Consider the following 55,231-nt stretch of genomic DNA (forward strand, 5'->3'; position numbering starts at 1 on the left):
CCCGGAATAGCTTTCGACATGGGTCTATGGCGCGGCAAAACTCCGTTGATCCTGGCCTCGCAGAGCAGCGCACGCAAAATGCTGCTGGCGAATGCCGGACTCGAATTCAAGGCCATGACGGCTGACATCGACGAACGCGGCATTCAGGTTGCGTCCAAGCTCTCGAATCCGCGTGAGATCGGTCTGCTGCTGGCACGCGAGAAGGCGAAAGCAGTCTCGACCAATCAACCGGGGAGCTATGTGATCGGTGCTGACCAGACGCTGGCACTCGGCGACCGCCTTTTTAACAAGCCTGCCGGGCGCACACAGGCGCTGGCACAATTGCGAGATCTCGCGGGCCGCACGCACGAGCTGAATTCAGCCGTGGCGGTGGCACATGACGGCAGGATCGTCTTTGAGGACGTCTCGATAGCTCGCATGACCATGCGGCAGATGGCCGAGGCCGAGCTTTCAGCCTATCTCGACGCGGCTGGCGAGGCGGTCACGACCAGCGTCGGCGCCTATCAGCTCGAAGGGCTGGGCATCCATCTGTTCGAACGTCTCGAGGGCGACCATTTCACCATTCTCGGCCTGCCGCTGTTGCCGTTGCTTGCGTTCCTGCGGAGCGAGCGGCTGGTTGCGGTCTAACTGACAGGGATGGCTGCGCGCTGATGCGGATCCTGGGACTAACCGGCTCGATCGGGATGGGTAAATCCACCACCGCAAAGTTGTTCGCGGAGGCGGGCGTGCCCGTCTACGACGCCGATGCCGCTGTCCATCAACTCTATGAAGGTGAGGCCGCGCCGGCGATCGAGGCCGCCTTCCCCGGCACCACCGCGGGCGGCAAGGTCGACAGGACCAAACTGTCCGCACGGGTGGTGCACGATCCCGCCGCGATCAAGCAGCTCGAGCGGATCGTCCATCCGATGCTCGGCGCTTCCAGGCAGAAATTTTTTGCCGATGCGGAGGCCGCCAAGGCGCCGGTCGTGGTCCTCGATATCCCGCTGCTGTTCGAGACAGGCGGCGAGAAGCGGGTCGACGCCGTCGTCGTGGTCTCGACCTCGCCGGAGCTCCAGCGCGAGCGCGTGCTGGCGCGGGGAACCATGGACGAGGCCAAGCTCAACGCCATCATCGCCAAGCAGATGCCCGACGCCGAAAAGCGCAAGCGGGCAGATTTCGTCGTGGATACCTCGGACGGACTTGAGCCGGTGCGCGCGCAAATCACGCACATCCTGGCCGAGGTCGTTAAGATGCCGCAGCGGCGGACCTGATTCGCCGAGTTCTACGGCTTCCTGCGCGGCATCTCAAAATCATGCGTGAAATCGTTCTCGATACCGAAACCACCGGCCTCGATCCGCTGCGCGGCGATCGCCTGGTCGAAATCGGCTGCGTCGAGATCTTCAACCGCATGCCGACGGGGCAGACCTATCACGTCTATATCAACCCCGAGCGGGACATGCCGGCGGAAGCCTTTGCGGTGCATGGACTGTCGTCCGAGTTTCTCTCGACCAAGCCGCTATTTCATGAGGTTGCCGGCGAATTCCTGGCATTCATCGGCGATGCGCCGCTGGTGATCCACAACGCTTCGTTCGACATCAGCTTCATCAATGCCGAGCTCGACCGGATCAAGCGCGCGCCGATTCCGCGCGAGCGGCTGGTCGATACGCTGCTGCTGGCGCGGCGCAAGCATCCCGGCGTGTCGAACCGGCTCGACGATCTCTGTTCGCGCTATTCGATCGACAATTCACACCGCACCAAGCACGGCGCGTTGCTCGACTCCGAGCTTCTGGCTGAGGTTTACGTCGATCTGGTCGGAGCGCGGCAGTCGCAGCTGCTGCTCGCGTCGGAGACCGAGGAAATTCGCGTCAATACCGCCGGCGATGCGCCGCGGCGGCAGCGGCCGGTAGCCCTTGCGCCGCGGGTGTCAGACGCCGAGCGCGAGGCCCACCGGGCCTTCATCGCAACAATGGGCGAAAAGGCGATCTGGAACGAATATCTCGCCGCTCCAGTCGCCTCTCCCGCTGGCTAGATCGACAGCTCAGGCCTGACCGGCCGGTTGCTGAGCGGCCATTTGCCGCTCCATGTTCTGGCGATAGAGACCGACGAAGTCGACCGGGTCCAGCATCAGCGGCGGGAACCCGCCGTCGCGCACGGCGGTGGCAATGATCTCGCGGGCGAATGGGAACAGCAGGCGCGGGCATTCGATCATCACCAGCGGGTGCAAATTCTCTTTCGGCACGTTGGCGATGCGGAACACGCCCGCATAGGCCAGCTCGAACGAGAACATCACCTTGCCAGCGGTCTCGGCCTTGCCTTCGACCGACAGCGTCACCTCGAATTCGGTTTCGCTGAGGTTGTTGGCGCTGACATTGATCTGGATATTGATCTGGGGTGGCTGGCTCTGCTGCTGGAGCGAGCTCGGCGCGTTCGGATTCTCGAAGGACAGGTCCTTGGTATATTGCGCCAGCACATTGAGCTGGGGAGCCTGGGCCGCCTCGGGAGGGGTGCCGTTACCGTTGGTCATCAAAATCTCTCCTTACCCGATTGGGGCTGAATTTCGCGGCGGTTGGCTAACATAGGGCCGCCTCATTCCACAAGGACGAACGGCACCCGGAGAGTCGATCCGGGCTCCGCCCACAACAGTGACGCTGGACCCGGCCTGGACACCAAATCGCACGTTAAACGCTTGAAGATGCGCGATTTCCGCCCCACGATCGGGTTTCCCCTTCGGCATAAAACGCGCTACACTTGCCGCTGTGCCAAAAGGCGCCATTGGCCGGGCCAGATTTCGTGCCTACATCCCGCGGACGAGACGCGCGGGCCAAAAAGGGTGATGTCATCTTGCCGTTCCGGTATGGAACGGTCTACTGGCCGGATTGATTTTCCCGGCAGCGACCCCAAAGAAGCCTTGGCCCAAAAGACTTGGGTAAAGACCAGAAAGCGATACGACGTGGACATCTACACCATCATCTTCCTTGCGCTGGCGGTCTTTATTTTTCTGCGGCTGCGTAGCGTGCTGGGGCAGCGGACGGGCAACGAGCGCCCGCCGTTCGACCGCACCGCCCGCAATGCGCTGGGTGGTGCCCCGGACAAGAACGTCGTGACCATGCCGGGCAAGGTGATCGATCAGCCGCCGCTGGCGCCGACGGCCGAGCCGGCGCCGCCGTCGGACCGCTGGAAGGGCCTGACCGAGCCGGGCACCGCACTGGCCCAGGGTCTCGACGCCATCGTCGAGCGGGATTCCACCTTCGACCCGCGCCACTTCCTGTCCGGCGCCCGCGGCGCCTATGAGATGATCGTGCTCGCCTTTGCCAATGGCGATCGCCGCTCGCTGCGCGACCTGCTCTCGTCGGAGGTCTATGAAAGCTTCGACGCTGCGATCAAGGACCGCGAGAAGAACGAGCAGAAAACCGAGACGCGTTTCGTCTCGATCGACAAGGCCGAGTTGGTCGGCGCCGAGCTGCGCGACCGTACGGCGCAGCTGACCGTGCGTTTCGTCTCGCAGATGATCTCGGTCACCCGTGACAAGGCCGGCAACATCGTCGATGGCAATCCCGACAAGGTCGCCGACATCACTGACATCTGGACTTTCGCCCGCGACACCACCTCTCGCGATCCGAACTGGAAGTTGGTTGGCACCGGAAGCGCGAATTAAGATCTTTCTGAAGAACAGCGCGACCGCGCTTTGCGCAGGTCTCGTCGTGCTGGCTTCGTTTTCGCTTGGCGCCGAGGCTGCACGGCGCCACTACCGCAGTCATCATCACCGCACCCCCCAAGTCGCCGCGATCCCGCCGCGCGCACTGCCCTATCCGCAGCTCCCGCTTCCGTTCGAAATTCCCGGCGCGCAATACCTGCCGCTGGCCTGGGCCGACGTGAAGGGCTGGAGCGATGACGATCATCTCGCCGCCTACAAGACCTTTCGCGCCAGCTGCCGCTCGATCAACGCACAGACCGGCGCTCCTGAACCGAAAGCACTTGAAGTGAAGGCTCTCGGCGGCTCGTTGAGCGAGCCCTGCCGCGCCGCCAAGTCGCGCGAGCCGAGCGACGATGCCAGCGCAAAGGCTTTCTTCGAAGAAAATTTTGCGCCGCTGCGCATCTCGCGCCTCGGCGAGCCCGATGGCTTCGTCACCGGCTATTACGAGCCGGTGCTGGAAGGATCGCGCACGCAGAGCGAAATCTACAACGTGCCGGTCTATCGCCGACCCTCCAACCTGTTCGTGCGCGGCTTCAATCAGGCCTCCGTCAACCTGCCCAACAAGGGGCCTGTGTATCGCAAGATCGGCCGCCGCAAGCTCGTGCCCTATTACGACCGCGGCGAGATCGAGGACGGCAAGATCGCCGGCCGCGGGCTGGAGATCGCCTGGCTGAAGGACCCGACGGATCTCTTGTTCGCCCAGATCCAGGGCTCGGCGCGGATCAAGTTCGAGGACGGCTCGACCATCCGGCTCAATTACGATTCCTATAACGGCTATCCCTACACGGCGGTCGGGCGCATCCTGATCGAGCGCGGCATCATTCCGAAGGAAGAGATGTCGATGCAGAAGATCAGGGAGTGGATGGCGCAAAACCCTGATGGCGCCAAGGAGCTGCGGCGGCAGAACCGCTCCTACATCTTCTTCCACGAGGTCAATCTGTCCGACAAGGACGAGGCGGTCGGGGCGCAAGGCATTCCGCTGACCGCCGGCCGCTCGATCGCGGTCGACAAGTCGCTGCATGTCTATGGCACGCCGTTCTTCATCGAAGGCGAGCTGCCGATCGAGTCCGACCGCGCCAGGACGCCGTTCCATCGTTTGATGATCGCGCAGGATACCGGCTCCGCCATTATCGGGCCTGCCCGCGCGGATCTCTATTTTGGTGCGGGGCTTGAAGCCGGCCGTGTCTCGGGACGGCTGCGCCACCCCATGCATTTCGTCATGCTGGTGCCGAAGAGCCTCGATCCTAATGTGCGCGCAGCCAGGCTGCCGGTGCCGGATCCGCGGCCGTCGGAGAAGATCGCAAAACTGTTTCCGCAAGCACCTGCGGCGAAGCCGGTTGCGTCCGTCGCAACCTCAGGCAAGGACGAGACTGTCGCTGTTGCGAGCCCGGTGCCGCTTCCGGCGCCGCGTCCTGTGATAGAACCTGTCCGCGAACCGCGCAGGCACATGAAGACCCGTCCCCACCAGCAATGAAGCGATCGTCCCGTCCGCCCGTGCCGGATCCGCGTCCCTCGCCGCGCCGTCGTGGCTTAAGCGAGGAAGATCGCGAGCTGTGGGATCTCGTCGCAAAGCAGGTCAAGCCGCTGCGGAAGCCTCGTGCGACCAAGCTGCACACCGCGCCGCGCGCTGAACCCTCGCCGGCGTCGCCGGTCGCCAAGCCGGTCGCCAAGCAAGCATTGTCGCCGCGACTCCTGGCTGCGGCCTCGGCCCCGCGGCCGTCAAAACCGTCGTTGCCGCCGCTCGCCCCGCTCGGCAAGCGCGAACGCACAAAACTGTCGCGTGGCCGCAGCGAGATCGAGGCGCGGCTTGATCTGCACGGCATGACCCAGACGCGTGCCCACCGCGCGCTGACCGGCTTCCTGCATCGTGCCCATCATGATGGCCTGACCTTCGTGCTTGTGATCACCGGCAAGGGCCGCAGCGGCGGCGAAAGCGGCGTGCTGCGTCGGCAAGTGCCGGAATGGCTGAGCCTGCCTGAATTCCGCGCTTTCGTGGTCGGGTTCGAGGAAGCCGGCATCGGCCATGGCGGCGAGGGTGCGCTGTATGTGCGAATCCGGCGGGCGCGGTACTAAAACGGCCTCACAATCCCGACGCGCGGGATCAGGGTGATGGTCAGGCCGAAGATGTTTGTCTTTCGGTCCTCGGCCGGAATCAGCGGCGTCTCGTGCCTGGCTGGCAGCATCTTCACGGCGTGCAGGATCAGGACCATGCACACCGCCCAATTCGACATCCAGCGTGAATAGTCGAACACCATCGCGAACATCACGAGATAGGCCAGGCTGACGCCGATCAGGGCCGCGACGACGAGGCGGCGGTGGAGATCGCTCGCGAGGGCGCGGATCAGGCCGGCGAAATAGCGCCACAGCGGCGTGTGCAGCCAGAACAGCAGCGCGAACACGGGAATGCCGAGACTGTTGTGCGGCAGCCAGGCCCAGGTGTCGGAGACTTCCTTCGAGAGCGGCTGGTACCAGATGTAGGCGAACTGCAGCAGATCCTCGCGTGACGAATCGGCCATCCTGGTCTTCAGATAGGCGAGGAAATCAGCCTGCGGGATCGGCATGGTGCCGAGGAACTGCGCTGCGAAGAACAGCGCGCTGATGCAGAGCAATGCCGTGATGCCGAATGCGACATTGGCTCTGGTGATGCCGTACGAGAGATAATGCCTGATGACGACGATGGTGATGATGGTCGGCACATACATCAAGAGATGAATGTGGTGGATCAGCACGAGGATGATCGAAAACAATGCCGCCGTCGCCACGAACAGCAATGAGCCCGCCGGCATCAGCAGCAGGACCAGCGCGAAGAGGCAGCCATAGATGTCGAAATGGCCGAGCGTGTGCATGAAATTCTTCAGGAAGTACGGCGAGCCGGCGATGAAGACGAACAGCGGCAGCGTCTTCGCGGTGAAGCCGAACGTCTTCTGAAACAGCCGCACGAACAGCGCCAGCGTCGCCAGCCACGCCGTTCCCGAGATCGCGAACACGAGCCACACCGGCACCTTCGCGGTGAACAGCGCAACGATCGCCCCGATCAGGGCGCGCTTGATGAAGCCGAAATGATAGTCGACGACAAGATGGATGTAGGGGACGTAAGGCGGCAGCTTCACCTTGTGAATGAAGACACCGATGATCACGGCCGCGTTGATCGCGAGCAGCAGCCGCCAGGGGTTTTTCTTGACGTCAGCGAGCATGTGGCACCAGCGGCGCGCCACGCTCCGCCGTCGTCCCGGGCAAGCGAAGCGCGACCCGGGACCCATAACCACAGGATGTTGCTTGAGCCAAGAGCGGAGCCGCTATCTTTTCCAATAAGAAATGCCGGTGGTTATGGGTCCCTGCTTTCGCAGGGACGACAACCGATTGATAGCGCGGGCCTGCCGAATTACAAAATGAACCGGCTCAGGTCGGCGTTCCTGGCGAGGTCACCGACGTGCTTCTGCACGAAATCGGCATCGACCCTGATGGTCTCGCCGTTGCGGTCGGGGGCGGTGAAGGAGATCTCGTCCAGCACCCGCTCCATGACGGTCTGCAGCCTACGCGCGCCGATATTCTCGACGGTGGAATTGACGGCGACCGCGACGTCGGCGAGCGCGTCGATGGCGCTGTCGGTGATGTCGAGCGTCACGCCCTCGGTCTGCATCAAGGCGACATATTGCTTGATCAGCGAGGCCTCGGGCTCGGTCAGGATGCGGCGCATGTCGTCGCGGGTCAGCGCCTGCAATTCGACGCGGATCGGCAGGCGGCCCTGCAGCTCCGGCAAGAGGTCCGACGGCTTGGCGACGTGGAAGGCGCCGGAGGCGATGAACAGGATGTGGTCGGTCTTGACCGCGCCATGCTTGGTCGAGACCGTGGTGCCCTCGATCAGCGGCAACAGGTCGCGCTGCACGCCCTCGCGCGAGACGTCGCCGGCGGCGCGGCCTTCGCGGGCGCAGATCTTGTCGATCTCGTCGAGGAAGACGATGCCGTTGTTCTCGACCGCGCTGATCGCCTCCAGCGTGAGCTGATCAGTATCGAGCAGCTTGTCGGATTCCTCGTTGACGAGAATCTCGTGCGAGCCCTCGACGGTCAGTCGCCGCGTCTTGCTGCGGCCGCCCAGCTTGCCGAAGATGTCGCCGATCGAGATGGCGCCCATCTGCGCGCCCGGCATGCCCGGGATCTCGAACATCGGCATGCCGCCGCCTGAGGACTGCGTCTCGATCTCGATTTCCTTGTCGTTCAATTCGCCGGCGCGCAGCTTCTTGCGGAAGGATTCCCGCGTCGCCGAGCTTGCATTGGCGCCGACCAGCGCATCGAGCACGCGCTCCTCGGCGGCGAGCTGGGCGCGGGCCTGCACGTCCTTGCGCTTCTTCTCCCGGACCTGGGCGATCGCGACCTCGACGAGGTCGCGCACGATCTGCTCGACGTCGCGGCCGACATAGCCGACCTCGGTGAATTTTGTGGCTTCCACCTTCAGGAACGGCGCGTTCGCAAGCCTGGCAAGACGGCGCGCGATCTCGGTTTTGCCGACGCCGGTGGGCCCGATCATCAGGATGTTCTTGGGCAGCACCTCTTCGCGCAGCGAGCCGGTGAGCTGCTGCCGGCGCCAGCGGTTGCGCAGCGCGATCGAGACGGCGCGCTTGGCGTCGCCCTGGCCGACGATGAAACGGTCGAGTTCGGATACGATTTCGCGGGGGGAAAAATCTGTCATGGCACCTTAGCTAGGATCGGAAACCGGCGGGGACAAGCCGCTTTTTGGGTCATCAGATGATCGGCGGACCGGATTGCCATTGCTTCACGGCCTCGATCGGATGGATCAGCATCAGGATGTTGAGCGTCAGATTGTCCCTGATGTGCAGCGCCAGCATGAGCTCGAAGGCGAGCCCGAGCGCGACGGTTGCGGTAACAGGAAGCACGCGTGCGGTGAGGAACCCCAGCGCCATGAACAGCGTGTCCGAGACCGAATTGACGATGCTGTCGCCGTAATAATCCAGCGAGATCGTGCCGGCGCGGTAGCGCTCGATGATGAATGGCGAATTCTCGACGATCTCCCAGGCGCCCTCGATCAGCATCGCGATGATCAGCCGTGCCGGCCAGCTGAGATGCCGCGAAAACAGCAGCCACGTCAGCCCGTAGAACAGGAAGCCGTGCAGCACGTGCGAGAAACTGTACCAGTCGGCGATGTGCTGGGAATTCTCCGAGCTGTTCACCACGCCGTGCCACAGCTTGACATAGCCGCAGGTGCAGATCGGCACGCGCCCCATCGCAAACAGGATCGAGGCCTGCAGCGCCAGCAGCAGCAGCGCGATGCCGAGGAAGGCGAGCGGCGGCAGTGCGGCCCTGCTCTCGCGTGTGCTCGTCAGGGTCACGGTTCACGCACCATCAACAGCGCGGTGCCATCCGGCGTCTCGACCATGCGGTCGCGGACGAAGCCTGATTTCTCGTAGGCGCGCAAGGCGCGCAGGTTGAGCGGATCGGGATCGGTGACCATGCGCGGCAGGCCGTTGCCGAACTGCTCATCGACAAATTGGCGGATGAACGCCGAACCATGGCCGCGTCCGATCATGTCGCTGACGCCGATGAACTGGTCGATTCCACGCGTGCCCTCCGGCTGTGGCCCGAAGCCCGTATTCCAGGCGGTCAGGCGATAGCATTGAAGATAGCCGAACGGCCGGTTGCCGGCCAAGACGATGAACTGCTCCATCGCCGGTTCATCGAGATCGCCGCTGACGAGTGCAAACTGCTCGCCCGGATCGCCCCACCATTCCCGCACATGCGCTTCGCCAAGCCATCGCCGGATCAGCGGCAAATCGGCCGCGCTCAGCGGGTGGAAGGCGTAGCTGAGCTCCACGACCTAACCGGTGGACAGCGCTTCGATGGTGACGTTGCGGTTGGTGTAGACGCAGATGTCGGCGGCGATGTCGAGGGAGCGGCGGACGATGGTCTCGGCGTCCTTGTCGGTGTCAACAAGGGCCCTCGCCGCGGCCAGCGCGTAATTGCCGCCGGAGCCGATCGCCATCACCCCGGCCTCGGGCTCGAGCACGTCGCCGGTGCCTGTGAGCACCAAAGAGACGTCCTTGTCGGCCACGATCATCATGGCCTCCAGCCGGCGAAGGTAGCGATCGGTGCGCCAGTCCTTGGCGAGCTCGACCGCGGCCCGGGTCAATTGCCCCGGATATTGCTCCAGCTTGCTCTCAAGCCGCTCGAACAGGGTGAAGGCATCGGCTGTGGCGCCGGCAAAGCCGCCGATCACGTCGCCCTTGCCGAGTTTCCGCACCTTTTTGGCGTTTGACTTGATCACGGTCTGGCCGATCGAGACCTGGCCGTCGCCGCCGACCACCACCTTGCCGCCCTTGCGGACCGTCAAAATCGTGGTGCCGTGCCAGACCGGCGAGCTGTTGTGGGAATCCTGCATGAATGACCCTCGTTGTCCGGGTGATTTAAGCGGTCGGGAGCGGGCGCACAACGGGCCGTTCCGGGCCGAATTTGCTCACCATAGGCAGAAGTAGAGGCCCGGCCAGCCGTTCCCGCAGTAGCGAAGGCGTCATTTGGCTGTTAAGAGACTGGCGTTTTCGGCTCAAAGCTAGAATGGAAACCGATTTTCCATGCGCACCGCGACGATCAAGCGCAAGACCAAGGAAACCGACATCGAGGTCTCCGTGAACCTCGATGGATCAGGCGTGGCCAATATCGCGACTGGCATCGGCTTTTTCGACCATATGCTCGATCTCCTCGCCCGCCATTCCCGCATCGACCTCACGGTCAAGGCGGTTGGCGACCTGCACATCGACTATCACCATACCACCGAAGACACCGGCATCGCGCTCGGCCAGGCGGTCAGGCAGGCGCTCGGCAACATGGCGGGCATCACCCGCTATGCCGGCGTGCACATGCCGATGGACGAGACGCTGACGCGCGTGGTCATCGACATCTCGGGCCGCCCGTTCCTGGTGTTCAAGGCGGAATTTCCCCGCCACAAGATCGGTGAGTTCGACACCGAGCTGGTGCGCGAGTGGTTCCAGGCGTTCGCCATCAACGCCGGCGTGACTCTGCACGTCGAGACCCTATATGGCGATAACAGCCACCATATCGCCGAGTCCTGCTTCAAGGGCCTGGCGCGGGCGCTGCGCACCGCGGTTGCGATCGATCCCAAGGCGGCGGGCGAAATCCCCTCCACCAAGGGCTCGCTTGGCGGCTGACCTCTCCATTTTGGCGGCCAAGCGCCGTCGGCGGCATCGACTTCATCTCGAGAGCGGGGCATCGAAAATGCCTGTCTACACAGTTCATGCTCCCTTTCCCGTCGGCGCCGATCTGCGCGCGACCGACAAGTTCGTGTTCGTGCGCGACGGCTTCCATGTCTGGGCGATGATCCTTGGTCCGTTCTGGCTGGCCTGGAACAGGCTGTGGCTGGCGCTGATCGGCTGGATCGTCTTCCTCGCCGCGTTCGATGCGGGGCTATCCAGCCTCGGGGTCGGTCGCCGCTCGATCTTCCTCGCCAACATCATCGTCGCGCTGCTGATGGGCTTCGAAGCCTCGAGCCTGCGCCGCTGGACCCTGTCACGCGGCAAGTGGCGGCAGCTCGACGTCGTCGTCGCCGCTGACCAAGACACCGCCGAGCGGCGGTTCTTCGAGCGCTGGAGCAAGTCACAGCAGGGCATCGTCAACGACCAATGGGCGGTCGATCGCGGCGGCCCGCCGCCGACCCGCAATGTGCCGGGCCAGCCATTTTCGAACCCGCCGCCGCTTCCGGCCGGCGGCATCATTGGATTGTTTCCAGAACCGGGAGGGTCATCACGATGAGCGTCGCCATCATCGATTACGGTTCCGGAAATCTGCATTCCGCCGCCAAGGCCTTTGAGCGCGCCGCGCGCAGCCTGGACAATCCGCAGAAAGTCTTCGTTACCAGCGATCCCGATCAGGCCTATGAAGCCGATCGCCTGGTGCTGCCTGGTGTCGGCGCCTTCGCCGATTGCCGGCGCGGCCTCGATGCCGTCAACGGCATGGTCGAGGCGATCACCGAAGCCGTGCGCGTCAAGGCGCGGCCGTTCTTCGGCATTTGCGTCGGCATGCAGCTGATGGCGAGCCGCGGCAAGGAGCATGTCGTCACCGAAGGCCTGAACTGGATCGGCGGCGACGTCGAGAAGATCAAGCCGCGTGACGAGAGCCTGAAGATCCCGCACATGGGCTGGAACACGCTCGAGCTGCTGCAAGAGCACCCGGTGCTCGACAAGCTGCCGCTCGGCCCGAACGGGCAGCACGCTTATTTCGTGCATTCCTACCACCTCAACGCGGCCAATGAAGCGGATGTGCTCGCGCGCGCCGATTACGGCGGGCCAGTCACCGCGATCGTCGCCAAGGACACCGCCATCGGCACGCAGTTTCACCCCGAGAAGAGCCAACGCTTTGGGCTGGCCCTGATCTCGAATTTTTTGCGATGGAAGCCGTGATTCTCTTTCCAGCCATCGACCTCAAGAACGGTCAGTGCGTGCGCCTCGAGCAAGGCGACATGGCGCGCGCGACCGTTTTCAACCTCGATCCCGCAGCTCAAGCCCAGAGCTTCGTTGCGCAGGGTTTTGAGTATCTCCACGTCGTCGATCTCGACGGTGCCTTCGCCGGCAAGCCTGTCAATGCGCAGGCCGTCGAGGCGATGCTGAAGACGATTCCGATCCCGGTGCAGCTCGGCGGCGGCATTCGCGATCTCGCGACCGTCGAAGCCTGGCTCGAGAAAGGCATCACCCGCGTCATCATCGGCACCGCCGCGGTGCGCGATCCAGAGCTGGTGAAGGCAGCGGCCAAGAAATTCCCCGGCCGCGTCGCCGTTGGCCTCGACGCCCGCGACGGCAAGGTCGCCGTCGAAGGTTGGGCCGAGACCTCACAGGTGACAGTGCTGGAGATCGCGCAGCGGTTCGAGGATGCCGGCGTCGCCGCCATCATCTTCACCGATATCGCGCGCGACGGCCTGCTCAAGGGCCTGAACCTCGATGCGACCATCGCGCTCGCCGATGCGATCTCGATTCCCGTGATCGCCTCGGGCGGCCTCGCTTCGATCGAGGACGTCAAGGCGATGCTGACGCCGCGTGCGACAAAGCTCGCCGGTGCGATCGCCGGCCGCGCGCTCTACGACGGCCGGCTCGATCCCGCCGCCGCCCTCGCCCTGATCCGCAACGCGCGCAGGAGCTGACACATGTTCAAGGTGCGCGTGATCCCCTGCCTCGACGTCAAGGACGGCCGTGTCGTCAAGGGCGTCAACTTCGTCGATTTGCGCGATGCCGGCGACCCCGTCGAAGCCGCGATCGCTTATGACGCCGCCGGCGCCGACGAGCTGACCTTTCTCGACATCACCGCGACCCATGAGAACCGCGGCATCATGCTGGATGTGGTCCGGCGCACGGCGGAAGCCTGCTTCATGCCCGTCACCGTCGGTGGCGGCGTGCGCGAGGTCAACGACATCAAGACGCTGCTGCGCGCCGGCGCGGACAAGGTCTCGATCAACAGCGCCGCGGTGTCGCGGCGCGAGTTCGTCAAGGAAGCCGCCGAAAAATTCGGCGAGCAGTGCGTCGTGGTCGCGATCGACGCCAAGCGGGTCAAGCGCCCGGGCGGCGACCGCTGGGAAATCTTTACCCATGGCGGCCGCAACTCGACCGGCATCGACGCCATCGAATATGCCCAGGAAGTGGTCTCGCTCGGCGCTGGTGAAATTTTGCTCACCTCGATGGACCGCGACGGTACCAGGCAGGGGTTTGACATCCCGCTGACCCGGGCGATAGCCGACAGCGTTCCCGTTCCCGTAATCGCCTCGGGCGGCGTCGGCAATCTCGATCACCTCGTCGACGGTATTCGCGACGGCCACGCCACGGCCGTGCTGGCCGCCTCCATCTTCCATTTCGGGGAATTCACCATTCGTGAAGCCAAAGAGCACATGGCGCGGCGGGGCTTGCCCATGCGCATGGATGCCTGACGACTCTCCTTGGTAAAAATGCTACACAGGCCGATGGGAAAGGCCTGTCTGGCCGGATCTGTTTCTGAGTATTCCGATGCCGCGTTTCACCATCCATGACCTCGCCCAAACCATCGACGCCCGCGCGGCCTCCGGTGGCGAGGCCTCCTATACCCGCAAGCTGCTCGACAAGGGCGCCGAACATTGCGCCAAGAAGTTCGGTGAGGAAGCAGTCGAAACCGTAATCGCAGCAGTCGAAAACGATCGCGCGCATCTGATCGCCGAAAGTGCCGACCTGCTCTATCACTTCCTTGTGCTGCTCAAGGCGCGCGGCGTAAAGTTGGAAGAGGTGGAAGCAGCCCTCGACAAGCGCACGAATATGTCGGGGTTGGAAGAGAAAGCGTCGCGTAAGGGCTGACAGCATGATCCGGATCCGAAGCACCGCGTTGGCGCAACGTGTGAAGCGGTTTTCCGAAGAGATCATGCGTAGCTGAAGGGCCCCAACGGAAAGGTCGCGTCATGGATATCCGCGCACCGGAGCAGCAATATAATCCATACCGCGTCTACACGCGCGAAGAGTGGGCGCGTCTGCGCGACGATACCCCGATGACGCTGGAGCCGGGCGAGTTCGACCGGTTGCGCTCGCTGCACGACCGCCTCGACCTGAAGGAGGTCGAGGACATCTATCTGCCGCTGTCGCGCCTGCTCTCGATCTATGTCGATGCGACACAGCGCCTGTATTACGCGGAGCGGCAGTTCCTCAACATCCGCGACCGCAAGGTGCCGTACATCATCGGCGTCGCTGGTTCTGTCGCAGTCGGGAAGTCGACGACGGCCCGCGTGCTCCAGGCGCTTTTGGCGCGCTGGTCGCCTCGTCCCAAAGTCGATCTGATCACCACCGACGGATTCCTCTACCCGAAGGCCCTGCTCGAGCAGCAAGGCATTTTGCAGAAGAAGGGTTTTCCGGAGAGCTACGACCTGCCGCTGCTGCTGGGCTTCCTGTCCGACATCAAGTCGGGCCGCAGGCACGTGCGCTCGCCTGTCTATTCGCATCTGACCTACGACATCGTGCCGAATGAATGGGCCGAGATCGACCAGCCCGACATTTTGATCGTCGAGGGCGTCAATGTCCTGCAAACCGGCAAGCTGCCGCGCGACGGCAAGGCGGTGCCTGTCGTCTCCGACTTCTTCGACTTCTCGGTCTATATCGACGCCGACGAAGCGGCGCTACGGCGCTGGTACATCAAGCGCTTCCTGGCGCTGCGCGACACCGCGTTCACCGATCCAAAGTCGTACTTCCACCGCTATGCGCTGTTGTCGGACGAGGAGGCCATCGCCACCGCCACCGCGATCTGGGAGCGCACCAACCTCGCCAATCTCGAGGACAATATCTTGCCGACCCGTCCGCGTGCGACGCTGATCCTGAAGAAGGGCGCGGATCACGCGGTGGAGAGCGTGGCGCTCAGAAGACTGTAGGCAATGGTGCCGTAGGGTGGGCAAAGGCGCGAAGCGCCGTGCCCACGTTTTCCCTGTTGTCACGTGAGAATGCGTGGGCACGCTGCGCTTTGCCCACCCTACGCCAGCTTCGCTTGTCGCTCCACCGCCAGCTGCCGTGCCGCCGCCAGCCCCGCCAGCGCCTCGTCCAGCTTCTCGCGATCGAGCGGCTTGATCAGAAATCCGTTCATGCCCGCCTCGAAGCAGGCGTAGCGATCTTCCACCAGCGTGTTCGCGGTGAGTGCGAGGATCGGTGTGTGCTGGCTGCCCGTGGCGGCCTCATGGGCGCGGATGCGTTTGGTTGCTTCGATGCCGTCGAGCTGCGGCATCTGGATGTCCATCAACACCAGGTCGTAGGGCGTGCCGGCAGAGCTGGCCGCAAGCCAGGATTCCAGTGCGGCTTCGCCATGGACCGCGATGACGACGCGGTGGCCGAGTTTTGTGAGCAGCGAGCGCATCAGCAGCGCGTTGATCTCGTTATCCTCGGCGACAAGGATCGAGAGGCCGCCCGCAGGTGCCCTGACTGGCGCCGGCTCGACGGGATCGGGTGCGAGATCGGGTGATGCGACCTCCGGCGTCAGCGCGAGGCGCGCGGCGAGCGAGGCTGCACGCAGTGGCTTGACCAGGAAGCCGGTGAAATCAGCCGAGAATTTTTCATGACGCGAGCTCGCTGTCAGCAGCACGAGGCGCTGCGTCGCATGGGCGCGGGCTGCTTCGCCGACACGATCGGCAACAGCAGCGCCTAGCGCGCGGTCGACCAGCACCGCGTGCCAGGAGCGCTCCGGCAGCAGTGCTTCGGCCACCGCTGCATCTGCGACCAGGCAGGTCTGGCCGCCCCAGCGCTCCAGCCGCCGCGCGATCAGCGACGCTTCGATGCCGTGGGCCACCAGCAGGACGGATTTGCCTGATAGGTCAGGGCTCGGGAACGCTGTTGGTCCGACATCGCCTTGCGACGGCGCGAGCGGAATGGCGACCTCGAAGGTCGAGCCCTTGCCGGGCGCGCTCTCCAGCGTGATGCGGCCGCCCATCCGCTTGACGATGCGTTCGCTGATGGCAAGCCCAAGCCCGGTGCCGCCATAGGTGCGGGCGACGCGGTCGTCGGCCTGCTCGAATTCGCGGAAGATGCGCGATTGCGCCTCGGGCGCGATGCCGATGCCGGTGTCGCGGACCAGGAAGCTGATCTCGTTCGGCCAGATGCCGGGCTCGACGATCAGCGCCACGCCGCCGTTGCTCGTGAACTTGATGGCGTTGCCGGCGAGGTTGAGCAGCACCTGGCGCAGCCGGGCGGCATCGCCGGTGACCTCGAGCGGCAGCCGCTCGTCGACGTAAGCCGCGATCTCGAGCTTCTTGGCCTGCGCGCGCGGCGCCAGCAATTCGGTGACCTCTTCGATCAGGGTCGAGAGGGCGAAGGGGCGCTGCTCCAGATCAAGCTTGCCGGCTTCGATCTTGGAATAGTCGAGCAGCTCCTCGATCAGCGTCATCAGCGCTTCGCCTGAGGTTTTCACGGCGCGTGCGTAGGTCGTCTGCTCCGGCGTCAGCGAAGTGTCGAGCAGCAGGCCGCCCATGCCGATAATGCCGTTCAGGGGGGTGCGGATCTCGTGCGAGGCCATCGCGAGGAAGCGCGATTTGGCGCGGTTGGCGGCATCGGCCTGGTCGCGCGCATCGGACAGTGCGCGTTCGGTCTCGGTGCGATCGGTGACGTCGCGTCCGACGCTTTGCAGCTCGGCGGGCCGGCCGGCATCGTGCCGCACCAGGCCCTCGCGCCAGGCGATCCAGCGTGCGCCGAGCGGCGTCGATATCTTCTGGTCATGGATGCGCGTGCCGCTCGCTTCGCGCGCGCTGTCGCCCTGTTCCAGCACGTCGAAATCGAAGCGCGTGCCGACCAGGGCGCTGCGCGCCTGACCGGCCAGCGCGCAATAGGCGTCGTTGGCGAAGGTGATACGGCCCTGATGGTCGCGCAGCACGATCAGGTCGCCCTGCGATTCGAACAGGCTGCGGGCGCGCTCTTCGGCTTCCTTCAGCTCCCAATTGCGGTCGATCAGCGCCTCGTTGTGGGCGGCGAGCTTGCGCATCCGCTTGGCGACGAAACGCAGCCGCATGCTCAGCGTGGCAAGGCCAAGGCAGGCCAGCGCGAACAGGAAGCTCGCACCGATCGCAAAGGCGTTGGGATCGTAGCCCGAATTTTCCGATCGGCTGCCGGTGACGAAGCCATAGGCGCCGCCGAACGTCGCCGAAAAGATCATGAAGGAACGGATGGCGAAGGCGATCTTCGGGTGGCGGCGCCTGAAGCGGCGCATGCGCACCTTGATCCGGAACGTCCGATCCATCGTCACCGACCCCGACTCTTACCTGCCGCCGCCGCGTGCGACGATGTCCTGCCGACCTTGCGAACAGCTTGAGGCCTTGGGGCGGCCTCGAAACATGGTTGACGAGGTCTTAATGCCTCAAAGCGAGGCGGCCTGGAGGGGCCGCGTGTGGTCGCCATGAGCACCGACGATCAGGGCTGCGGCCTCGCGCGGCGAGAACGTCTTCGAGCGGACAAAGATGCGGTAATCGGCCGAGCCGTCGCTGGAAAGATAGATCACCGGACCGCCATCGACAGGTTCCGCTGCGATGGTGATGAGGCGGTTCGCTGGATTGGCCTGGCAGGAATCGGTCTCGGAACCGAGACCATCATCCACGACCGCGAAGTCCGCGGCGTCGGCGTCGTCGGTGAGCTGGACCCGGACCGTGGCGCGCGACGGGTCGTCGGTGAAGGCGACATGGACGCGAGCGGTCCAGAACAGGGATGTGAGCTCGACCGAGGTATCGCCGACGGCGATGCAGGGCTGCGAGACCGGTCCGATCTCGCCGCGGGCGACCACCGCAGCCGCCAACAGAGGAACCACCGAGGCCAGGATCTTGAAACGCAACATGACGCTCTACTCGCCGGGCCCGTACCGGAACTAGTGGGCCTTATGGTTTGCAGAGCGTAAAGGAAACTCGTTACCACCGGGTTGACGCGCACCGATGATCAGGCGAGCTGGCGCACATCCTCCGCGAGTGCCCGGTAGGACAGCGCTTCGGCCAGATGCAGCCGGCCGATCTTGTCGGTGCCATCGAGATCGGCGAGCGTGCGCGCCACCCGCAGCACCCGGTGATAGCCGCGTGCCGACAGCCGCATGGTTTCGGCGGCATCGCGCAGCAGCTTTTGTCCCTGCGCGTCGGGCCGCGCAATGTCTTCGAGCACCGACGCAGGCGCCTCGGCATTGGTGCGGACCCGCGGCAGGCCCGCCTGTGCGTAACGCGCGAGCTGGATGTCGCGCGCCGCCGCCACGCGCGCGGCGACTTCAGCGGAGCCTTCGGTCGGTGGCGGCAGGATCAGATCGGCTGCGGTGACCGCAGGGACTTCGATGCGCAGATCGATGCGGTCCATCAGCGGGCCGGAGATGCGCGCCTGGTAATCGCCGGTGCAGCGGTCGATGCGGCCGCGCTTGCAGGCATAGCCGGGCTCGAACGCATTGCCGCAGCGGCAGGGATTCATCGCGGCGACCAGCATGAAGCGGGCAGGGTAGGTGACGCGGTGATTGGCGCGCGACACCGAGACCTCGCCATTCTCCAGCGGCTGGCGCAGCGAATCCAGCACACGCGGATCGAACTCGGGCAGCTCGTCGAGAAACAGCACGCCCTGATGCGCCAGCGAGATCTCGCCGGGCTTTGCCCGCGCGCCGCCGCCTGTCAGCGCGGCCATGCTGGCGGAATGATGCGGCGAGCGGAACGGCCGCCGCGAGGTCAGCGCGCCGCCCTCGATTTCGCCCGCGACCGAGGCGATCATCGAGACCTCGAGCAGTTCGCTCGGCGACAGCGGCGGCAGGATCGAGGGCAGGCGCGCGGCCAGCATGGATTTGCCGGCGCCGGGCGCGCCGATCATCAGCAGGTGATGGCCGCCGGCGGCTGCGATCTCCAGCGCGCGCTTGGCGCTCTCCTGGCCCTTGATGTCGCGCAGATCGAGCAGCGAGCTTGCGGCCTCATGCACTTTCGGCACGGGCCGCGACAGCACCTGCGTGCCCTTGAAATGGTTGGCGATCTGAATCAGCGAATGTGCGGCGACGATCTGGATATCAGGGCTCGCCCACGCCGCCTCCGAGCCGCAGGCGGCGGGGCAGATCAAGCCTTCCTCGCGCGTGTTGGCGCCGATCGCCGCGGGCAACACGCCAGCCACAGGCGCGATCGAGCCGTCGAGGCCGAGCTCGCCGAGCACGGTGAAGCCGGCCAGCGCATCCGGCGGGATCGCGCCGATCGCCGCCATCAGCCCGAGCGCGATCGGTAGGTCGTAATGGCTGCCTTCCTTCGGGACGTCGGCGGGCGCGAGATTGACGGTGATCCGGCGCGCCGGCAGCGCCAGTCCCGAAGCGATCAGCGCCGATCGCACCCGTTCGCGCGCCTCCGACACCGCCTTGTCAGGCAGGCCGACGATGGCGAAGGCCGGCAGGCCCGGCGCGACCTGCACCTGCACGTCGACCGCGCGGGCCTCTATGCCCTCAAAGGCGACTGTCGAAACCCGCTGGACCATGCTGCCCCCTTGCACAATCAAGGGTAGCAGACAGCAACCGCCCTGACAAGAACAATACAGGAACATGGGCGAGGGCCGCCGGCCCCCTAACTTCAGGTAAACGGGATCAGGACATTAAGCTTCGACTACGCCTCGAATGCGAGTGGCTGCGCTCAGCACATCCCAACACATGTCCGCTACTCCTGAGGATGCGGGATGGGCCGTGATCTAACGGGTGAAGAATTCAAATGCTTGCAAATCGCCGCAGAAGCGAACGTCGGGTGTGCAGCCGGCTGGCCAAGATTCATTTTGGCGCGGGCTCGCTGCCTCGGGACTGCACGATCACCGATATTTCGGACGGGGGCGTGAAAGTGGTGGCGGAATTTCTCGAAGTGCCGCCGCAGTTCACGATCATCTTCGCGCCGGATTACTCCCGCCAATGCCGCCTGCGCTGGCGCATCGGCTGCGAGTTCGGTGCGGAATTTACCGATTAGGCCCAAGGGGCAGGCGTCCTTAACGGGACTTTAGCGTTAATCGGTGAAGCATCTCTGATCAGTCCGCCGGCGGTGATCAGAGTATGTTCAAGCGTTCGTCCCTTGCCTTGTCCCCGGCGAGATTCCTGCTTCCCGCGCTCGCGGTGCTTGCCCTCGGCGGCTGCCAGACCACCGGCCTGGATGACGTGACCGGTGCGCTCGGCGGCCGGCCCGAACCTGTCGCCGCAGCCGACGGCAAGCCGGAGATGGCCGCCTTGCGCGAGCGCTATCGCGCCAAGCCTGATAATCCCAATATCGTTCTCGAATATGGCAAGGCGCTGCGCGACAGCGGCCAGCATGCCCAGGCCGTTGCCGTGTTCGAGCAGGCGGTGCTCGCCCATCCCAGCAACAAGGCGCTGCTCGCCGGCTATGGCCGTGCGCTCGCCGACAATGGAAATTTCCAGCAGGCTTTTGACGTGCTGGGCCGCGCGCATTCGCCCGAGGATCCTGACTGGCGCATCCTGTCGGCGCAGGGTGCGGCGCTCGACCAGCTCGGCCGCAACGAGGAAGCGCAGCAATATTACGCCGCAGCGCTGAAGATTGTGCCCGAGGAGCCGACCGTGCTGTCCAATCTCGGCCTGTCCTACATGCTGCAAAACAATCTGCCGAAGGCCGAACAGGTGCTCGGCCGCGCCTATCAGCGCAATCAGAACAATGCGCGGATCCGTACCAATCTCGCGCTGGTGCTGGGATTGCAGGGTCGCGAGACCGAGGCCGAAATCCTCGTGAAGGCCGATCTGCCGCCGGACCAGGCCGCGGCCAAGATCACGGCGCTGCGGCAGCTGCTGGCGAAGAAGCAGCAGCAGCGGGCGGAGAAATAATCCGCCGCCGCTGTTTGATGCCTACGACGCCTTGCGATGCGGCGCGGATCCGCGCCCGGTTTTGCCCTTCAGCTTCTTCAGCAGCGGTCCGAGCAGCGAGCGCTTCGGTTTCTTCACCTCGCCGCGCCCGGCGAGCCGGTTGGCCATGATCTGGAACAGCTCGGTGGTGCGGTGGCTCTTGGAGACCTCCGCGATCATCTGGCCGTTATTGGCCGCGGTCGAGAACAGTTTCGAATCGAACGGAATCACCGCGAGCGGCTGGCTTTCCATGGTCTTGGCGAACGCCTTGACCTCGATCTCGGCGCGCTTGTGCATGCCGACCTGGTTGATGCAGTAGAGCGGCGGCCGGTCGTTCGGCCGCGCCGCTTTCAGCACCGTCAGCATGTTCTTGGTGTTGCGCAAATTGGCGAGATCCGGCTCGGCCACGATGACGATGTCGTCGGCGTTGACGAGGGCGCGCTTGGTCCAGGCCGACCATTGATGCGGAATGTCGAGCACGATGCAGGGCGTGGTCATGCGCAGCGTGTCGAAGATCGCATCGAACGCTTCCGCGCCGAAATCATAGACGCGATCGAGTGCGGCGGGCGCCGCAAGCAGGCTGAGATGCTCGGTGCATTTGGCGAGCAGGCGCTCCATCAGCGCTGTGTCGGGCCTGTCAGGCGACAGCACCGCATTGGCGATGCCCTGCGCCGGATCCTGGTTGTAGTCGAGCCCGGCGGTGCCGAAGGCGAGGTCGAGGTCGATCACGACCGAATCGAGCGCGAGGTCGCGCGCGATGGTCCAGGCCACGTTGTGTGCGACCGTGGAGGCGCCGACGCCGCCCTTGGCGCCAACCACCGCGATGATGCGGCCGGTGATGATGGCTTCCGAGGCCGAGAACAGGCTGCAGATCGAGCGCACCACGTCGATGGTCTCGACCGGCCCGACCACGTAGTCGTTGACGCCGCGCCGCACCAGCTCGCGATAGGGCGCGGTGTCGCCGGGATTGCCGATCACGACCACGCGCGTGCCGGGATCGCAGACGCCGGCGAGGTCGTCGAGACCTTCGAGGATGTCGCGCGTGCCGTCGGATTCGATCACGATGACGTTCGGCGTCGGCATCGTGTCATAGACTTCGATGGCCGCGGCAAGTCCGCCGCTCTTGGCGGTGAGATGCGCTTTGGCGAGACGGCGATCCTGGCCGGCCGCGGTCACCGCGGCGAGCGTCTGCTCGGTCTCGCAAAAGGCCTGCACCGAGATGCGGGGAACCGGCGCGATGTGGTCCTCGGGGTGGCGCGGATCGTCCGTCTCTTCGTCGTCGTGGATCTCAGTCATTTGCCTGTGTCGCTGAGTTTGGCCTTGTCAGACTCGGGATAGGTGGTCGCGGTCGGGTTGCCCTTGCGGTAGCGGTCGAAAGCGATGTCACGCCGCGCCGTATAGACCGGCGTCTCCGCGCGCGGCTGCTCGAGATCGGCGGGGTTGTCGATCATGGCCGCAAGGTTGCGCTGGCTGGCGCAGCCGAAATTGAAATAGGGCCGGTTCTCGTTGTAGCCGGGATCGAGAATCGACGGACCCACGTCCTCGGGCCACAGCCCGCAAGGACCGGCGACCGCAGTGATCTTGGAATAGCTCAGGCGGATGGTCGGCAGCAGGCCGGGATCTTCAGGGCGATAGGAATGCTGGACGATGGCGCGCGACGGTACGCCGCCGCTGCCCAGAACAGTGCGGATCTCGTGATAGGTCGCAGCAGCTGCGCGCGAATTTGCGGTGTCGATCGGCACGTCGACGACGACCGAGCCGCTGCCCTCGCGGACCCAGTCCTGGGCGATGCCCATCACGTCGGCGTGCTGCGCGGCCGACAGACCGCCGCGCGCCTTGCCGACGAAGATCACGATCGAGCGCTTGCCTTCCTGCACCGCGATCGGATGACGCATGCGGTAGTCGGTCGGCACCGTCTGCGTGGTGACGACCTCGCCCGTGGTGTTGCAGGCCCCGAGCAAGACGGACAGCCCCGTCAGCGCGAGCGCGATGCGCAAATTGCGACGTCGATCTGATGTCTTCGTCATCGCCTGGTCCCCTCTTGCCCCGTGTCTCGCCCCGGTCCCCGAACCGTCCGTGTCAGTCGATGATGAAGCCGAAATCGCCCCTGTCGCCGTCGATCGGATCGACGCGGCGCGCGATGCCGTAAAGCCGGTTCATGCGCCCGAGCAGCGCCGATTGCGCATCCGAGGAGGGCGCGAAGCCGTCATCGGGCCGCGACAATTCCTTCTGGGCGACCGCGCGCACCACATAGGGCGTCACGATCACCATCAGCTCGGTCTCGTTGTTGACGTAGTCCTGGCTGCGGAACAGCGCGCCGAGGATCGGGATCTGGTCGACGCCGGGAAGGCCGTTGACGGCCTGCTTGGTCTGCTGCTGGATCAGGCCGGCCATCGCCATCGAGCCGCCCGACGGGATTTCCAGCGTGGTCTCGGCGCGGCGGGTCTGGACCGAGGGGATGGTGATCGAGTTGTTGGTGCTGCCGGACACCGCCTGGGTCAATGTGATCGCATTCGTGTTCGACAACTCCGAGACCTCGGTCATCACGCGCAGGCTGATGCGGCCCTCGCTCAGCACGACCGGGGTGAAGTTCAGGGAGATGCCGAATTTCTTGTAGGTGACCTGGGTGGTACAGACATGGGTGACCGGATCGCAGGCATAGCCGCCGGGGATCGGGAATTCGCCGCCGGCAATGAAGGTCGCCGATTCACCCGAGATCGCGGTCAGGCTCGGCTCGGCCAGCGTGCGCATCACGCCTGCGGTTTCCATCGCGCGCATGGTGGCGTTCACGGTGGCAACGCCCTTGGCGAGGCCGGTGACGCCGAGCCCGTTGCTGCTGACCAGGGGACCGCCGGAGACCGAGAACGGGTTCGAATTGTTGAAGTTCACGACCGCGGTGCCGGCATTGAGGCTGGCGCTGAGGTCGACACCCAATTGCTTGACAATGTCGCGGCGGACTTCGCCGACCACGACTTTCAGCATCACCTGGTCGCGGCCACGCACGACGATGTTGTTGACGACCTTGTCGGCGCCGCCGACGAGCTTTGCGGCGACGTCGCCGGCCTGCTGGGCCTCGACCGGGCTCGCCACCGAGCCGGTCAGCATCACGCTGTCGCCGACGCCCTCGATCTGCACGCCGGGCAGGGAAGCGCGCAGCGCCGTGCGCATGCCATTGAGATCGCGCTTCACCGCGATGTCGTAGGAGGCGACCTGCTGGCCGTCGGCGGTGAAGAACACCACGTTGGTCTGACCGACCTGGGCGCCGATGATATAGGCGCGCTGCGACGAGCGGATCACCGCATTGGCGATCTTGGGGTCGGCCACCAGCACGTCCTTCACCTCGCGCGGCAGGTCGATGACGACCGACTTGCCGACGCCAAGCGACAGCGAGCGCGTCCTTGCCGACGCAATGGTTGCAACCGGCGCCACGCCGAGGTCCGGCGCCTGTATCGGCACCTGGTCTCCGACCGGCGCATCCGCAGCGCGGACGAGGTCCGGGGCTGCGACCAGCCCCAGCAGCATGACAGCCCCTGCCCAGAACGAGCTTGCGCGCTTCCCCCGAATGCGCACGCCCGTCCAATCATCCCCGTAGTTCATCATGTCTCCATCACTTCTGTGACGTCAGCTGCCGCGCCTGTACGCCGTAGCGGATCACGTTCACGCCGGTCTGGCGCTGCTTGAGTGCCTGTTCTTCCGGTCCGCCGTCGGAGGCGTTGGCATCGGCAATGCTGCGCAATGCGAGCGTCAGCGTGCCGCCCTGGCGCGAGGCCGAGAGCGTCGCGACCTGGTCGGGCCGGAGCTCGAGCGTCACGGTCTTGCCGAGCACGGCGTTCTGGCCGTCCTTTTCCTTCGGCGCCTGATCGATCGCGAGCACGCGGATGTTGGTCAGGATGACTTCCGACAGGACGAGGTCATTGCCGCCGGTCTGGCCGTTGGGGCCGTCGGGATTCTTCAGGCGGCGCGTCAGGACGATGTCGACGCGGTCGTTCGGCAGGATAAAGCCGCCGGCGCCGGTCTCTGCTGAAATCTCGGTCGATACGGCCCGCATGCCGGAGGGCAGGATCGCGGCCATGAAGCCGGAGCCGTCGGCCTTGACGAGCTTCTGCTCGCGGATCGGCTCGCCCTGCATCAAGGGCACGCGCGCGATCGAGCCGGCGATCTGCGTCTGGGCGTCGGGCCTGCTGTCGCGGCGGATGAAGGCGCTGCTGGCGGTCGCTTGCGGCCAGGTCTGCCATTGCAGATCCTCGGCCTTGACCGCCTGGCCGAGCTGGATGTCGGATTTGGCGACGAGCACATCGACCGTCGGCAGCTTCTCGACGACAGGGACAACAGGCGCGGGCTTGTTGTCGTAACCGCTGGCCAGATACGCAGCGACGCCGCCGGCGCCGAGCGCAATGACGAGAACGACAATGCGTGCGGTGTTCATACGCTTCTACTCTTACGCGGGGCACTCGGACCGCACGTGGCGGGTTCCCCAGGCATCGATGAGTAGGGAGTAAAAGTATAAGGGGTGTTGCGAGGCCGAGTGTGACGGCCAGTGACATCGCGGGTTTTGGGCAGATGGTGAATGCCAAGTTATCCCGGTGGCGCGATGGCCCGTAGAAACACGCGGGTTTGCTGCCGCGTTCGGATGAGAACGCGGGGCGTCATGGTGAATGGGTGGTTAGCGAGCGAGCGGGTGACGCCGCGCGGTCATGGAGACTACGGTGGGCAATCCGTCATCCTGAGGTGCGAGGCTTGCGATGCGACGCATCGCAAGGTGAGCCTCGAAGGATGAACGACCACCGCTGATGCGAGGAGAGAGCTGGGCCGTCGCCCTTCGAGGGCCGCTGAAGAAGCGGCCACCTCAGGGTGACGGGGATGGTTTCGCGCTTCGGGTTACGAAGCTACTTCGCCCGCTTCTGCTCGATCACGTCCCAGATCTTCGCCGCCACGTCAGGCCCGCCGAGCCGCGCGATGGCGCGGATGCCGGTGGGCGAGGTCACGTTGATCTCGGTGAGGTTGCCGTTGATGACGTCGATGCCGACGAATAGCAGGCCTCGCTCGCGTAGCGCAGGTCCCACGGTGGCGCAGATCTCGCGCTCGCGCGGCGTCAGCTCGGTCTCCTTGGCCGCGCCGCCGCGCACCATGTTGGAGCGGAGGTCGTCGGTCGCCGGCACGCGGTTGACCGCGCCGGCGAACTCGCCATCGACCAGGATGATGCGCTTGTCGCCATGCTTCACCTCGGGGATGAACTGCTGGATCACCCAGGCCTCCTTGAACGTCACCGAGAACATGTCGTACAGCGAGCCGAAATTCATGTCCTGCGGCATCACGCGGAACACCGCGGCGCCGCCATGGCCGTGCAGCGGCTTCATCACCACGGCACCATGCTTGTCGCGGAACGCGTTGATCTCCTCCAGGTCGCGCGAGATCAGGGTCGGCGGCATCAGCTGCGGAAAATTCATCACGAACAGCTTTTCGGGCGCGTTGCGCACCGAAGCGGGATCGTTGACGACCAGCGTCTTCGGATGGATGCGCTCGAGCAGATGCGTCGAGGTGATGTAGGCGAGGTCGAATGGCGGGTCCTGGCGCAGCAGCACCACGTCAAAGCCGTTCAGCGCCTCGCGCCTGGGCTCGCCGAGGGTGAAATGATCGCCAGGCTCGTCGCGCACCGTCAGCGGCTGCACCGGCGCGACGATCTCCTCGCCGACCATCGAGAGCTTGTCGGGGGTGTAATAGGACAGGCCGTGGCCGCGCTTCTGCGCTTCCAGAAGCAGCGCAAAGGTGGAATCGCCCTTGATGTTGATGCGGGCGATGGGGTCCATCTGGACGGCGATGTTGAGTTTCATGGTCTGCCTTTCAGGTCGAGGCGTCGAATGCCGCCAACACATGGCGCGGAAGCGATCGCGGCGCAATCAGCATGGCATCGAATCGCAATTCGAATTCCGCATGCTCGGGATGCGCGACAAGCCAGCCCTGCGCGGCATCGATGATGCGTCGCTGCTGGCGCGGCGTCACCGCATAGGCGGCCTCGTCGAGGCTGGCGCGCGCCTTGACCTCGACGAAGGCGATCAGGTTGCGGCGGCGCGCCACGAGGTCGATCTCGCCATGCGCCGTGCGGTAGCGTTTTGCGAGAATGCGGTAGCCCTTCGCCATCAAGTAGGCTGCCGCACGGCTCTCGGCGGAGATTCCGGTGCGGAACGCGGCGACGCGCTCGGGCGAGGCGATCTTCGGTTCCCGTTTGGGTTCCTGTTCAGGTTCTTGTTCAGATTCCTGGACGCCCTTAATCCTCGTCATCGCCGCTCCGCAAGTCCTTGGCGAGCTCGAGCGCGCGGGCATAAACCTCGCGGCGCGGCCGCCCCGAGAGTGCGACGGCATGCGCAACCGCATCCTTGACGCTGTGGGTGGCGAGCTGTGTGCGCAACAGATCGTCCAGCGCGTCCGCGGTCAGCACGTCGGCATCCGCGGCAGGCGGGGCGATCACCAGCACGAATTCGCCGCGCGTCTCCAGCGTGTCGGCCGCGCGCGCGAGCTCGCTCAGCGTTGCGCGCGAAATCTCCTCATGCAGCTTGGTCAGCTCGCGGCAGATCGCGGCCTCGCGCGCACCCATGATTTCAGAGAGCTCGGCGAGCGTATCCTGCACACGGTTGCCGGATTCGAACATCACCAGCGTCGCATCGATGCGGGCGAGCTCGGCGAGGCGCGAGCGCCGCGCGGCGGATTTCGCCGGCAGGAAGCCTTCGAAGAAGAAGCGGTCGGTCGGCAGCGCCGCGACCGACAGCGCCGCCAGCACCGAGGAGGGACCGGGCAGCGCATAGACCACATGACCGGCGGCGCAGACCTCCCGCACCAGCTTGTAGCCGGGATCGGAAATCAGCGGCGTGCCGGCGTCCGACACCAGCGCGACCGAGCCGCCGGCCGCGAGCGCCTCCAGGATCCTGGGCCGCGCGGCCTCGGCATTGTGCTCGTGATATGGCTTGAGCTGCGCCGCGATGTCGTAACGCTCGGTCAGCCGCCGCGTGATCCTTGTGTCCTCGCAGGCGATGATGTCGACGGCGGCCAGCGTTTGCAGCGCGCGCAGCGTGATGTCACCGAGATTGCCGATGGGGGTCGCCACCAGATAGAGGCCGGCCGGCAGCTTCGGTGCCACCAGCCGGTGGGCATCGATGGAGAACCCGCGCGAGGCGGCGTCAGTGGCTTCAGTCGTATTTATCGGGGCCGGCTTTGCGCGCATAATGAGATGAACTTAGGCATGATGTCAGGGGCTGGGAACCGGCCCCTCGAAAAAGATCATGCCTGGCTGGGATATTGAAGCGGGGCGAGGAAGGACTGGAATGTGATCCATCCGGCATCACATTCCAGAGGGAGTGGAGCGTCAGCGCCATATTCGCGGCGGAAACGGCGTCTTGATGCTTTCGTGACGGACGGCGGACAGCAAGCCAGGAAAGGAGGAGGATCGCGTTAAGCGGTCATTATCCTTTTGTTTTGGTTAACTATTTGCCGACAATATGCCTGAATCCGCACCCTGTGTCGCGGAAAGAGTATCGTGACTGGCGCGAGCGGCCGGTCAGAAGAGAAGCTGAGATGGTGGGCCCGCGTGATCTGAAGTCTCCCGTCCAGGGGCGCCTGATGTCAGGGGCGACCCGGCGGAGTGCGCTTGGCCTGCTGCTCGGCACGCCGCTATTGTCCGCCTGCGCCGGTGTGCAGCAAAGCCTCAGCCAGTTCTCCAATCCCTTCTCGAGCTCCTCGCCGCCGCCGGCCCAGCCGGCCGGTCCGCCGCAGCAGGGGACGACCGCCGGCACCGGCGGCGTGAAGGTCGCCGTTATCCTGCCGCTCTCGGCCGCCGGCAATGCCGGGCTCGCGGCGCAATCCATGCGCAATGCCGCCGAGATGGCGCTGGCCGAGTTCCAGAACCCGAACATCCAGCTCCTGATCAAGGACGACAATGGCAGCCCGCAGGGCGCCCAAGCCGGCGCGCAGCAGGCGGTGGATGAAGGCGCCGAGATCATTCTGGGACCGCTGTTCGCGCAGTCGGTGCCGGCGGTGGCCCAGGTCGCGCGCACGCGCGGCATTTCGGTGATCGCCTTCTCGACCGATTCCAGCATCGCCGGCCGCGGCGTCTATCTGCTGAGCTTCCTGCCGGAATCCGACGTCAATCGCATCATCGAATATTCCGCCAGCATCGGAAAACGCTCGGTCGCCGTGCTGGTGCCTGATAACGCCTATGGCAACGTGGTCGAAGCCGCGGTGAAGGCAGCCGTGCCCAGGCGCGGCGGGCGCATCGTCGCATTCGAGAAATACGGCGCCGATCGTGCCACGCCGGCGCGATCAGTGGCGCAGCAGCTCGGCAGTGCGGATGCGCTGTTCATTGCCGATGACGGCGATGCCGTGGTTGCGGTCGCCGATGCGATGACCGCGGCCGGCGCGAATTTGCGCAACATCCAGTTGCTCGGCACCGGCCTGTGGGACAGTCCGCGTGTCTATGCCAGCCCAAACTTGCAAGGCGGACTCTACGCCGCGCCCGATCCGGCCGGCTTTCGCGCCTTCTCCGGCCGCTATCGCACCAAATACGGCGCCGAGCCGATCCGGACCGCGACGCTTGCCTATGACGCGGTGGCGCTGGTCGCCGCGCTCGCGCGCACGCAAGGCACCACGCGCTTCTCGTCCGACGTGCTCACCAATCCCTCGGGTTTCGCCGGCATCGACGGCCTGTTCCGCTTCCGTGCCGACGGCACCAACGAGCGCGGACTTGCGGTGATGAAGGTGACGACAGGGGGCGGTGTTGCGGTCGCGGGCTCGCCGAAGAGCTTTGGGGCGTAGCCAGCACGACGGTGCCGTAGGGTGGGTTAGCTTTGGTGTTTCAGGAGGTTGTCCATCTGGTCTGAACCGAGGAAGCTGAGGTTGCGAAGCTTCAACGTTCCAAGGAAAGACCAGATGAACGTCCACAAGAATGCGCCTTTGACGCCTAAAGGTCGAGAGACATGGTGGGCACGGCGCGCGAAGGGCGCGCCTTTGCCCACCCTACGAGATCTCGCTACGCCGCGAGATCCGCGACCACGGCATCGAGCACCGGAAATCCGCTGCTGGTCACGCGCAAGCGGCCCGTCGCATCGACCGTGATTGCGCCTTCCTCGCGCAGCAGCGAGATGCGCTTGGGGTCAAGCGGTCGGCCCGAGAGGGCCTTGTAGCGCTCGGGGTCGATACCTTCGGCCAAACGCAACCCCATCAGCAAAAATTCGTCGGCGCGTTCTTCGCTGTTGAGGAGATCGTCGGTGACGACGCCGTCGCCATTGGTCTCGACCCGCATCAGCCAGGCTTCCGGGCGCTTCTCGGTGGCGGTGGCGTGCCTGATACCGTCGATGTCGAGGCGGCCATGGGCGCCGGGGCCGATGCCGGCATATTCCTCGCCGCGCCAATACACCAGATTGTGCCGGCACTCGGCGCCGCGCCGTGCGTGGTTGGAGATCTCGTAGGCGGGCAGCCCCAGCCTGTCGCAGGTCTCCTGCGTCACGTCGTAGAGCGCGCGCGCAACCGCCTCGTCCGGCGTCTTCAACTTGCCGGCCTGGTGCAGGCCGAAGAACGGCGTGCCCTCTTCGATGGTGAGCTGATAGAGCGACAGATGCTCGGCCGCTTCACCGATGGCGAGACGCAGCTCCTCCGCCCACATCGCCGGCGTCTGGTCGGGGCGGGCGTAGATCAGGTCGAACGAGTAGCGATCGAACGAGCGGCGCGCGATGGCGACGGCATCGAGCGCTTCGCGCGCGCTATGCATGCGGCCGAGCGCTTTCAGCGAGGCGTCGTCAAGCGCCTGCACGCCGAGCGAGACGCGATTGACGCCGGCCGAGCGATAGCCGGCAAAGCGCGTGGCTTCCACACTGGTCGGGTTTGCTTCCAGCGTGACTTCGACATCGTTGGCGACGCTCCAGTGCTTGGCGATGGCCTCCAGCACGGCGCCGACGGTGGCCGGCTGCATCAGCGACGGCGTGCCGCCGCCGAGGAAGATCGAGGTGACCTCGCGGCCGGGTGCGCGCGCGGCGGTCGTCGCGATCTCGCGCGCAAAGGCCGAAGCAAAGCGCGCCTCGTCGATCGCTGCGTGGCGGACATGGCTGTTGAAGTCGCAATAGGGGCACTTCGACAGGCAGAACGGCCAGTGCACGTAGACGCCGAACGCATCCTTGTCAGCGCGGCTCAAGGCAGATCTCCGCCAGTTTCACGAAGGCGCGGGCGCGGTGCGACAGGCCGAGGCCGAGCGGCGGCAGGCCGTGCTTCTCGATGCTCTCCATCTCGCCAAAAGTGCGCGTATGACCGTCGGGCAGGAACATCGGATCGTAACCGAAGCCGGAAGTGCCGCGTGGCGGCCATACCAGCGTGCCGTCGACGCGCGCCTCGACCTCTTCGAGATGATGATCGGGCCAGGCGACGCAGAGCGCGGAGACGAAATGGGCCTTGCGCTTGTCGGGCTTGATGGCACCGCGCTCCTGCAACAGGCGCTCGATCTGCGCCATCGCGGCGCCGAAGTCTTTGTTTGGACCGGCCCAGCGCGCGCTGTAGATGCCCGGTGCGCCATCGAGCGCGTCGACCACGATGCCGGAATCGTCGGCGAAAGCAGGCAGCCCGGTCGCCTGCGCCGCCGCGATCGCCTTGATCGCGGCATTGCTGCGGAAGTCGTTGCCGATCTCGTCAGGCTCGGAAAGGCCGAGCTCACCGGCCGACACCACCTCGATGCCGTGAGGCGCGAGCAGCTCCTTCATCTCGGCGAGCTTGCCGGGATTGTGGGTGGCGATGACGAGCTTTCCGGTGATTCGGCGGTGCATGGGCCTATTGACTACGCGACAGCCAGTTTCTGCAAGTCCACCAGCCGCGCGATGCCCTTTTGAGCGAGAGCGATCAGCTTCAGGAACTCGTCCTGCGTGAACGGCTCGCGTTCCGCGGTGCCCTGCACCTCGATGATGCGGCCATCGCCGGTCATGACGAAATTGGCGTCGGTCTCGGCCTCCGAATCCTCGGCATAGTCGAGATCGAGCACCGGCGTGCCGTTGTAGATGCCGCAGGAGATCGCGGCGACGTTGTCGCGCATCACGTTGGCCTTGACCATGTTGCGCGCCTTCATCCAGTTGATGCAATCGGCGAGTGCGACCCAGGCGCCGGTGATCGAGGCGGTGCGGGTGCCGCCGTCGGCCTGCAGCACGTCGCAATCGACCGTGATCTGGCGCTCACCGAGCGCTTCGAGATCGACGATGGTGCGAAGCGAGCGGCCGATCAGGCGCTGGATCTCGACGGTGCGGCCGCTCTGCTTGCCTGCGGAGGCTTCGCGGCGGGTGCGTTCGGAGGTGGCGCGCGGCAGCATGCCGTATTCGGCGGTGACCCAGCCGCGCCCCTGGCCCTTCAGCCATGGCGGCAGGCGGTCTTCCAGGGTGGCGGTGACGAGCACATGGGTGTCGCCGAATTTCACCAGGCAGGAGCCTTCCGCATATTTGACCACGCCGCGCTCCAGCGTCACGGGGCGCAATTCGTCGGGCGCACGGCGGCTTGGCCGCATGGGAAATCCTCCAGAACTCATGGTCTAGAACTTGTGGGGTAGGGCTGTTCGCGGTGCTTGTAGGTGGGGTCAGGGTGGGCAGCAAGGCTTTTTCACCCCCCGATATCCACCCCGCAAACGCGACGCTTGTCAGAACCGTCCTGGATGGACAAATTATGTGCATCTGAGAGGAGTTACCGTCTGTGGCCCATCACGATCCGATCCATCTGATCGCGCCGCGCGCAGGCCTCGCCCAGCTCAACGAGCGCTCCCGCGACATCTTTCGTCAAATTGTCGAAAGCTATCTCGCGACTGGCGAACCGGTTGGCTCGCGCAACATTTCCCGCTTGATCGCGATGCCGCTGTCGCCGGCCTCGGTCCGCAACGTCATGGCCGATCTGGAACAGCTCGGGCTGATCTATGCGCCGCACACCTCGGCCGGCCGCTTGCCGACGGAACTCGGCCTGCGCTTCTTTGTCGACGCCTTGATGCAGGTCGGCGACCTCAACGAGGCCGAGCGGCAGTCGATCCAGAGCCAGCTGACCTCGGTCGGCCAGGCCCAATCGGTCGAGGCGGCGCTGGACCAGGCGCTGACGCGGCTGTCCGGCCTCACCCGCACCGCAGCCGTCGTTCTGACGCCGAAGTCCAATACGCGGCTGAAGCACATCGAATTCGTCCGATTGGAACCCGAGCAGGCGCTGGTGATCCTGGTCGGCGAGGACGGCCAGGTCGAAAACCGCGTGCTGACGCTGCCGCCGGGGGTTCCCTCCTCGGCCATCACTGAAGCCGGCAATTTCCTCAACGCGCGGATCCGCGGCCGCACGCTCGCCGAGGCGCGGCTCGAGCTGGAAACCGCGCTCGCGGAAGCTCGCGCCGAGCTCGATCAGCTGACCCAAAAGGTGATCTCGGCCGGGATCGCGAGCTGGTCGGGCGGCGAGAACGAGGACCGTCAGCTCATCGTCCGCGGCCATGCCAATCTATTGGAAGATCTGCATGCGCTGGAGGATCTCGAGCGTGTCAGGCTGCTGTTCGACGATCTCGAGACCAAGCGCGGCGTGATCGACCTGCTCGGGCGCGCCGAAACCGCTGAAGGTGTCAGGATCTTCATCGGCAGCGAGAACAAGCTGTTTTCGCTATCGGGCTCTTCCACCATCATCTCGCCCTACCGGGATGCCGCCGGCCGCATCGTCGGCGTTTTGGGCGTGATCGGGCCGACGCGGCTGAATTATGCCCGCGTGATCCCGACCGTGGATTACGCCGCCCGTATCGTCAGTCGCCTGGTGGGAGGCTGACCGGCATTTGAGCCGATCACGGGCGCTTGATTTTCAGCGCCCGAAGCACGATATCCGGGCCAGAAAACCTCCCCTTGAGCGAGTTCGAGAAGCAGCCGATGACCGATCCAACCCGGCAACCCGAAGACACGACTGCCGCGACCGGCGAGCCCGTGGTGTCAAAGCCCTACATCATGCCCGACGATCCCGAGCCGGGTTCGGTGGAGACGTTGCAGAAGGAAGCCGCCGAGGCCCGTGACCGCATGCTGCGGACGCTGGCCGAGATGGAAAACCTGCGCAAGCGCACCACCAAGGAGGTCGCCGATGCCCGACTCTACGGCATCACCGGCTTTGCCCGCGATGTGCTCGAGATCGCCGACAATCTCCAGCGCGCGCTCGACGCCGTTCCGGCCGAGGCGCGCGCCGCCGCCGATCCCGGTCTGACCGCGCTGATCGAGGGCGTCGAGCTCACCGAGCGTTCGCTGCTCAACGCACTGGAAAAGCATGGTGTGAAGAAGCTCGATCCCCAGGGTCAGAAGTTCGACCCCAACTTCCATCAGGCGATGTACGAAGTGCCCGATGCGTCGGTGCCCACGGGCACCGTCGTGCAGGTCATGCAGGCCGGCTACACCATCGGCGAGCGCGTGCTGCGGCCGGCGCTGGTCGGCGTCGCCAAGGGCGGCGCAAAGGCCGCGCCTGCTGCGAACAGCAACGAGGCGAACTGAGCGATGAAGTCATTCCGGGGCGATGCGCAGCATCGAACTACGGTGCGCAATTGCGCACCTGAGAATCTCGAGATTCCGGGTTCGGCTCTGCGAGCCGCCCCGGAATGACGATCGTCCAGTCTTACGCGCTCAACGCAATATCGCTCGACTGAATCCGCTTCACGCCGGCCTTGGCCATGTCGGCCCAGGCCTTGGCCAGCGAGCCCTGCGTGTCGATGCCGCGGCAGGCGTCCTCCACGACATAGACCTCAAAACCCGCCTTGCGCGCATCGAGCGCGGTCCAGGCGACACAGAAATCCGTGGCGAGACCCGCGACGAAGACGCGCTTGATCTTGCGCGACTTCAGATAGGCGGCAAGGCCGGTCGTTGTCTTGCCGTCGGCTTCGAGGAACGCCGAATAGCTGTCGACGTCCTTGTGAAAGCCCTTGCGGATGATGAGCTCGGCCTGCGGGATCGAGAGATCCTTCGACAGCGAGGCGCCCTCGGTGCCCTGCACGCAATGGTCGGGCCACAGCACCTGCTTGCCATAGGGCAGGTCGATGGTCTCGAACGGCTTCTTGCCGGAATGCACCGACGCGAACGAGATGTGGCCGGGCGTGTGCCAGTCCTGCGTCATCACCACGTTCGAAAATGCCTTCGCCATTTTATTGATGACGGGCACGACCTGCTCGCCTTCCTTCACCGCAAGGCTGCCGCCCGGCAGGAAGCAGTTTTGCACGTCGATCACGAGCAGCGCGGAGCTGTCGTCCGGCTTGATCGCAGCTGCTGCAAACAGTGCCGATGGAGCAAGGGCCACAAGCGCCGTCGTTCCCATCGCGGCCAAGATCTGTCGTCGATTAAGCATCGTCCGCCTCCCCTCCAGGATGATCCAAAACCTGATCCAATGCAGGCAAGCCTAGTTCCGTTCGTGTACGAACGAAAGCCCGAAAATGCGGCCGGGTTTGGTGAGTGGTTGGGCTGTCAGCCCCCCGTTTTCTACCCCTTCGGCTGGATGCCGTCGCGCACGGCGCGGAAGCGGGTGAAGGCGTCGGACCACTGGTCGCGCGGGGCGCTGGCGATGATGCGCAGCGAGGTGCCGCCGCCGAAGCGGATCCACTGCACCACCGTCACCGGGATCTTGTCCCTGCCGCTGACGCCGTCGATCCGGGTCTCGAAGCCCGGCTGGCCGTTGATGCGGATCGGCTCCGACATAGTGACCTTGGTTTCGCGCAAGCCGGCGATTTGAAGCGCCGCCTCCTGGGCGAAGCGCGCGCGGTCGTCGGCGGCCTGCGGGGTGGCGCCGATCAGGCCGAGGATCATGAACGGCTTGGATTCATAGCCCGAGCTCTCATTGCCATCGGCCAGGATGATGCTCGAGCCCGGCACCAGCGTGCGGATATCCTTGAAGCCGGCGAGATCGGTGATCTTGAACGGCAACAGCCCGATCTGCTCGTCAGCCGACACCTCCTTGCGGATGACGGCAGTCGCAAACATCTGCCGCACCGCCTCGTCGGTGTAGATCTTCGAAGCGTTCTCGGGGATTTGCACCGCGACATAGCCGGAGAAGCCGGTGCCCGGCACGATCATCGAATAGCGCTTCACCAGCGTGTCGCCAGCCTTGGCACTTTCGGTGGTAAAATACGCAAGGCCCGCTGATGTCTCGATCTTGTCCGGCTTGACGCCATTGGCGCCGGCCGGATTGGCGTTGAAGGCGCTGACGACTTCGTTATAGGCCGCCGGCGGCAGCTCGGTGATCAGCACCTTGACGCTGCCATCCTCGCTCTCGAAGCCCGGAAAGGTCTTGGCCTTGCTGAGGCCGACCAGAGGCACCATGCCGAGACGCAAGCCGGGCGGATAGACGGCATCGGCGGCGAGCGCCGGAAATGCCGTGGCGACGAGGAGGGCCAGCGCAGCGAGGGAGCGGGTCAGCTTCATGGGCACTCTGTTTGGTTCACATTGAGGCCGTACGATGGTCGGCCTTTGGGCCGCTTTATCGCGCGAAGCAGCCCCATGGCGAAGCTGTCCGGCCGGCCGCCTTTTAGCGGGTTTGGCGCCCCGGTAACAGGGCCGGGCCGCTGATGGCGACGGGCGGCCGGTCGATCTCCGAACCCGTTAATATTTCCTCACCCGCAAGGGCTGGAGGGGCGGATACGATCTTCCAAAACCCAATGTTTTCACGGCCCAAAGTTGCGTTCGGTCCTTGCGGGCCCCTCCCCCCCTCCTATATGAGCCTCAACCATCGCAATATCGCGAATGTTTGATCTTAGGGGGTTTCGGTTCGGGTGCCTTCTGGGCCCAGCCAACCTGCCGCAAAAAGAAGGATATCAGGACCATGGGAAAGGTCATTGGGATCGACCTCGGCACCACGAATTCGTGCGTCGCCGTAATGGACGGCAAGAACGCCAAAGTCATCGAGAATTCCGAGGGCATGCGCACGACGCCTTCGATCGTCGCCGTGACCGACGACGGTGAGCGCCTCGTCGGCCAGCCTGCCAAGCGCCAGGCCGTGACCAATCCGGAGCGTACGTTCTTCGCAGTGAAGCGCCTGATCGGCCGCCGCTACGACGACCCGATGGTCGAGAAGGACAAGAAGCTCGTTCCGTACAAGATCGTGAAGGCTTCCAACGGCGACGCCTGGGTCGAGGCCGACGGCCAGACCTACTCGCCCTCGCAGGTCTCGGCGTTCATCTTGCAGAAGATGAAGGAGACCGCGGAAGCCCATCTCGGCCAGAAGGTCGACCAGGCTGTTATCACCGTTCCCGCTTACTTCAACGACGCCCAGCGCCAGGCCACCAAGGATGCCGGCAAGATCGCGGGCCTTGAAGTGCTGCGCATCATCAACGAGCCGACCGCGGCTGCGCTGGCCTATGGCCTCGACAAGACCAAGGCCGGCACCATCGCCGTGTACGACCTCGGCGGCGGCACGTTCGATATTTCCATTCTCGAAATCGGCGACGGCGTGTTCGAGGTGAAGTCGACCAACGGCGACACCTTCCTCGGCGGCGAAGACTTCGACATGCGCCTCGTGGGCTACCTCGCGGACGAGTTCCAGAAGGAGCAGGGCATCAACCTGCGCAACGACAAGCTTGCGTTGCAGCGCCTGAAGGAAGCCGCTGAAAAGGCCAAGATCGAGCTGTCGTCGACGACGCAGACCGAGATCAACCTGCCCTTCATCACCGCGGACCAGACCGGCCCGAAGCATCTGACGATGAAGCTCACCCGCGCCAAGTTCGAGGCGCTGGTCGACGACCTCGTGCAGAAGACCATCGAGCCCTGCCGCAAGGCGCTGAAGGATGCCGGCGTCACCGCCGGCGAGATCGGCGAAGTGGTTCTGGTCGGCGGCATGACCCGCATGCCGAAGGTCCAGGAAGTCGTGAAGCAGCTGTTCGGCAAGGAGCCGCACAAGGGCGTCAACCCGGACGAAGTCGTGGCGATCGGCGCTGCGATCCAGGCCGGCGTGCTCCAGGGCGACGTCAAGGACGTGCTGCTGCTCGACGTGACCCCGCTGTCGCTGGGCATCGAGACCTTGGGCGGCGTGTTCACCCGCATCATCGACCGCAACACCACGATCCCGACCAAGAAGAGCCAGGTGTTCTCGACGGCTGAAGACAATCAGAATGCCGTCACCATCCGCGTCTTCCAGGGCGAGCGTGAAATGGCGGCCGACAACAAGATGCTCGGCCAGTTCGACCTGATGGGCATTCCGCCGGCTCCGCGCGGCATGCCGCAGATCGAGGTGACCTTCGACATCGACGCCAACGGCATCGTCAACGTCTCGGCCAAGGACAAGGCCACCGGCAAGGAGCAGCAGATCCGCATCCAGGCCTCTGGTGGTCTGTCGGAAGCCGACATCGACAAGATGGTCAAGGACGCCGAGGCCAACGCCGCGGCCGACAAGCAGCGCCGCGAGGCGGTCGATGCCAAGAACCATGCCGACGCGCTGGTGCACTCCACCGAGAAGGCGCTGGCCGAGCACGGTTCGAAGGTCTCGGAGACCGAGCGCCGCGCCATCGAGGACGCCGTCAGCGACCTCAAGGAAGCGCTGAAGGGCAGCGATGCCGAGGCGATCAAGGCCAAGACCAACACGCTGGCCCAGGCTTCGATGAAGCTCGGCGAGGCCATGTACAAGCAGCAGGCCGAGGCCGACGCGGCCAAGGACGCTGCGAAGGACGACGTCGTCGACGCGGAATTCACCGAAGTCGACGACGACAAGAACAACAAGAAGTCCGCATAAGCCCCGCGAGGGTCATGATGCGGACGGCTTGGACCCCACACGCTGAAGCGGCCTCCCCCCTCAGGGGGGAGGCTTTCGTGTCGGGGCGGGCGGGTAGGCCCGTTACGATCAATCAATTCCCAGCCTTTATGCTCAACGCTGCCATGCAGCCCTCTGCAGTGATGCCGAAGGCTGCCTATATCGTCGCGTGGCGACGTTGTTTCGCACCGACTTGAATCGCGATCGGATAGACCTGAGTCAGACATGTCCACGTCCACCAAGCGCTGCTACTACGAAACCCTCGAAGTCGATCGCACGGCCGACGAGAGCAAGCTGAAATCGTCGTTCCGCAAGCTGGCGATGAAATTCCATCCCGACCGCAATCCCGGGGATGAGACCAGCGAAGTCAAGTTCAAGGAAATCAACGAGGCCTACGAGGTCCTGAAGGACAAGGACAAGCGCGCCGCCTATGACCGCTTCGGCCATGCCGCGTTCGAGCAGGGTGGCCCTGGTGGCGGCGGTGCCGGATTCGGCGCGGGCTTTGCATCCTCCTTCTCCGACATTTTCGAAGATCTGTTCGGCATGGCCGGGCAGCGCGGCCGCGGCGGCCGCGAGCGTGGCGCCGACCTGCGCTACAACATGGAAATCACCCTCGAGGAAGCCTTCGGCGGCAAGACCGCGCAGATCGAGATTCCGGTCTCGGTCACCTGCGAGGCCTGCTCGGGTATCGGCGCCAAGGCCGGCACCAAGCCGAAGACCTGCTCGACCTGTGGCGGGCAAGGGCGCGTGCGGCAGTCGCAGGGCTTCTTTACCCTCGAGCGCACCTGCCCCGGCTGTCAGGGCCGCGGCCAGATGATCGAGGACGCCTGTCCGTCCTGCTCGGGCCAGGGGCGCGTCACTCGCGAGCGAACGCTGTCGGTCAACATTCCGCAGGGCGTCGAGGACGGCACCAGGATCAGGCTCGCCGGCGAAGGCGAGGCCGGGGTGCGCGGCGGTCCGCCCGGCGACCTCTACATCTTCCTGTCGCTGGCCCAGCACCAGTTCTTCCAGCGCGACGGCGCCGACCTGCATTGCCGCGTGCCGATCTCGATGGTCACGGCCGCGCTCGGCGGCGAATTCGAGGTGCCCACCATCGAGAAGGGCAAGGCCAAGGTGAAGGTGCCCGCCGGAACCCAGTCCGGCCGTCGATTCCGCATCGCATCAAAAGGCATGCCGGTGCTGCGCTCGCGCCAGATGGGCGACATGTACGTCCAGGTCGTGGTCGAGACCCCGCAGAACCTCACCAAGAAGCAGCAGGAATTGCTGGCCGAGTTCGAAAAGCTCTCCTCCGGCAACACCCAGCCGGAATCCGAGGGCTTCTTCGCCAAGGTCAAGGATTTCTTCGGTAATCGGGCGAACTGAGCCGGCTTGACCGTATCGACTTCGGCCTATACGTCTTTATGACCATTTTCTGACAGCCGCGGTCACGCGGTCTCGTCCCGTCCGGTCCAGACATGCCATTGCCGTCGTCCGCGCGTGCGTTGAAGAAGCCCCGTCTCGATGACGAGGTGCGCTTCCTCAGATCGTGGATTGAAAAGCCCCTCCACATGGGCGCGGTGATGCCCTCGGGCAAGCTGCTCGCGCGGACCATGGCGCATTATGTCGACGTCGATTCGGATGCTCCGGTGGTCGAGCTCGGGCCCGGCACGGGCGCTATCACCTCGGCCCTGGTCGAGCGCGGCGTCGATCAGAAGCGTCTCGTTCTCGTCGAATACAATCCCGGCTTCTGCGCGCTGCTGCGTGACCGTTATCCGCAGGCCAAGGTGGTGCAGGGCGATGCCTATCGCCTGCGCGACACGCTCTGGAACGTGCTGAGCGCGCCGGCGAGTGCGGTGGTCTCCGGCCTGCCGCTCGTCACAAAACCGATGCTGACGCGGCTTCGGCTGATTCGCGATGCCTTCGCGGCGCTCGCGCCCGGCGCGCCCTTCGTCCAGTTCACCTATGCGGTGGTGCCGCCGATCCCGAAATCGCTGCCCGGCGTGTCCACAGAGGCCTCGGAACGGATCTGGATGAACCTTCCGCCGGCCCGCGTCTGGGTGTATCGCAAGGACTAATTCCGCCGGCGTCTTCCTTTGCACGGCGGGCTTGTTTCGCCGAACGTATGGAAGAGGATGTCCGCTCCGAAGATCCTGGTCATTCCCGGCTCGCTGCGCACCGGCTCGCACAATGTGAAGCTGGCGGCGGTCCTCGCTTATGAAATCGCCCAGGCCGGCGTCGACGTCACCCGCATCTCGCTCGCCGATTTTCCGCTGCCGATCTACGACGGCGATCTCCAGGCCAAATCGGGCATCCCGAAGCATGCCATCAATCTCAAGCGCATGATCGGCGCGCATCACGGCGTGCTGTTGGTCTCGCCCGAATACAATGCTTCGGTGCCGCCGCTGCTCAAGAACGCGATCGACTGGGTCAGCCGCGTGCACGATCTGCACGAGGCGCGCGGCGACGTCTTCCGCAACCGCGCCTTCGCGCTCGCCGGTGCGTCGCAGAGCCGGCTTGGAGCTGCTCGCGCGCTGCAGGCGTTGCGCCTGATCCTGACCTCCTGCCACGCCAATGTGATCGCAAGCCAGTTCACGCTCGCCTTTGCCGACCAGGCCTATGACGATATGGACAGGCTCAAGGGTCAGGGCGATATCGACTCCATGCGGGAGATGGTGCGGCAGTTGATCGATATTTCCCAACGCTTGATGTGAGGTGACATGACGCCAGCCGAAATCGCCCCGAAAGACCGCCTGATCGTCGCGCTCGATCTGCCCAGCGTCGATGCCGCGGAGGCGATGATTGCGAAGCTCGGCGACAGCGTCACATTTTACAAGATCGGCTATCGCCTCGCTTATGCCGGCGGCTTGCCGCTGGTTACCAAGCTTGCCGACGGCGGCAAGAAGGTCTTTCTCGATCTCAAGCTGCACGACATCGGCAACACGGTGTCACAAGGCGTCGAGAGCATCACCAGGCTGGGGGCGACCTTCCTCACCGTGCACGCCTATCCGCAGACCATGAAGGGCGCCGTCGAGGGCCGCGGCTCGTCGAAGCTGAAGCTCCTCGCCGTGACGGTGCTGACCTCCTACAATGACGACGATCTGCATGCGGCAGGCTTCCGGCTCGGCGTCTCCGAACTGGTCGAGGCGCGTGCGCAGCAGGCGCAGGCCCTCGGCATCGACGGTCTCGTGTCCTCGCCCGAGGAGGCCGAAGGCTTGCGCAAGATCGTCGGCCAGCAGATGAACCTCGTCACACCAGGCATCCGTCCGGCGGGTGGGGCTATCGGCGATCAGAAGCGCATCATGACGCCCGCCCGCGCGATTGCCGCGGGCGCGGATTATCTCGTCGTCGGGCGGCCGGTGGTGGAAGCCGCCGACCCCAGGGCGGCGGCTGACGCCATCCAGGCCGAGATCGCGCAAGCACTCGGCTAGCGCATGATCCGGAAAAGTGTGAAGCGGTTTTCCGAAAAGACCATGCGCAAACAAAGAGCTAAAGCGCGATGACGATTCAACCCCATCTCATCGCCCTTTAGCGATCAACAAGGGAGAAGAACAATGGCAAAAGGCTACTGGATCGGACGCGTCGACGTGAACAATGACGAGGGCTACAAACCCTATGCCGTCGCCAATGGTCCGATCTTCAAGAAGTGGGGCGGCCGCTTCGTGGTCCGCGGCGGCAAGTTCACCACCGTCGAAGGCGGCAGCCGCAACCGCAACGTCGTGATCGAATTCCCTGATTACCAGACCGCGATCGCCTGTTACAATTCGCCGGAATATCAGGCCAATATCAAGGTGCGCCAGCCGCACTCGATCGCCGACCTCATCATCATCGAGGGCTACGACGGCCCGCAGCCGTCGGACGGCTAACACACACCGTCATTCCGGGGCGATGCGCAGCATCGAACCCGGAATCCAGAGATTCCGGGTTTGCCTTCGGCGCCCCGGAATGACGGCCTTTCATCCCCTCGGTTGCCGGAACTGCATCCCGCCGCTACAACGGCCCCTGAGAGGATCACACCATGCCAGAGATGCGCCTGATTGTTGCTGGAGCCGGCGGCCGGATGGGCCGCGCCCTGACGCGGGCGATTGCCGACAGCAAAGGCGCGGTGCTGGCAGGCGCCCTCGAGGCGCCCGGCTCGGAGCTCCTGGGCAAGGATGCCGGCGTGCTCGCCGGCCTGCCGGAAAACGGCATCAAGCTGTCCGCCGATCTCTGGGCGATGTCGAAGGACGCCGACGGCATTCTGGATTTCACCGTGCCGGCCGCAACCATTGCCAATGTCGCGATCGCGGCCGAGCGCGGGCTGGTTCATGTCATCGGCACAACCGGGCTGTCAGGCTCCGACAATGCCGTGATCAAAAGCGTCACCAACCGCGCAGTCGTGGTGCAGTCGGGCAATATGAGCCTGGGCGTCAATCTGCTCGCGGCCGTGGTCAAGCGCGTCGCCAAGGCGCTCGACGAAAGCTTTGACATCGAGATCGTCGAATCCCATCACCGCATGAAGGTCGATGCGCCCTCAGGGACCGCGCTGATGCTCGGCCAGGCGGCAGCCAGCGGTCGCGGCATCCCGCTCGACGATGCGCATTCGGAGCGCGGCCGCGACGGCATCACCGGCGCGCGCAAGCCGGGCGCGATCGGCTTTGCTTCCTTGCGCGGCGGCACCGTCGCCGGCGATCACAGCGTGACCTTCCTCGGCCCGTTCGAACGCCTGACGTTATCGCATCAGGCGGAGGACCGTATCCTGTTCGCCCATGGCGCGCTCAAGGCGGCGCTGTGGGCGCATGGCAAGAAGCCCGGACACTACTCGATGGCCGACGTGCTCGGCCTCACCGACATCTGAACCAAGCAAGCAACGGAATTGGGCAATGAGCGAACGTCTTCTCGTGCTGGTGCGCCACGGCCAGAGCGAATGGAATTTGAAGAATCTGTTCACCGGCTGGAAGGATCCTGACCTCACCGAGCAGGGCGTCGCGGAAGCCAAGGAAGCCGGCCGCAAGCTGAAGGCCCACGGCCTCGTGTTCGACGTCGCCTTCACCTCCGTGCTGACGCGCGCGCAGCACACGCTCGATCTCATTCTCACCGAGCTCGGCCAGACCGGCCTGCCCACCTCGAAGAATCTCGCCCTGAACGAGCGCGACTATGGCGACCTCTCCGGCCTCAACAAGGACGACGCCCGCAAGAAATGGGGCGAGGAGCAGGTGCATGTCTGGCGCCGCTCCTACGACGTGCCGCCGCCCGGCGGCGAAAGCCTGAAGGACACGCTGGCGCGCGCGCTGCCGTACTACGTGCAGGAGATCCTGCCCGGCGTGCTCAATGGCAAGCGCACGCTGGTCGCGGCCCACGGCAACTCGCTGCGGGCTTTGATCATGGTGCTGGAAAAACTGTCGCCCGAAGGCATTTTGAAGCGCGAGCTCGCCACCGGCGTGCCGATCATCTACCGGCTCAATGCGGATTCGACGGTGGCCTCGAAGCTGGATCTGGCGTCGTAGTCGTTCGGGAGAGGCCGCAGAGCGGCGCAGAAAGGGCGGCTTCCATGGCAGAGGATTCGGCTCGCAGTGGAATCTCCCGACGTGACGCCGCCAAGCTAGGCCTTGGCCTTGGTTTGTTGTCGGTCGCCGGTGCCGGAAAGGCGGCCGAGCCCTATGAGACGGTTCTCGAAGCCAAAATCATGGTGCCGATGCGCGACGGCATCAGGCTTGCGACCGATGTCTATCGTCCAGCGCGGAACGGGAAGGCGCTGCCTGGCCCGTTTCCGGTGATTCTCGAGCGAACTCCCTACGGCCGCAATATCGTCAGCCGATCCGAATTGTCCGTCGCGGAGCCGAAGCCGAAATCGCGCGCCGAGGTCGCGGCGTACTTCGCGAAGGCCGGCTACGTCGTGATCTATCAGGATTGCCGCGGGCGCTATGACAGCGAAGGCGAGTTCGTCAAATATCTGAGCGACGGAAACGACGGCTACGATTGCTGCAAATGGATCGTGGCTCAGCCATGGTGCAACGGCAAGATCGGCACCATGGGGCTATCCTATGCGGCTCATACGCAGGGCGCGCTCGGCTGCACCAACCCGCCGGGCATTGCTGCGATGTTTCTCGACAGCGGCGGCTTCTCCAATTCCTACCAGGGTGGGATTCGCCAGGGCGGAGCTTTCGAGCTGAAGCAGGTGACTTGGGGCTTCAACAACGGATTGGTCAGCTCGGCGGTTCAGAACGATCCAATCAGGCTCGCCGAAATGAAGGCGGTGGACCTGAAGGCCTGGTTCGCGCGCATGCCCTGGAAGCGCGGCCATTCGCCGCTGACGCCCGCTCCCGAATACGAGAACTATGTCTACGACCAGTGGGAACACGGCAATTTCGACGCGTACTGGAAGCAGATCGGCATTCATGCCGCCGGCTATTATGACCAGTTCAGCGACGCACCGATGGTGCACATGTCGTCGTGGTTCGATCCCTATCCGCGCACGGCGACCGAGAATTACATCGGTCTCAAGGCCCGCAAGAAAGGGCCGGTCAGGCTGATCCTCGGCCCCTGGACACACGGCGACCGCTCGCTGACCTATGCAGGCGACGTCGATTTCGGACCTGCCGCCACGCTCGACCGCAATCTGGCGCCGGACTATCTGAGCCTGAGATTGCGCTGGTTCGACGCCTGGCTGAAAGGCGAGCCCAACGGCGTGGCCGAAGAGCCGCCGGTGCGGGTCTTCGTCATGGGAGGCGGCTCCGGCCGCCGCAACGATGCAGGCCGGCTCGATCACGGCGGGCGCTGGCGCAGTGAGAAGGACTGGCCGATCCCGGACGCGCGCAACACGCTCTATCATCTGCATGAGGATGGCCGGCTGGCGCCGGAGCTGCCTGCAGCGGCGGCCGAGCCGCTGACCTTCGATTTCGATCCCGCGCATCCGGTGCCGACGATCGGTGGCACCGTGACGTCGGGCGCGCCGGTGATGGTTGGCGGTGCCTTTGATCAGACTGAGGGGCCGCGCTTCTTCGGCTCGCGCGAGCCTTATCTGCCGCTCGCCGCACGCCCCGACGTGCTGGTGTTCGAGACGCCGATGCTCGATCGGGACATCGAGATCACCGGGCCGATCGCGGCGCATCTGTGGGTTTCGTCCGACCAGCCCGATACCGACATCACCATCAAGCTGGTCGACGTCTATCCGCCCTCAGAGGATTATCCGCAGGGCTTTGCCATGAACCTGACCGACGGCATCCTGCGGCTGCGCTATCGCAAGTCCTGGGAAAAACCCGAGATGCTGAAGGCCGGTGAGCCCGTTGCGGTGACGGTGGAGGCTTTCCCCACTGCCAATCTCTTCAAGCGCGGGCATCGCATCCGGCTCGATATCTCCTCGAGCAATTTTCCTCACTTCGACGTCAATCCGAACACCGGCGCCCCTGAAGGCAGGGGCCTGTCGCGACGCGTCGCTCGCAACACGATCTACCTGGATCGCGATCGCCCGTCGCACGTGGTGCTGCCTGTCATCCCCGAGCGCTCGTGATCCACTAGTCTAGCCAGCTGTAGGGTGGGTTAGACGGTGACTGCGCGAAGCGCAGTCGGCGGCGTAACCCACCACTTCTGCCATCACGGAAATCGAAGAGGTGGGTTACGCCAAGGGGACTGCGCTTCGCGCAGCCCGGGGCTAACCCACCCTACTGCATCTTGCCTACTGCATCCCGAGCTGCCCGGCTTCCCAGCCCAGCATCGCCTGCTTGCGAGTGATGCCCCAGTGATAGCCTGTCAGCGTGCCGCTCTTGCCGAGGGCGCGGTGGCAGGGCACGACGAAGGACACCGGGTTCTTGCCGACGGCTGCACCGACGGCGCGTGAGGCCTTCGGGCTGTTGATGTTGCAGGCGATGTCGGAATAGGACACCGCGCGGCCCATCGGAATTTTCAGCAGCGTCTCCCACACCCGCACTTCGAAATCGGTGCCGATCAGGACCACGCGCAGCGGCTGATCCGGCCGCCACAGTTTGGTGTCGAAGATGCGTGCCGCCAGCGGTGCGGTGCCCTCGTGGTCTTCGACATAGGTTGCGTTCCGCCAGCGCCGCGTCATGTCGGCAAGGGCGGCTTTCTCGTCGCCGGGGTCGGCGAAGGCGAGGCCGGCAAGGCCGCGATCGGTCGCGATCACGATCGCTGTTCCAAAGGGAGACGGATGGAAGCCGAAGCGCAAGGTCAGCCCCGCGCCGCCGTTCTTCCATTCACCCGGCGACATCGCTTCGTGGGTGACGAAGAGATCGTGCAGACGGCCCGGGCCCGACAGGCCCGAGTCGAGCGCCGCATCGAGGATGCTGGCGGAATCCCGCAACAGACCCTTGGCGTGGTCGAGGGTGAGCGCCTGCATGAAGGCCTTCGGCGTGATCGAGGCCCAACGGCGGAACAGATGATGCAGCTCATCCGCCGTGACGCCGGCCGCATCCGCCATCGCCTCGATGGTCGGCTGCGCGCGCCAGTTTTCCGAGATGAACGCGATGGCCCGGCGCACCGAATCATAGTCGCGCAGCGCGGCGTTCTGGGGGCCCGGCTTGGCCAGGCGCTGGTCATGTATGGCGAGTGTCATCATGAGCGGAAATGTAGGCGCGGGGAGGCGCCGAAACCACCCGATTTCCGACTGGGTTCAGGTCACCGGGTTGTAGGTCGGGCCGCGCTTGGCGGCGTTCAGGGCCTCAATCAAGCCTTTGTAGAAACTTGCCTTTTCGTCCGGTCCCAAGAAACGGGCGAGCTGGATCTGGTGGCCGCGCGAGATCAGATAGAGATGCTCGATGCCAAAGTCCTCGTCGACCTCCATGTCGAGCCGGACCCAGAGCGGATTGAAGGTCCATTCGGCGACCTGGCCGTGATGGCTGATACGCCGCACGCGTAGTTCTGTGGTCGTGACGGTGATCTCCTCGCGCGCCCGCCCGGTGCGGAAATTGACCTTGAAGGCCCACCAGACCACGAGCACGTCGAGGCCGAAAAAGCCGAGCACGGGCCAGGCGCCCTGCATCAGGAAGACAATTCCGGTGACGAAGCTGACGACGCTCAGGAACAGCATCACGGCCAGGAAGCCGGTGCGGTTCAACGAGCGGTGCGGCGTCAGCAGCGCGGAGAAGATCTGCGGTTCGGCATGACCTTCAGATTCCGCGCGCTCAATTTCGTTGCCTGTGCTCATCGTCCCTCAGTATATCCCGATCATGGCGAAAATCATCCGCAAGCCGGCCCCGCGCAAAGCGGCAGCGCCGAAGAAAAAGGCAAAGGCGGCCGTCGCAAAACCGAAGGCCCCCGCCAAAAAATCACTCAAGGCCATGAAACCTTGGACACCCGCGGAGATCCGCGAGGTCTTCACCCGATTCCGCGCAGCCAATCCCGAGCCGAGAGGCGAGCTCGAGCACGTCAACCCGTTCACGCTGCTGGTCGCCGTTGTGCTTTCGGCGCAGGCGACTGACGCCGGCGTCAACAAGGCGACACGCGCCTTGTTCGAGATCGCGGACACACCACAGAAAATGCTCGACCTCGGCGAGGAGCGTCTGCGCGACTACATCAAGACCATCGGCCTTTATCGCACCAAGGCCAAGAACGTGATCGCGCTGTCGGCGAAACTGCTCCGCGATTTCGGCGGCAAGGTGCCGCGCACGCGCGCCGAGATCGAGTCGCTGCCCGGCGCGGGACGCAAGACCGCCAATGTCGTGCTCAACATGGCCTTCGGCGAGCACACCATGGCGGTCGACACCCATGTCTTCCGCGTCGGCAACCGCACCGGTCTTGCGCCGGGCAAGACGCCGCTCGACGTCGAGCTTGGTCTCGAAAAGGTGATCCCGGCCGAGTTCATGCTGCATGCCCATCATTGGCTGATCCTGCACGGCCGCTATACCTGCCTCGCGCGCAAGCCGCGCTGCGAGGTATGCCTGATCAACGATCTCTGCCGCTGGCCGGAGAAAACGGTGTGAGCAAAAAGCTCCACCTGGCCCATTCATGCTGGCGCCGCTCGGCTTCGCCAGGGCAGGTGCTGCGCGCGTGTGGCGTGCAGGTAAGCTAGGCTGTATCGACAGTTGGGGCTCTCGATCGAGCGGCGGTCTCACTACACCTCTCCCGTAGGGAGAGGTCGGATCGCATTCATGCGATCCGGGTGAGGGGTTACACTCTCACCGTATGCCGCGGCCCCTCACCCGGATTGCTGCGCAATCCGACCTCTCCCCGTCGGGGAGAGGTGTGGTTATCGCATCTGCCGCGCCGGCTCGATCAGCTCGGGCCGCGGGCCCGACAGACGCTTGTGCATGTGGACCATGAAGGCCATGCCGAAGATCGGCGTCGCCAGGTTCACGACCGGAATCGAGACGAAGGCCGCGATGAAGAGGCCGGCGGTGAAGATCGTCGCGGCATTGTCGCGCCGCATCGCTTTCGCATCCTCCGGCGAGCGAAAGCGCATCGCGGCGAGCTCGAAATATTCGCGCCCCAACAGCCAGGCCGCGGCGAGGAAGAAGATCAGGAAACCGGCACCGGCCAGAAACACCAGCGGCAGTGCGGCAAGATACACCACGATGGTGAGCAGCGCGGTCTTGATACCTTCAAGGATGGCCTGGTTGAACGGTAGCGCCTCGCCGGGCTGCTCGGCCGGATAATATTCGCGCTCGACGATGTCGGCGACGTCGTCGACGAAGAAGCTCGCCACCAGCGAGGTGATCGCGGGCATCAGGAACACGCTGCCGAACACGACGCCGAATCCGGCCGCGATCGAGATGACCCAGGCCAGCACCTCCAGCGAGGCGTGCCAGCTCGGCCCGAGCAGCCCCTCCAGCCAGACCTCGCCATGGATGGCGAACCAGCTCAGGAGCCGCTGCAACCCGATCGCCAGGACGACGATGAGCACCAGCGCCAGTCCGATCGACCGCCACAGGATCGAACGCATCGGCGGCGACATCATTTGCGACAGCGCCTTCACGGCGGCATCAAGCATGGGAACCTCTCAGGAAACACTCAGCGAGAGGTAGACACCTCTGGGCGCTTCGGCAAGGGAGGCCTACAGGTCGCCGCAGGGGTTCAAGCCTCGGCGGCGATGCTGGCCCCGCAGGTGATGGCGCTGCAGGCCGAGCGGCCAAACCGATGTAGATTGTGTTTCTAAGAAGGCTTGTGAAGGCCTAGTCTCTTAGACCGAACGGACAGGGAGTGACGCATGGCTGAGACCGGATTGCCGCTCGAGGGCGTGCGGGTCGTCGAGATGACCCACATGGTGATGGGCCCGGCCTGCGGCATGATCCTCGCGCAGTTAGGGGCCGACGTGATCAAGGTCGAGCCACCCGCCGGCGACAAGACCCGTTCCCTCGGTGGCATGGGCACGGCGTTCTTCCCGCTGTTCAACCGCGGCAAGCGCAGTGTGGTGCTGGACTTCGATCAAGCTGCGGACCGGGACACCATGCATCGGCTGCTCGAGACTGCCGATGTGTTCCTGGAGAATTTTCGCGATGGCTTGCTGGAGAAACAGGGGCTCGGTGCGGAGGAATTGCGGCGACGGCATCCGCATCTCATTGTTGCCGGCCACAAGGGCTTTCTGTCAGGTCCCTACGAGCATCGTCCTGCGCTCGACGAGGTCGTGCAGATGATGTCGGGACTTGCCGCCATGACCGGCACAAAGGAGAAGCCGCAGCGCGTCGGCTCCTCCGCCAACGACATCATGGGCGGCATGTTCGGTGTGATCGCGATCCTGGCCGCGCTTTACCAGAAGCGTGGGGGAAAGCGCGACGGTGCCGACATCCGCATCGGCCTGTTCGAGAACTGCCTGTTCCTGGTCGCCCAGCACATGGTCGAATACGAGATGACCGGCAACAAGCCGCGCTCGATGCCGGAGCGCGAGCACGCCTGGCCGATCTACGACATTTTCGATGCCGCCGGCGACGGGAGGATTTTCATCGGCGTCGTCACCGAGGGCCACTGGCAGGCTTTCTGCCGCGAGTTCGGCCTCACCGAGTTTCTCGATGACTCGAGCTTGCGCACCACGACCGATCGCATCCTGGCCAGGCCGCGGATCCTTCCGCGCGTGGCCGAGATCATCCGGCAGCACGACGTGGCGGAACTGTCGCAGAAGCTCGATGCGCTCAACATCTGCTTCTCGCCGATCAACCGGCCCGAGGATCTCTTGACCGATCCGCATGTGCTGCGGCCGGGCGGACTCGTCACCAATGTCGCCGCCGACGGCCAGCCGTTCCATGTGCCGACGCTGCCGATCGAATGGAACGGCAGCCATTTTGGCGAAGGCCTGAAGGTCGCGTCGCTCGGCGCCGACACTTCCGCCGTTCGCGCCGCGGTCGACAACAAAGACGCAACGTCCAAAGCCGCTGGGAGGCGCGCATGAGCCGGATCGAAACGATCTATCCCGCGGACCGTGTGGCCTTGCGCGAAGTCGGTCTGCGCGATGGACTCCAGCTCGTCAAAAAGTTTCCGTCCACCGAAGCCAAGCAGCGCTGGGTGCGCGAGGAATATGCCGCGGGTGTCAGGCATTTCGAGGTCGGCTCGTTCCTCCCGGCGAAGACCTTTCCGCAATTCGTTGATGTCCGCGACGTCGTCGCGACGGTAGCGAGCCTGCCGGGCGCCCATGGCATTGCGCTTGCGCTCAACGAGCGCGGGGTCAACGAGGCGCTGGCGTCAGGTGTCGGGGAGATCGCCTCGGTGGTGTCGGCGACGGAAGAGCACAGCCAGGCCAATGCGCATCGTTCGCGCTTGTCCGCGATTGCCAACATCAAGCGGCTCTGCGAGCTGCGCGATGCCAGCGCGCACAAGCCGCTGGTGAACGCGGCGATCTCGATGGCGCTGGGCTGCTCGATCACAGGCGCGGTCGATCCGAAGGAGGTGCTGCGCCTCGTCGACAAATGCCTGGAGGCCGGCGTCGATTTCGTCGCGATCGCCGACACCGTGGGCTATGCCGGACCGAAGCAGGTCGGAGAGCTGTCGCGCGCGGCGGTCAAGCTCGCGGGTACCAAGCCGATCTGCATCCATCTCCACGACACCCGCGGCATGGGCATCGCCAACGCCGCCGCGGCACTCGACGAAGGCGTCCGCATCCTCGATGGCTCGCTCGGCGGCCTCGGCGGCTGCCCCTTCGCGCCGGGCGCGACCGGCAATGTCGTGTTCGAGGACCTGGTGTTCCTGTGCGAGAGCAAGGGTTTTGCCACGGGCATCGATCTGGAGAAGCTGATCCCGGTGCGGAGGATTTTGCGCGAAGAGATGCCGAACGAGCAGCTTTACGGTGGTGTGGCGAGGGCGGGGTTGCCGGGTAGGACGGCGAAGGCGGCGTAAGCTTCTCTGTCGACGGTGGCAGTATCGTAGGGTGGGCAAAGCGAAGCGTGCCCACGTCTTCTATCCATCATTGAGAGATCGTGGGCACGGCGCAAGTGCGCCTTTGCCCATCCTACAATTCTGCCGAGTGGGAGCGCAGCGAAGGAGGCGTGATCTTCGCCTCCCCCCCGCAAGCGGGGCGAGGGAGAGCACCTTCATCTCACAGCCGCGTCACACGCAGCCGCAGCGCGTTGCCGACCACGCTGACCGAGGACAGGGCCATCGCGGCGGCCGCGATGATCGGCGACAGCAGCACGCCGAAGGCGGGATAGAGGATGCCGGCGGCGATCGGGATGCCGGCGGCGTTGTAGATGAAGGCGAAGAACAGGTTTTGCCTGATATTGCTCATCGTCGCCTGCGACAGCTTTCGTGCGCGGACGATGCCGGTGAGGTCGCCCTTCAGCAGCGTGACGCCAGCGCTTTCCATCGCCACGTCAGTGCCGGTGCCCATGGCGATGCCGACTTCGGCCGCGGCCAGCGCCGGGGCGTCGTTGACGCCGTCACCGGCCATCGCGACGCTGCGCCCGGCCTCTTGCAGTTTTGTTACGACCGCGCTCTTCTGGTCGGGCAGCACCTCGGCTTCCACATCGGCGATGCCGAGCCGGCGTGCCACCGCTTCGGCCGTGGTGCGGTTGTCGCCGGTCAGCATGATCACCTTGATGCCCTCGGCCGCGAGCGCCTTGAGCGCTTCCGGGGTCGAAGCCTTGACCGGATCGGCAATCGCAAACAGGCCGGCGAGCTTGCCGTCGATGGCCATGTTGATCACCGTGGCGCCGTCGCCGCGCAGCCGCTCGGCCTCGCTGTCGAGTGCCTTGGTGTCGATACCGATCGATGTCAGATATTTTGCGTTGCCGAGCACGATGCTCTTGCCATCGACCTTTCCCGCCGCGCCCTTTCCGGTCGGCGAGTCGAACTCCTCGACCTGGCTCAGCGCCATCTGCTTCTCCTTCGCCGCACGCATGATCGCATCGGCCAGCGGATGCTCGCTGGCGCGCTCGACGCTGGCTGCAAGCCGCAGGATGTCATCCTCCGCAAAGCCTGATGCCGGCACGACCGACACCACCTTGGGCTTGCCCTCGGTCAGCGTGCCTGTCTTGTCGACCACCAGCGTGTCGATCTTCTCCATCCGCTCCAGCGCCTCGGCGTTCTTGATCAGCACGCCCGCCTGCGCGCCGCGGCCGACACCGACCATGATCGACATCGGGGTCGCAAGGCCCAGCGCACAGGGGCAGGCGATGATCAGCACACTGACAGCGGCGACGAGGCCGAAAGCGAGCCGCGGCTCCGGCCCGAACCACGCCCAGGCGGCGAAGGCGGCGATGGCAACGAGGATCACAGCCGGCACGAACCAGCCCGCGACCTGATCGGCAAGCCGCTGGATCGGCGCGCGCGAGCGCTGCGCGTCCGCGACCATCTGCACGATCTGCGACAGCAGCGTCTCGCGCCCGACCTTGTCGGCGCGCATGATGAAGCTGCCGGATTGATTGAGCGTGCCGGCAATGACCTTGGCGCCAGTCTCCTTGGTGACCGGCATGGATTCGCCCGTCACGAGCGACTCATCGAGCGAGGAGCGTCCTTCCAGGATGATGCCGTCGACAGGCACTTTCTCGCCGGGACGAACGCGCAGGCGATCACCGGCATGGAGCGTATCGATCTCGACCTCGTGCTCGCTGCCATCGGCATCGACGCGCCGCGCGGTCTTGGGTGCAAGCTGGAGCAGCGCCTTGATCGCACCCGATGTCGCATCGCGGGCGCGCAGCTCCAGCACCTGGCCGAGCAAAACCAGGACGGTGATGACGGCGGCCGCTTCAAAATAGACGGCAACCGCGCCTTCATGGCCGCGGAATGTTTCAGGGAAGATCTGCGGCGTGAGGGTTCCGAGCAGGCTGTAAACATAGGCGACGCCCGTGCCCATCGCGATCAGCGTGAACATGTTGAGATTGCGCGTCAGCAGCGACTGCCAGCCGCGGACGAAGAATGGCCAGCCGGCCCAGAGCACCACGGGCGTTGCGAACACCAGCTGGATCCAGTTCGACAATGTTGGATCGATCCAGTTGTGCGGACCGGCGAGATGGCCGCCCATCTCCAGCACCACGGGCGGCAACGACAGCACGCCGCCGATCCAGAACCGCCGCGTCATGTCGGCGAGCTCGGGGTTGGGCCCGGTCTCGAGGCTCGCGACCTCAGGCTCCAGCGCCATGCCGCAGATCGGGCAATTGCCGGGTCCGACCTGGCGGATCTGGGGATGCATCGGACAGGTGTAGATGGTGCCCGCGGGCATCTCGGGCTCGGGCGCTTTGTCCTTGGCAAGATATTTTGCGGGATCGGCAGCGAATTTGGCACGGCAGCCGGCCGAGCAGAAATGGAAGATCTCGCCCCGATGCTCAAACCGGTGTTTTGACGTCGCGGGATCGACCCTCATGCCGCAGACGGGATCGAGCACTTTCGCAGCCGTTCCGCTGTGGTCGTGATGATGCTGGGCGTGACCGGCATGATCGCCTTGGCCGCCGCAGCAGGACGAGGCCGCAGGCCTGGTGGCCGGCGCAGCAGCCTTGCTGGAACAGCCGCAGCCGGACTGAGTTTCCCCGTCGTGATGATGCCCATGATCCGCGCCGCTCATTCCTGCACTCCCGCCTTGCAACCTATACCCGGTAGGGGTATATAAGCCCCATGCGCAAGGACATCAAGGCATCTGTCGGAAAACGCCTCGGCCGGATCGAAGGTCAGGTTCGCGGCCTGTCGAAAATGGTAGAGGAAGACCGCTACTGCATCGACATCGTCACGCAGATTTCGGCGGTGCGCGCCGCGCTGCGCCGGGTCGAGGAAGAGGTCTTGAAGGATCACGTCGCCCACTGCGTCGAGCACGCGATTGCCAGCGGCGACAAGGCGGACCAGCGCGAGAAGATCGCGGAGTTGATGGCGGTGATCGGACGGGCAGAGCGGTAGATTTCCTTGTCGTCCTGGCGAAAGCCAGGACCCATACCGCGGAATCTCTCGATTGCGTCCGGTCGATGTACCGAACGACGGATCTTCACCAAACTGACATTTGGGGTAATGGGTCCTGGCTTTCGCCAGGACGACGGCGGGTCATGCCGCGCGCTCTCGCGCCCGTCCACGGCGCCGCGGGCGGTACGCCGCGAGTCTCTTGAGCAGCTGGAAATGCATGGAGTCGTCGCGATCAAACGTCGCCGCCGCGCTCACTTGCTCAACCGAAGCCTGCGCTTCTTCGTCAATCGCTTCAGGAACGAGCGG

58 protein-coding genes (2 of these 58 only partly in view) are annotated in these 55,231 nt (G+C 64.9%); 32 read left to right on the forward strand and 26 right to left on the reverse strand.

The genetic code is table 11. The features are described 5' to 3' along the window. The 4 genes in view from XH80_RS20990 to dnaQ are tightly spaced (at most 41 nt apart) and all read left to right on the forward strand, a layout consistent with a single transcriptional unit that may run on beyond the window. Positions 1-10 carry the end of a pyruvate, water dikinase regulatory protein gene (locus XH80_RS20990; RefSeq protein WP_057751988.1) on the forward strand. The gene continues 836 nt to the left of window position 1, outside the view, so the window shows 10 of its 846 coding nt (coding positions 837-846); the start codon falls outside the window, past its left edge; it ends in the stop codon at positions 8-10. A gap of 8 nt (positions 11-18) precedes the next feature. Continuing rightward, entirely contained in the window at positions 19-627 is a 609-nt protein-coding gene (locus XH80_RS20995) for a Maf family nucleotide pyrophosphatase (protein ID WP_271600223.1), read from the forward strand. A 23-nt stretch (positions 628-650) separates the two neighbouring features. Continuing rightward, a complete protein-coding gene (gene coaE / locus XH80_RS21000) occupies positions 651-1,250 on the forward strand; it encodes a dephospho-CoA kinase (protein WP_271600224.1) in 600 nt (199 codons plus the stop codon). Positions 1,251-1,291: 41 nt separating this feature from the next. Beyond that, on the forward strand, positions 1,292-2,008 hold the full coding sequence (dnaQ, locus tag XH80_RS21005; RefSeq protein ID WP_271600225.1) for a DNA polymerase III subunit epsilon: 717 nt from the start codon (positions 1,292-1,294) through the stop codon (positions 2,006-2,008). A 9-nt stretch (positions 2,009-2,017) separates the two neighbouring features. Here the strand turns inward: dnaQ and secB are convergent, their stop codons facing one another. Continuing rightward, the gene (secB, locus tag XH80_RS21010; protein WP_057752001.1) at positions 2,018-2,503 is read right to left on the reverse strand and encodes a protein-export chaperone SecB; all 486 of its coding nucleotides are present in this window, start codon (positions 2,501-2,503) and stop codon (positions 2,018-2,020) included. A 426-nt stretch (positions 2,504-2,929) separates the two neighbouring features. On the opposite strand from secB, the gene XH80_RS21015 reads away from it, so the two are divergent. Genes XH80_RS21015 through XH80_RS21025 form a run of 3 tightly spaced genes read left to right on the forward strand, consistent with a single transcriptional unit; the run spans position 2,930 to position 5,746 of the window. Continuing rightward, a complete protein-coding gene (locus tag XH80_RS21015) occupies positions 2,930-3,634 on the forward strand; it encodes a Tim44/TimA family putative adaptor protein (protein WP_057752362.1) in 705 nt (234 codons plus the stop codon). Continuing rightward, a complete protein-coding gene (gene mltA, locus XH80_RS21020; RefSeq protein WP_271600226.1) occupies positions 3,612-5,147 on the forward strand; it encodes a murein transglycosylase A in 1,536 nt (511 codons plus the stop codon). The genes XH80_RS21015 and mltA overlap by 23 nt, the downstream gene beginning before the upstream one ends. Next, a complete protein-coding gene (locus XH80_RS21025; protein ID WP_271600227.1) occupies positions 5,144-5,746 on the forward strand; it encodes a Smr/MutS family protein in 603 nt (200 codons plus the stop codon). Before mltA ends, XH80_RS21025 begins: the two co-directional genes overlap by 4 nt. Here XH80_RS21025 and XH80_RS21030 read toward each other — a convergent pair. From XH80_RS21030 to hslV, 5 genes are all read right to left on the reverse strand, one after another. Continuing rightward, on the reverse strand, positions 5,743-6,867 hold the full coding sequence (locus tag XH80_RS21030) for a hypothetical protein (protein ID WP_271600377.1): 1,125 nt from the start codon (positions 6,865-6,867) through the stop codon (positions 5,743-5,745). The two genes, XH80_RS21025 and XH80_RS21030, sit on opposite strands and share 4 nt — an antisense overlap. A gap of 188 nt (positions 6,868-7,055) precedes the next feature. Next, positions 7,056-8,360, reverse strand: coding sequence for an ATP-dependent protease ATPase subunit HslU (hslU, locus tag XH80_RS21035; RefSeq protein WP_057752011.1), 1,305 nt, complete (start codon positions 8,358-8,360; stop codon positions 7,056-7,058). A 52-nt stretch (positions 8,361-8,412) separates the two neighbouring features. Beyond that, entirely contained in the window at positions 8,413-9,018 is a 606-nt protein-coding gene (locus XH80_RS21040; protein WP_271600228.1) for a DUF2585 domain-containing protein, read from the reverse strand. After that, on the reverse strand, positions 9,015-9,500 hold the full coding sequence (locus XH80_RS21045) for a GNAT family N-acetyltransferase (RefSeq protein WP_271600229.1): 486 nt from the start codon (positions 9,498-9,500) through the stop codon (positions 9,015-9,017). Before XH80_RS21045 ends, XH80_RS21040 begins: the two co-directional genes overlap by 4 nt. 3 nt (positions 9,501-9,503) lie before the next feature. Further along, positions 9,504-10,064: an ATP-dependent protease subunit HslV gene (hslV, locus tag XH80_RS21050; RefSeq protein WP_057752020.1), complete on the reverse strand. Its 561-nt coding sequence runs from the start codon at positions 10,062-10,064 to the stop codon at positions 9,504-9,506. A 190-nt stretch (positions 10,065-10,254) separates the two neighbouring features. Between hslV and hisB the strand changes: the two genes are divergently transcribed. The 7 genes from hisB to coaA all read left to right on the forward strand — a co-directional run bounded on the left by hisB (position 10,255) and on the right by coaA (position 15,062). Continuing rightward, positions 10,255-10,848: an imidazoleglycerol-phosphate dehydratase HisB gene (hisB, locus tag XH80_RS21055; RefSeq protein ID WP_271600230.1), complete on the forward strand. Its 594-nt coding sequence runs from the start codon at positions 10,255-10,257 to the stop codon at positions 10,846-10,848. A 67-nt stretch (positions 10,849-10,915) separates the two neighbouring features. Beyond that, entirely contained in the window at positions 10,916-11,449 is a 534-nt protein-coding gene (locus XH80_RS21060; protein WP_271600231.1) for a DUF2628 domain-containing protein, read from the forward strand. Next, on the forward strand, positions 11,446-12,096 hold the full coding sequence (gene hisH / locus XH80_RS21065) for an imidazole glycerol phosphate synthase subunit HisH (RefSeq protein WP_271600232.1): 651 nt from the start codon (positions 11,446-11,448) through the stop codon (positions 12,094-12,096). The genes XH80_RS21060 and hisH overlap by 4 nt, the downstream gene beginning before the upstream one ends. Next, positions 12,084-12,830: a 1-(5-phosphoribosyl)-5-[(5-phosphoribosylamino)methylideneamino]imidazole-4-carboxamide isomerase gene (gene hisA, locus XH80_RS21070; RefSeq protein WP_271600233.1), complete on the forward strand. Its 747-nt coding sequence runs from the start codon at positions 12,084-12,086 to the stop codon at positions 12,828-12,830. Before hisH ends, hisA begins: the two co-directional genes overlap by 13 nt. Positions 12,831-12,833: 3 nt before the next feature. Continuing rightward, the gene (gene hisF, locus XH80_RS21075) at positions 12,834-13,607 is read left to right on the forward strand and encodes an imidazole glycerol phosphate synthase subunit HisF (protein ID WP_057752035.1); all 774 of its coding nucleotides are present in this window, start codon (positions 12,834-12,836) and stop codon (positions 13,605-13,607) included. Between the two features lie 76 nt (positions 13,608-13,683). Beyond that, a complete protein-coding gene (locus XH80_RS21080) occupies positions 13,684-14,004 on the forward strand; it encodes a phosphoribosyl-ATP diphosphatase (RefSeq protein ID WP_057752038.1) in 321 nt (106 codons plus the stop codon). 101 nt (positions 14,005-14,105) lie between these two features. Beyond that, the gene (coaA, locus tag XH80_RS21085; RefSeq protein ID WP_057752041.1) at positions 14,106-15,062 is read left to right on the forward strand and encodes a type I pantothenate kinase; all 957 of its coding nucleotides are present in this window, start codon (positions 14,106-14,108) and stop codon (positions 15,060-15,062) included. Positions 15,063-15,160: 98 nt separating this feature from the next. Here coaA and XH80_RS21090 read toward each other — a convergent pair whose 3' ends face one another. The 3 genes from XH80_RS21090 to XH80_RS21100 form a co-directional block, all read right to left on the reverse strand. Further along, positions 15,161-17,407 carry an ATP-binding protein gene (locus XH80_RS21090; protein WP_271600378.1) on the reverse strand — a complete coding sequence of 749 codons (2,247 nt, stop codon included), beginning with the start codon at positions 17,405-17,407 and terminating at the stop codon, positions 15,161-15,163. 117 nt (positions 17,408-17,524) lie between these two features. Continuing rightward, positions 17,525-17,995: a hypothetical protein gene (locus XH80_RS21095; protein ID WP_271600234.1), complete on the reverse strand. Its 471-nt coding sequence runs from the start codon at positions 17,993-17,995 to the stop codon at positions 17,525-17,527. Between the two features lie 98 nt (positions 17,996-18,093). Further along, complete coding sequence (locus XH80_RS21100; RefSeq protein WP_057752047.1) at positions 18,094-19,632, reverse strand: YifB family Mg chelatase-like AAA ATPase; 1,539 nt, start codon at positions 19,630-19,632, stop codon at positions 18,094-18,096. 227 nt (positions 19,633-19,859) lie between these two features. Here XH80_RS21100 and XH80_RS21105 point away from each other — a divergent pair, with 227 nt between their 5' ends. Continuing rightward, a complete protein-coding gene (locus XH80_RS21105; RefSeq protein WP_011083489.1) occupies positions 19,860-20,105 on the forward strand; it encodes a PilZ domain-containing protein in 246 nt (81 codons plus the stop codon). A gap of 83 nt (positions 20,106-20,188) precedes the next feature. Continuing rightward, entirely contained in the window at positions 20,189-20,965 is a 777-nt protein-coding gene (locus XH80_RS21110) for a tetratricopeptide repeat protein (RefSeq protein WP_271600235.1), read from the forward strand. A gap of 21 nt (positions 20,966-20,986) precedes the next feature. Here the strand turns inward: XH80_RS21110 and XH80_RS21115 are convergent, their stop codons facing one another. From XH80_RS21115 to rsmI, 7 genes are all read right to left on the reverse strand, one after another. Beyond that, positions 20,987-22,279, reverse strand: coding sequence for an AAA family ATPase (locus tag XH80_RS21115; protein ID WP_271600236.1), 1,293 nt, complete (start codon positions 22,277-22,279; stop codon positions 20,987-20,989). Next, a complete protein-coding gene (locus XH80_RS21120) occupies positions 22,276-23,010 on the reverse strand; it encodes a CpaD family pilus assembly protein (RefSeq protein WP_271600237.1) in 735 nt (244 codons plus the stop codon). Before XH80_RS21120 ends, XH80_RS21115 begins: the two co-directional genes overlap by 4 nt. A gap of 52 nt (positions 23,011-23,062) precedes the next feature. Then, entirely contained in the window at positions 23,063-24,580 is a 1,518-nt protein-coding gene (locus tag XH80_RS21125) for a type II and III secretion system protein family protein (protein ID WP_271600238.1), read from the reverse strand. A gap of 10 nt (positions 24,581-24,590) precedes the next feature. Next, positions 24,591-25,409: a Flp pilus assembly protein CpaB gene (gene cpaB, locus XH80_RS21130; protein WP_271600239.1), complete on the reverse strand. Its 819-nt coding sequence runs from the start codon at positions 25,407-25,409 to the stop codon at positions 24,591-24,593. A 460-nt stretch (positions 25,410-25,869) separates the two neighbouring features. Further along, a complete protein-coding gene (gene gshB / locus XH80_RS21135) occupies positions 25,870-26,814 on the reverse strand; it encodes a glutathione synthase (protein WP_057752077.1) in 945 nt (314 codons plus the stop codon). Between the two features lie 10 nt (positions 26,815-26,824). Continuing rightward, positions 26,825-27,262 (reverse strand): YraN family protein, encoded by a 438-nt coding sequence (locus XH80_RS21140; protein WP_057752079.1) that lies wholly within the window; start codon positions 27,260-27,262, stop codon positions 26,825-26,827. Next, positions 27,249-28,199, reverse strand: coding sequence for a 16S rRNA (cytidine(1402)-2'-O)-methyltransferase (rsmI, locus tag XH80_RS21145; RefSeq protein ID WP_271600240.1), 951 nt, complete (start codon positions 28,197-28,199; stop codon positions 27,249-27,251). Before rsmI ends, XH80_RS21140 begins: the two co-directional genes overlap by 14 nt. Before the next feature lie 350 nt (positions 28,200-28,549). Between rsmI and XH80_RS21150 the strand changes: the two genes are divergently transcribed. Then, positions 28,550-29,785, forward strand: coding sequence for a penicillin-binding protein activator (locus tag XH80_RS21150; protein WP_271620236.1), 1,236 nt, complete (start codon positions 28,550-28,552; stop codon positions 29,783-29,785). Between the two features lie 214 nt (positions 29,786-29,999). On the opposite strand, the gene hemW is transcribed toward XH80_RS21150, so the two are convergent. The 3 genes from hemW to rph are packed head-to-tail and all read right to left on the reverse strand — an operon-like array spanning position 30,000 to position 32,504. Continuing rightward, the gene (gene hemW, locus XH80_RS21155) at positions 30,000-31,157 is read right to left on the reverse strand and encodes a radical SAM family heme chaperone HemW (RefSeq protein WP_271600241.1); all 1,158 of its coding nucleotides are present in this window, start codon (positions 31,155-31,157) and stop codon (positions 30,000-30,002) included. Beyond that, on the reverse strand, positions 31,144-31,779 hold the full coding sequence (rdgB, locus tag XH80_RS21160) for an RdgB/HAM1 family non-canonical purine NTP pyrophosphatase (protein WP_271600242.1): 636 nt from the start codon (positions 31,777-31,779) through the stop codon (positions 31,144-31,146). Before rdgB ends, hemW begins: the two co-directional genes overlap by 14 nt. An 11-nt stretch (positions 31,780-31,790) precedes the next feature. After that, positions 31,791-32,504: a ribonuclease PH gene (gene rph / locus XH80_RS21165; protein WP_220003677.1), complete on the reverse strand. Its 714-nt coding sequence runs from the start codon at positions 32,502-32,504 to the stop codon at positions 31,791-31,793. A 182-nt stretch (positions 32,505-32,686) separates the two neighbouring features. On the opposite strand from rph, the gene hrcA reads away from it, so the two are divergent. Further along, on the forward strand, positions 32,687-33,775 hold the full coding sequence (gene hrcA, locus XH80_RS21170; protein ID WP_057752098.1) for a heat-inducible transcriptional repressor HrcA: 1,089 nt from the start codon (positions 32,687-32,689) through the stop codon (positions 33,773-33,775). Between the two features lie 98 nt (positions 33,776-33,873). Next, the gene (gene grpE / locus XH80_RS21175) at positions 33,874-34,479 is read left to right on the forward strand and encodes a nucleotide exchange factor GrpE (RefSeq protein ID WP_057752368.1); all 606 of its coding nucleotides are present in this window, start codon (positions 33,874-33,876) and stop codon (positions 34,477-34,479) included. A gap of 121 nt (positions 34,480-34,600) precedes the next feature. Here grpE and pncA read toward each other — a convergent pair whose 3' ends face one another. Both pncA and XH80_RS21185 read right to left on the reverse strand, forming a co-directional pair. Beyond that, positions 34,601-35,323 carry a bifunctional nicotinamidase/pyrazinamidase gene (gene pncA / locus XH80_RS21180; RefSeq protein WP_271600243.1) on the reverse strand — a complete coding sequence of 241 codons (723 nt, stop codon included), beginning with the start codon at positions 35,321-35,323 and terminating at the stop codon, positions 34,601-34,603. A gap of 131 nt (positions 35,324-35,454) precedes the next feature. Further along, positions 35,455-36,393, reverse strand: a complete 939-nt coding sequence (locus tag XH80_RS21185) for a hypothetical protein (RefSeq protein ID WP_271600244.1) — start codon at positions 36,391-36,393, stop codon at positions 35,455-35,457. Between the two features lie 397 nt (positions 36,394-36,790). On the opposite strand from XH80_RS21185, the gene dnaK reads away from it, so the two are divergent. The 9 genes from dnaK to XH80_RS21230 all read left to right on the forward strand — a co-directional run bounded on the left by dnaK (position 36,791) and on the right by XH80_RS21230 (position 46,175). Continuing rightward, positions 36,791-38,692, forward strand: coding sequence for a molecular chaperone DnaK (gene dnaK / locus XH80_RS21190; RefSeq protein WP_057752106.1), 1,902 nt, complete (start codon positions 36,791-36,793; stop codon positions 38,690-38,692). 243 nt (positions 38,693-38,935) lie between these two features. Then, positions 38,936-40,072: a molecular chaperone DnaJ gene (dnaJ, locus tag XH80_RS21195; RefSeq protein WP_271600245.1), complete on the forward strand. Its 1,137-nt coding sequence runs from the start codon at positions 38,936-38,938 to the stop codon at positions 40,070-40,072. Between the two features lie 92 nt (positions 40,073-40,164). After that, the gene (locus XH80_RS21200) at positions 40,165-40,764 is read left to right on the forward strand and encodes a class I SAM-dependent methyltransferase (protein WP_057752113.1); all 600 of its coding nucleotides are present in this window, start codon (positions 40,165-40,167) and stop codon (positions 40,762-40,764) included. Between the two features lie 57 nt (positions 40,765-40,821). Beyond that, complete coding sequence (locus XH80_RS21205) at positions 40,822-41,400, forward strand: NADPH-dependent FMN reductase (protein ID WP_057752117.1); 579 nt, start codon at positions 40,822-40,824, stop codon at positions 41,398-41,400. Positions 41,401-41,406: 6 nt separating this feature from the next. Further along, positions 41,407-42,117, forward strand: coding sequence for an orotidine-5'-phosphate decarboxylase (gene pyrF, locus XH80_RS21210; RefSeq protein WP_271600246.1), 711 nt, complete (start codon positions 41,407-41,409; stop codon positions 42,115-42,117). Positions 42,118-42,240: 123 nt separating this feature from the next. Next, positions 42,241-42,552 (forward strand): DUF1330 domain-containing protein, encoded by a 312-nt coding sequence (locus tag XH80_RS21215; RefSeq protein ID WP_271600247.1) that lies wholly within the window; start codon positions 42,241-42,243, stop codon positions 42,550-42,552. 152 nt (positions 42,553-42,704) lie between these two features. Next, the gene (gene dapB, locus XH80_RS21220; protein ID WP_271600248.1) at positions 42,705-43,523 is read left to right on the forward strand and encodes a 4-hydroxy-tetrahydrodipicolinate reductase; all 819 of its coding nucleotides are present in this window, start codon (positions 42,705-42,707) and stop codon (positions 43,521-43,523) included. 25 nt (positions 43,524-43,548) lie between these two features. Further along, positions 43,549-44,172, forward strand: coding sequence for a 2,3-bisphosphoglycerate-dependent phosphoglycerate mutase (locus XH80_RS21225; RefSeq protein ID WP_271600249.1), 624 nt, complete (start codon positions 43,549-43,551; stop codon positions 44,170-44,172). A gap of 44 nt (positions 44,173-44,216) precedes the next feature. Beyond that, the gene (locus XH80_RS21230) at positions 44,217-46,175 is read left to right on the forward strand and encodes a CocE/NonD family hydrolase (protein WP_271600250.1); all 1,959 of its coding nucleotides are present in this window, start codon (positions 44,217-44,219) and stop codon (positions 46,173-46,175) included. 165 nt (positions 46,176-46,340) lie between these two features. Here XH80_RS21230 and XH80_RS21235 read toward each other — a convergent pair whose 3' ends face one another. Together XH80_RS21235 and XH80_RS21240 are read right to left on the reverse strand one after the other, a co-directional pair. Continuing rightward, positions 46,341-47,237 (reverse strand): bifunctional helix-turn-helix domain-containing protein/methylated-DNA--[protein]-cysteine S-methyltransferase, encoded by an 897-nt coding sequence (locus XH80_RS21235; protein ID WP_271600251.1) that lies wholly within the window; start codon positions 47,235-47,237, stop codon positions 46,341-46,343. Positions 47,238-47,291: 54 nt separating this feature from the next. Beyond that, positions 47,292-47,825: a DUF2244 domain-containing protein gene (locus tag XH80_RS21240; protein ID WP_271600252.1), complete on the reverse strand. Its 534-nt coding sequence runs from the start codon at positions 47,823-47,825 to the stop codon at positions 47,292-47,294. Positions 47,826-47,847: 22 nt separating this feature from the next. On the opposite strand from XH80_RS21240, the gene nth reads away from it, so the two are divergent. Beyond that, entirely contained in the window at positions 47,848-48,600 is a 753-nt protein-coding gene (gene nth, locus XH80_RS21245) for an endonuclease III (protein WP_271600253.1), read from the forward strand. A gap of 266 nt (positions 48,601-48,866) precedes the next feature. Here the strand turns inward: nth and XH80_RS21250 are convergent, their stop codons facing one another. Beyond that, the gene (locus tag XH80_RS21250; protein WP_271600254.1) at positions 48,867-49,607 is read right to left on the reverse strand and encodes a sulfate transporter family protein; all 741 of its coding nucleotides are present in this window, start codon (positions 49,605-49,607) and stop codon (positions 48,867-48,869) included. A gap of 216 nt (positions 49,608-49,823) precedes the next feature. Between XH80_RS21250 and XH80_RS21255 the strand changes: the two genes are divergently transcribed. Beyond that, positions 49,824-50,999 (forward strand): CoA transferase, encoded by a 1,176-nt coding sequence (locus tag XH80_RS21255; protein ID WP_271600255.1) that lies wholly within the window; start codon positions 49,824-49,826, stop codon positions 50,997-50,999. Beyond that, positions 50,996-51,940 carry a hydroxymethylglutaryl-CoA lyase gene (locus XH80_RS21260; RefSeq protein WP_271600256.1) on the forward strand — a complete coding sequence of 315 codons (945 nt, stop codon included), beginning with the start codon at positions 50,996-50,998 and terminating at the stop codon, positions 51,938-51,940. Before XH80_RS21255 ends, XH80_RS21260 begins: the two co-directional genes overlap by 4 nt. Before the next feature lie 199 nt (positions 51,941-52,139). Here XH80_RS21260 and XH80_RS21265 read toward each other — a convergent pair whose 3' ends face one another. Then, entirely contained in the window at positions 52,140-54,599 is a 2,460-nt protein-coding gene (locus XH80_RS21265) for a heavy metal translocating P-type ATPase (protein WP_271600257.1), read from the reverse strand. 50 nt (positions 54,600-54,649) lie between these two features. On the opposite strand from XH80_RS21265, the gene XH80_RS21270 reads away from it, so the two are divergent. After that, on the forward strand, positions 54,650-54,925 hold the full coding sequence (locus XH80_RS21270) for a metal-sensitive transcriptional regulator (protein ID WP_007598521.1): 276 nt from the start codon (positions 54,650-54,652) through the stop codon (positions 54,923-54,925). Between the two features lie 141 nt (positions 54,926-55,066). Here the strand turns inward: XH80_RS21270 and XH80_RS21275 are convergent, their stop codons facing one another. After that, positions 55,067-55,231 carry the 3' portion of a YiiX/YebB-like N1pC/P60 family cysteine hydrolase gene (locus tag XH80_RS21275; protein WP_271600258.1) on the reverse strand. Its footprint extends 804 nt past the window's final position, so only the last 165 of its 969 coding nucleotides appear in the window; its start codon lies beyond the right edge, outside the window — the gene reads right to left on this strand; the stop codon is at positions 55,067-55,069.

Source organism: Bradyrhizobium sp. CCBAU 45384 (assembly GCF_028128665.1).
Classification (GTDB): Bacteria; Pseudomonadota; Alphaproteobacteria; order Rhizobiales; family Xanthobacteraceae; genus Bradyrhizobium; species Bradyrhizobium manausense.

Bases quoted from the DNA above. Each gene is read 5' to 3' on its own strand.
- XH80_RS20995 (WP_271600223.1), top strand. From the start codon at position 19: ATGGGTCTATGGCGCGGCAAAACTCCGTTGATCCTGGCCTCGCAGAGC.
- coaE (WP_271600224.1), top strand. From the start codon at position 651: ATGCGGATCCTGGGACTAACCGGCTCGATCGGGATGGGTAAATCCACC.
- dnaQ (WP_271600225.1), top strand. From the start codon at position 1,292: ATGCGTGAAATCGTTCTCGATACCGAAACCACCGGCCTCGATCCGCTG.
- secB (WP_057752001.1), bottom strand. From the start codon at position 2,503: ATGACCAACGGTAACGGCACCCCTCCCGAGGCGGCCCAGGCTCCCCAG.
- XH80_RS21025 (WP_271600227.1), top strand. From the start codon at position 5,144: ATGAAGCGATCGTCCCGTCCGCCCGTGCCGGATCCGCGTCCCTCGCCG.
- XH80_RS21030 (WP_271600377.1), bottom strand. From the start codon at position 6,867: ATGCTCGCTGACGTCAAGAAAAACCCCTGGCGGCTGCTGCTCGCGATC.
- hslU (WP_057752011.1), bottom strand. From the start codon at position 8,360: ATGACAGATTTTTCCCCCCGCGAAATCGTATCCGAACTCGACCGTTTC.
- hslV (WP_057752020.1), bottom strand. From the start codon at position 10,064: ATGCAGGATTCCCACAACAGCTCGCCGGTCTGGCACGGCACCACGATT.
- hisB (WP_271600230.1), top strand. From the start codon at position 10,255: ATGCGCACCGCGACGATCAAGCGCAAGACCAAGGAAACCGACATCGAG.
- XH80_RS21060 (WP_271600231.1), top strand. From the start codon at position 10,916: ATGCCTGTCTACACAGTTCATGCTCCCTTTCCCGTCGGCGCCGATCTG.
- hisH (WP_271600232.1), top strand. From the start codon at position 11,446: ATGAGCGTCGCCATCATCGATTACGGTTCCGGAAATCTGCATTCCGCC.
- hisA (WP_271600233.1), top strand. From the start codon at position 12,084: ATGGAAGCCGTGATTCTCTTTCCAGCCATCGACCTCAAGAACGGTCAG.
- hisF (WP_057752035.1), top strand. From the start codon at position 12,834: ATGTTCAAGGTGCGCGTGATCCCCTGCCTCGACGTCAAGGACGGCCGT.
- XH80_RS21080 (WP_057752038.1), top strand. From the start codon at position 13,684: ATGCCGCGTTTCACCATCCATGACCTCGCCCAAACCATCGACGCCCGC.
- coaA (WP_057752041.1), top strand. From the start codon at position 14,106: ATGGATATCCGCGCACCGGAGCAGCAATATAATCCATACCGCGTCTAC.
- XH80_RS21090 (WP_271600378.1), bottom strand. From the start codon at position 17,407: ATGGATCGGACGTTCCGGATCAAGGTGCGCATGCGCCGCTTCAGGCGC.
- XH80_RS21095 (WP_271600234.1), bottom strand. From the start codon at position 17,995: ATGTTGCGTTTCAAGATCCTGGCCTCGGTGGTTCCTCTGTTGGCGGCT.
- XH80_RS21100 (WP_057752047.1), bottom strand. From the start codon at position 19,632: ATGGTCCAGCGGGTTTCGACAGTCGCCTTTGAGGGCATAGAGGCCCGC.
- XH80_RS21105 (WP_011083489.1), top strand. From the start codon at position 19,860: ATGCTTGCAAATCGCCGCAGAAGCGAACGTCGGGTGTGCAGCCGGCTG.
- XH80_RS21110 (WP_271600235.1), top strand. From the start codon at position 20,189: ATGTTCAAGCGTTCGTCCCTTGCCTTGTCCCCGGCGAGATTCCTGCTT.
- XH80_RS21115 (WP_271600236.1), bottom strand. From the start codon at position 22,279: ATGACTGAGATCCACGACGACGAAGAGACGGACGATCCGCGCCACCCC.
- XH80_RS21120 (WP_271600237.1), bottom strand. From the start codon at position 23,010: ATGACGAAGACATCAGATCGACGTCGCAATTTGCGCATCGCGCTCGCG.
- XH80_RS21125 (WP_271600238.1), bottom strand. From the start codon at position 24,580: ATGAACTACGGGGATGATTGGACGGGCGTGCGCATTCGGGGGAAGCGC.
- cpaB (WP_271600239.1), bottom strand. From the start codon at position 25,409: ATGAACACCGCACGCATTGTCGTTCTCGTCATTGCGCTCGGCGCCGGC.
- gshB (WP_057752077.1), bottom strand. From the start codon at position 26,814: ATGAAACTCAACATCGCCGTCCAGATGGACCCCATCGCCCGCATCAAC.
- XH80_RS21140 (WP_057752079.1), bottom strand. From the start codon at position 27,262: ATGACGAGGATTAAGGGCGTCCAGGAATCTGAACAAGAACCTGAACAG.
- rsmI (WP_271600240.1), bottom strand. From the start codon at position 28,199: ATGCGCGCAAAGCCGGCCCCGATAAATACGACTGAAGCCACTGACGCC.
- XH80_RS21150 (WP_271620236.1), top strand. From the start codon at position 28,550: ATGGTGGGCCCGCGTGATCTGAAGTCTCCCGTCCAGGGGCGCCTGATG.
- rdgB (WP_271600242.1), bottom strand. From the start codon at position 31,779: ATGCACCGCCGAATCACCGGAAAGCTCGTCATCGCCACCCACAATCCC.
- rph (WP_220003677.1), bottom strand. From the start codon at position 32,504: ATGCGGCCAAGCCGCCGTGCGCCCGACGAATTGCGCCCCGTGACGCTG.
- grpE (WP_057752368.1), top strand. From the start codon at position 33,874: ATGACCGATCCAACCCGGCAACCCGAAGACACGACTGCCGCGACCGGC.
- pncA (WP_271600243.1), bottom strand. From the start codon at position 35,323: ATGCTTAATCGACGACAGATCTTGGCCGCGATGGGAACGACGGCGCTT.
- XH80_RS21185 (WP_271600244.1), bottom strand. From the start codon at position 36,393: ATGAAGCTGACCCGCTCCCTCGCTGCGCTGGCCCTCCTCGTCGCCACG.
- dnaK (WP_057752106.1), top strand. From the start codon at position 36,791: ATGGGAAAGGTCATTGGGATCGACCTCGGCACCACGAATTCGTGCGTC.
- dnaJ (WP_271600245.1), top strand. From the start codon at position 38,936: ATGTCCACGTCCACCAAGCGCTGCTACTACGAAACCCTCGAAGTCGAT.
- XH80_RS21200 (WP_057752113.1), top strand. From the start codon at position 40,165: ATGCCATTGCCGTCGTCCGCGCGTGCGTTGAAGAAGCCCCGTCTCGAT.
- XH80_RS21205 (WP_057752117.1), top strand. From the start codon at position 40,822: ATGTCCGCTCCGAAGATCCTGGTCATTCCCGGCTCGCTGCGCACCGGC.
- pyrF (WP_271600246.1), top strand. From the start codon at position 41,407: ATGACGCCAGCCGAAATCGCCCCGAAAGACCGCCTGATCGTCGCGCTC.
- XH80_RS21215 (WP_271600247.1), top strand. From the start codon at position 42,241: ATGGCAAAAGGCTACTGGATCGGACGCGTCGACGTGAACAATGACGAG.
- dapB (WP_271600248.1), top strand. From the start codon at position 42,705: ATGCCAGAGATGCGCCTGATTGTTGCTGGAGCCGGCGGCCGGATGGGC.
- XH80_RS21225 (WP_271600249.1), top strand. From the start codon at position 43,549: ATGAGCGAACGTCTTCTCGTGCTGGTGCGCCACGGCCAGAGCGAATGG.
- XH80_RS21230 (WP_271600250.1), top strand. From the start codon at position 44,217: ATGGCAGAGGATTCGGCTCGCAGTGGAATCTCCCGACGTGACGCCGCC.
- XH80_RS21235 (WP_271600251.1), bottom strand. From the start codon at position 47,237: ATGATGACACTCGCCATACATGACCAGCGCCTGGCCAAGCCGGGCCCC.
- XH80_RS21240 (WP_271600252.1), bottom strand. From the start codon at position 47,825: ATGAGCACAGGCAACGAAATTGAGCGCGCGGAATCTGAAGGTCATGCC.
- nth (WP_271600253.1), top strand. From the start codon at position 47,848: ATGGCGAAAATCATCCGCAAGCCGGCCCCGCGCAAAGCGGCAGCGCCG.
- XH80_RS21250 (WP_271600254.1), bottom strand. From the start codon at position 49,607: ATGCTTGATGCCGCCGTGAAGGCGCTGTCGCAAATGATGTCGCCGCCG.
- XH80_RS21255 (WP_271600255.1), top strand. From the start codon at position 49,824: ATGGCTGAGACCGGATTGCCGCTCGAGGGCGTGCGGGTCGTCGAGATG.
- XH80_RS21260 (WP_271600256.1), top strand. From the start codon at position 50,996: ATGAGCCGGATCGAAACGATCTATCCCGCGGACCGTGTGGCCTTGCGC.
- XH80_RS21265 (WP_271600257.1), bottom strand. From the start codon at position 54,599: ATGAGCGGCGCGGATCATGGGCATCATCACGACGGGGAAACTCAGTCC.
- XH80_RS21270 (WP_007598521.1), top strand. From the start codon at position 54,650: ATGCGCAAGGACATCAAGGCATCTGTCGGAAAACGCCTCGGCCGGATC.